The following is a 57,671-nucleotide window of genomic DNA, read 5'->3' on the forward strand; positions in this document are numbered from 1 at the left end:
CATCGTATTTCCTGGAGCGGATGGGAATCGGCTCGGTGGCCGAGCTGCCGCAGCTGTCTCCACATCTTCCAGGTTTGGACGGCATCGCGGAGTACTACGACGCCGAAGGGATCTAGGCAGGTTCGCCCTGCCTGGGCAAAGAGTATTTATCAGGGCAGACTATTTCTGCACGGCTGGTTAAGGTTGTCTGTGGACACCTTTCCGGCCAAACAATTGAAGGACGGGTCATGACACAGGCGGGACGCCAGGGTTCACCACGTAACAGTTCGGGACGCAACGGTTCGGGACGAAACACAACACAGCGCAACACCTCCCAGGGGGGCAGTTCAGCGGGCGGATTCCGCGGCGGTGCCCCCAAGCGGGGCGGCGGGTTCGGCACTGACCGTCCGCAGCGCGCGCCCAAGCCGCGCGAGGAGCGCTTCATCGATCCGGATTTGGCCTCCGACGGCCCCCAGCAGGGCCGCGGCGCCGTCGATCCCAGGGCCGCCAAGCCTTCCTCCCGGAAGCCTGCAGCGCGCAAACCCGGGGCCAAGAAGGCACCGGGAACGCCGGGCGCACTCAAGCCGAAGCCGCGAACAGGCGCCCCGGGGGCCGCAGCCTCACGCGCCTTCGGAAGCGAACGCTTCGGCCAGAACCTGGGACCCGTCCGCAGGCCGTCCCGCAAGAAGGGACCCCGGGGCGATGTTCCCCAGTCGGAGCTTCACGACGCCGACGGCGTACGCCTGCAGAAGGTCATGGCCTCTGCGGGGGTCGCCTCCCGCCGCGTCTGCGAAGAGATGATCGCCGAGGGGCGGGTGGAGGTGGACGGCCAGGTTGTCACCGAACTCGGCGTCCGCGTCGACCCCAAGACCGCCGTCATCCATGTGGACGGGCTCCGGATCCAGCTGGACGAGGACCTGGTGTACATGGTGTTCAATAAGCCCAAGGGCGTCGTTTCCACCATGGAGGACCCCGAGGGGCGCCCCTGCATCAGCGACTTCCTCAAGAACAGCAAGAACAAGGGCGAACGCCTGTTCCACGTTGGCCGCCTGGACGTCGCCACCGAGGGGCTGCTCCTGCTGACGAACGACGGCGAACTCGCCAACCGACTGACGCACCCTTCCTACGAGGTCCCCAAGACCTACCTCGTGCAGGTCCGCGGTCCGTTCCCGCAGGGCATTGGGGCCCAGCTCAAGGAGGGCGTGGAACTTGAGGACGGCTTTGCGTCCGTGGACTCCTTCCGGCTGGTGGACTCCACCCCCGGCCACGTCCTGATCGAGGTGGTCCTGCACTCGGGCAAGAACCGTATTGTCCGCCGCCTGTTTGACGCCGTCGGCTTCCCGGTCCTGCGGCTGGTCCGCGTGAAGGTGGGCCCCATCGGCCTGGGTGACCAGCGCCAGGGCAGCATCCGCAACCTCGGCAAGCAGGAAGTCGGCCATCTGCTGGCATCCGTAGGGCTCTGAGGCATGTCCGCTTTCCACAGCCAGGGCCGCGGGCACCTGGACGGCCCGGTCGTGGTCCTCGGCACCGGCCTGTTGGGCACCAGCATCGGACTGGGCCTGCGCGGCCGGGGTGTCCCGGTGTTCCTGTCCGATCCCTCGCCCACCAACCAGGCGGTAGCCGTGGACATCGGGGCGGGCCGGCCGCTTGCTGAGCTGGGCGGCAGGGTTCCGCAGCTGGTGGTGGTCGCGGCTCCGCCCGACGTCACGGCGGATGTCGTGGCAGCGGCCCTGTCCGACTACCCTGACTCGGTTGTGGTGGATATCGCCAGCGTGAAGGCGGAGATCCTGGAGCAGCTGCGCCGCCGCGGCGTTGACCTGTCCCGCTACGTTGGCACGCACCCCATGGCCGGACGGGAAAAGTCCGGTCCCGTGGCCGCGCGGGGCGAGCTGTTCACCTCGATGCCGTGGGTGGTGTGCCCGTCTGAGGAGACGTCGGGCTCCGCCCTGCAGACGGCCCGTTCCCTGGCCACAGACCTGGGCGCCGTCGTCTCCCAGTTCACCCCCGACGAACACGACGAAGCCGTGGCCCTGGTCTCGCACCTGCCCCAGGTCATGTCCTCGCTGGTGGCGAGCCGGTTGCAGGGCACACCCCTGCACGCGCTGTCCCTGGCCGGCAACGGCCTGCGCGACGTCACCCGCATTGCTGCCAGTGATCCCGCCCTGTGGGTCCAGATCCTTGGCGGCAACGCGGCGAAGGTGGTGGACATCCTCTACGGCGTCCGGGAAGACCTCAACCGGCTGATCGGCACCCTGGAAAAGCCGACAGCCCCCGGGGCGCGGCTGGACCTGGCCCAGCTCATGAGCGAGGGCAACGCCGGCCAGGCACGCATTCCGGGCAAGCACGGCGGACCGCCGCAGGCATACTCCTGGCTGACGGTCCTGGTGGATGACAAACCGGGTCAGATCGCGCGGCTCCTGACCGAAATCGGTGAGATCGGCGTCAACCTGGAGGACCTCCGCCTGGACCACTCGTCCGGCCAAAACGTGGGTATGGTGGAAATATCCGTGTTGCCGAACAAGCACGACCACCTGATCGAAGCACTAAACGACCGCGGATGGCGGGTACTTCAGTAATGACACAGGAACTTCTCGACACCATGCCCGCGCTGCGCATCGGACGGCCGCTGGTGGTGGCCATTGACGGCCCCTCCGGGTCCGGCAAGTCCAGCGTCAGCAAGGAAGTGGCCCGCAGGCTCCGGCTCGCCTACCTGGACACGGGCGCGATGTACCGCGCCCTGACGTGGTACTGCGTCACCGAGGGAATCGACCTCGACGACGCCGCAGCCGTGGAACAGGCATCCCGGGACCTGGTGCTGGAACTGAGCACCAGCCCGCAGGACGAGTACGTCCGGGTGGACGGCGTGGACGTCACTGACGCCATCCGCGAACCGGCAATCTCCTCGGCCGTCAGCGCTGTGGCCACCACACTGGGCGCCCGGACGGAACTTATCCGCCGGCAGCGGGAACTGATTGAAAAGCACCACCGCCGCATGGTGGTCGAGGGCAGGGACATCACTACCGTCGTCGCGCCCGGCGCGGAAGTCCGCATGCTGCTGACCGCCAGTGAGGAAGCGCGGCTGCGCCGGCGTGGAATCCAGCTCGGCGGCACGCAGGACGCGGAACAGCTGGCCGCGCAGGTGACCCGCCGCGATGCCAAGGATTCCACGGTGGTGAACTTCACGAAGGCGGCCTCCGGTGTTGTCACCTTGGACTCGTCGGACCTCGACTTCGAGCAGACCGTCGCTGCAGCCCTGGTGATCGTCACGAAGGCCCTCAACCGTGACTGAGGGCGCCGCGACCACCTCCCGGCCAGGCATTCCGTCCGGGCTGACCATGACCTGGAGCCGGCCGGTGGGCTGGATCCTGGACCATATGGTGTACCGGACCACCGTCACGGGCAAGGACAACGTGCCCACCGGAGGCCCGGTGATTTTTGCCGCGAACCACATCAGCTTCCTGGACGGGCCGGTCATGTTCGGTGCCTCGCCACGGCCCATGCACATCCTGGTCAAACAGGAGATGTTCCAGGGATTCCTTGGCCGGGTCCTTACCGCCTCCGGGCAATTGCCCGTGGACCGGCGGGGCGACCGCGCAGCACTGCAGCGCTGCAAGGAAGTGCTCGACGCCGGACGGTGCGTTGGGATCCTTCCCGAAGGTACGCGGGGGAGCGGGGCCGCGGCGGACATCAACGGCGGCGTGGCCTGGCTGGCGCTGAATTCCGGAGCCCCGGTGGTTCCGGTGGCGATCCTGGGGACCCGCAGGGGAGCGGAGCACCTCGATTCCGTGCCCCGGCCGGGCAGGCGCTTCCACGTCAGCTTCGGAAATGCCCTCACCCTTGCCCGCCGGGCAGGGGAAAGCGGGCGTGCTTCAATGGACAGGGCGGCGCTGGAAATCCGCGCCGCGCTGGCAGGGCACGTCCAGGACTCCATTCAACTCAGCGGGCAGCCACTGCCTTTCGCAGATGCCCGCCAAGACTTAACAGCAGTAGCCGGGACGCCGGCAGATGACCACTAAGGACAGTGCAATGAGCGATACGACTCAAACTCCCGGCCACCCCGGCGCCGGCGAAGACGAATACACGCCCACGGGCACGGACCAGGTGGCCGAAAGGCTGGCTGCCATTGACGACGACGAGGCAGAGCTCCGCGCCGCGTCACTCCGGGCGGGCCTGGAGGACTACGACCTCGACGAGGAAGACGCCGCACTGCTCAGCGGCGACTACGGCGACGAGGACTTCGAAGGCCCCGTCAAGCTCGATCCCGTCCTGGCCATCATCGGCCGGCCGAACGTGGGCAAGTCCACGCTGGTGAACCGCATCCTCGGCCGCCGTGAAGCAGTGGTGGAGGACACCCCCGGCGTCACCCGCGACCGTGTCATGTACTCCGCCAACTGGAACGGCCGCAACTTCACCCTGGTGGACACGGGCGGCTGGGAGCACGATGCCCGCGGTATCCACGCCCGTGTTGCGGAGCAGGCCGAGATGGCCGTTGAACTCGCGGACGCCGTGCTCTTCGTGGTGGACTCCGCGGTGGGGGCTACCGCCACCGACGAAGGCGTCATGAAGATGCTGCGCCGCAGCAAGAAGCCGGTCATCATGGTGGCCAACAAAGTGGACGACTTTGCACAGGAGGCGGACTCGGCCACCCTGTGGGGCCTCGGCTTTGGCGAGCCGTACCCGGTGTCGGCCCTGCACGGGCGTGGGGTGGCGGACCTGCTGGACCACGTGATGGACGTACTCCCGGAGTTCTCCACCATTGAGGGAACTGACCGCTCCGGCGGCCCGCGGCGCATTGCCCTGATCGGCCGCCCCAACGTGGGCAAGTCCTCGCTTCTGAACAAGCTGGCGGGCACTGAGCGCGTGGTGGTGGACAACACCGCCGGAACCACCCGCGACCCCGTGGACGAGTTCATCGAGCTCGGCGGGCGCACCTGGCGCTTCGTGGACACCGCAGGCATCCGCCGCCGCCAGCACATGGCGCAGGGCGCGGACTTCTACGCCTCCCTGCGGACACAAGCAGCGCTCGAAAAGGCGGAGGTCGCCGTCGTGCTCCTCGCCGTTGATGAAGTCCTCAGCGAGCAGGACGTCCGCATCCTGCAGCTGGCCATTGAGTCCGGCCGCGCCCTGGTGCTGGCGTTCAACAAGTGGGACCTGCTCGACGACGAACGCCGCCGCTACCTGGAACGTGAAATCGAACAGGACCTGGCCCACGTGAACTGGGCGCCCCGGGTGAACATCTCGGCCAAGACCGGGTGGCACAAGGACCGCCTGGTTCCCGCCCTGGACCTGGCCCTGGAGAACTGGGACAAGCGCATCGCCACGGGCCGCCTGAACGCTTTCCTCGGCGAACTCGTGGCCGCGCACCCGCACCCCGTCCGCGGCGGCAAGCAGCCCCGCATCCTCTTCGGCACCCAGGCGTCCAGCCGGCCGCCGAAGTTCGTGCTGTTCACCACCGGATTCCTGGACCCCGGATACCGCCGCTTCATCACCCGCCGCCTCCGGGAAACCTTCGGCTTCGAGGGCACGCCCATCGAGGTCAGCATGCGCGTGCGGGAAAAGCGCGGCAAGAAGCGTTAATTGCGACACACCTCGGGGCGGAATCCTGGAAAGTGTCACAGGCACCCTCTGGGATCGTGTAAGCTCTTCTAGGTGGTTCGGCCGGACTGCTGGTGGAAATCTTCGAATAAAACCGAAGATGCCGCACAGCGGAGAACGGCGGAACCAGCGGGCTGTAGCGCAGCTTGGTAGCGCACTTGACTGGGGGTCAAGGGGTCGCAGGTTCAAATCCTGTCAGCCCGACCAAAACACGACAGGCCGCCTTCGGAGAAATCCGGAGGCGGCCTCTCGTGTTTAACTGGCAGGGTCCGGCAACCACCGCGGGCATCCCGCCCGATGAAACCTCAACCGGCACCATCGGGTGTGACCAAACCTGTCATCCTCTTTACTAAAACGCTCAGCGGGTTTCTCTAGCGTTTTGATTATTGCTGGCATACGTTTGGCCCAACTATCCGTACGCTTGCTGGGGAGCAACGATGCTTGTTGGGGGACGGCGCCCTGTGCGCCACGTTTTTTCATGTGAATTTGCCAGCGGTCCTGCGCTTACCATCACCACGGAATCAAGGGGCTGACGTGAAGCGGTCAGTTCTCAAATCCGGTGGGATCGGCTTTGCCCTCATCCTGGCGGCAGTTGCCCAGTCCCTCGGCCCTGCGTCACCGGTGCACGCTGCGAACAGCGTTGCCAGCGAAGTCGCTGCCGTGGCCAATGCTCCATTCGGGGTCAAGAGCTCGGGAGCCAAAGAGGCGCTGGTGGCCGCCCTTCGACCACATACATCGAAGCCTCCCGGACCGGACCGCCTCAATGCAGTCGCGGCGACGGTAGGCGGCTATGTCGATGGCGTGCGTTACCGCGAGGACTTCGACGGCCGGGAGGCGTTCCGCCAGGACCTCCAGCTGGTTTCCCACCTGGACGCCGCTGTGGGGAAGGAAACGGACACGGCGGCCAGGGCCATCGTATCGTCGGCTTTGACAGACCTGCTGTTGGCAGGTCGGCTCACGTCGGAGACCGCGGTAGCCGACGCCCGGACCGCGCTCTCGTCGCCGATATCCTCGGATCTCGGGCTCACAGCCGCCGATCGGACAGCCGCGGAGCGGGAACTGGCGTCCGCGGAGAAAGCTCTCGAACAGGCACGCGCTGCCCTCGCCGGAGGGCTGCCAGTTCCCGCCGAAACCCACTTGGGCGCGGCATGGCGTCACGGCACGAACGCGCTGGCAGAGCTCGGCATCATATACGACGGCGACCGTGACGGGGACGGCATACCTGACCGTGCCGAGCTTACCGTGGGTGCCTCGCCGCTGTCCCTCGACACAGACGGCGACGGGCTACCGGACTCCTTTGAGTTCAATGCAATGGCTGTGTTGGCCTTGAACAAGGCGGACACCGACGCGGACGGAATTAGCGACGCCGAGGAAGACCACGACGGCGACGGGTTGACTGCGGCAGGGGAGCAGGCGGCCGGAACTTCTGCTGTCGACCCGGACACGGACGGCGACGGTATCACTGACGGCCAGGAGGCGGACCACCGGACTGACCCGCTGCTGGCCGACACCGATGGCGATACCTTGAGGGACGGCGTAGAACTTCGCGCTCACACTGACCCGATCAACCCTGATTCTGACGGGGACGGTGTCCGGGACGCGGATGAACTGCTCTCTGTTTCTGTGGAGGGTCCCGAGCGTGCCTCAGCGGAGGTAGTGGGAGCCGGTCAGTCCGTTCTTGGTGCCCGGATCGCCACTATCCCTGCCGACGACCTGCGCACGAGGTCGGCCGCTAAGGTGGGGCCGGCTTTCGAGTTCGAAGCCCCCGGTGAAGGGATGGTCCAGGCGCACATTACGTTGCCCTACGATCCCGCCTCTCTGCCTTCCGGTGAGGCCACTGCGCGTGCCCGCGTCTTCTGGTTGGATGAGGCCGCCAATGCCTGGGTTCCGGTCAAAACCGAACAACGCGTGGACGCTGCTGCCGGTACGGTCACTGTCACCGTCGACCACTTCTCCACCTATGCGGTCTTCGACATCGTCAACTGGGGCCAGACGTGGGAGGCGAAAGACAACCCGTGCAGGGCACGCACGGATGGCGGGGGAGACGACGTCGTCTTCCTTGACCTCGCCCTGTCCATCGATTCGTCCGGGTCCATGAGCTGGAACGACCCCGAAGGCCTGCGTCGGGACGCGGCGAAGATATTCGTTGATGCGCTGCTGCCCGAGGACCGGGCAGCCGTGGTCGACTTCGACAGCAGCGCCCGGGTCCTGCAGTCCCTGACCACGAACAAGGATGCGGTTAAGGGGGCCATCGACCGCATCGATGACTTTGGCGGCACGAACATCTCCGCCGGCGTCAGCACCGCAAACAGTGTCCTGATCAATAACAACGATCCTGACCGCGGCCGGGTCATGATCCTGCTGACGGACGGTGATGGATCCTGGAACCCGTACTACCTGCAGCAGGCCAAGCAGGGGTACATCACGATCTACACCATCGGCCTCGGAAGTGCCGTCAACACTGGTTTGCTCAGCACTATCGCTTCCGAGACGGGCGGCCAGTACTACCAGGTCGACAGTGCCGAGGAACTGCCGGAGGCCTTCCGCCGCATCAGCGATGACACCGGCGGGGATGAGGGCGTCACCCTCGACAGTGACAAGGACGGCCTGAACGACTGTGTCGAGATCCAGGGTGCGTACAGCCCCGGCACGGCGCTGCGCTACACGTCCGACCCCTTCGACCCGGATACCGACATGGACGGGCTGCTTGATGGCGACGAGGTCCGACCGCTCGGCGCTGGTTTCGGCATTCCGGCCGCGTCTGACACTTTCCAGGTCCTGTCCGATCCCGCTAAGGCCGACACGGACGGGGACGGGCTCACGGACCCGGCCGAGCTGGACGAGGGCACCTCGGTTTGGCGTTCTGACACCGACGCCGATGGTCTTGGCGACTCGGATGAGCTGAGCTGGCCCGCTGACCCCCTTGCCGGGGACACGGATGGTGACGGGTACGGCGACGGGACCGAGGCAGCCCAGGCAGGCGCAGGGTTCAGCCCGGTGGTCTTCGATGACCCCATGAGCCCGGACGAATGGGCCAGCGAGTTCGCCAAGGGGGCAGCCCTCGGCGATGCCGGTGACGGCACCACCGTCCCCTACCTGCTCGGGACCATCACGTCTTCCGCTACAAGCTTCATCCCGGTCGTCGGATGGATCGTGGGAGCGGTCCTCGACTTGCGTGACCTGCTTGCCAACACGGTGAAGGGGGACTGGGTCGCTGCGGGCATGTCCCTCGCCGGTGTGGTCCCGTACGTCGGCGACACCGCAAACATCATCGCAAAGGTCACCAAGTTCCTCGGCCGCAACGCCCACCTTCTGGATGACGTGGTCGCGGCGATCGCCAGGCTGGAGGAATTTCCCGCCAGCGCCCGTGCGCAGATCATTACCGGAATCAACAGCAACTGGGACGCGCTGCGCAAGGTCTCGCCGGGCATGAGTGAAGAGAGCTTCCTGCGGCTCGCCTCCTCGCGCCACGGGGCAGACCACATCGTCAATGCCCTCAACCGGACTAACGTTCGAGTTGGGGACTCCATCCCCTTCGTCAACCACTGGCGTGATGCGGAGAACGCAGTCGCCGGCCTTTTCGGCGTGGCGTCCGATCAGCGTCAGCTCTACCGGAAAGCGCCGGGCTTCAGTTCCGGACGAGTCGCAGACATGGTCGACGAGAACGGTATTATGCGCGAGGTCAAGTCCGGATTCGTTCCCTTCCGCTCCAGGGTCCAACGGCAAATCGAGAAGGACGCCGCGATTCTTGCCGATACAAGCAGCGAGAATGCCGACGTCATGGGCGTAGTTTGGCACTTTGTGGGTGGCCGCACCGGTTCATTGGGGGCAGATCCACGCGTACTGGACTTGCTCGACGCGAAAGGTATCCCCTACATTGTCCATCTGCCATGACTAACTATCGCGAACTGACTAAACCCGAAGCCGCGGCCGCCCTCCAAGAGTTTCTTAAAGAGCGCGGTCCCGCACTGACGCTGCTTCGGGAGCGCTTGGTGGAAGACGGGCAGGACCCCCAAGCACTTCTCGACGGAAGCCTTGAGAGCCTGGTGCCGCTGTGGCGTTGGTTGCTGTCCCGTCTGGCCAGGCGGGATGCCCCCGGCGCCACCGACCCCGCCTCCGTGCCGCCGGAGATGTGGCCATCGTGGGAACGCTTCACCACCGCGGAAGAGCGCACCCTTTCCTTGGAATCCCTGACTTTGTTGGACGGCCTTGTGTCCTACCTGGCGGAAGTCGTGCTCGGGCATGCTCCCAATGCACGGTGGGACGTTGCACGCGGTCCTCAAAAGCGCTACCACCTGAACAACCATCCGGTCCTCGTCAGCGGCACGGGAGAGACCCATAACTTCCTGCCCGGGCTGCCGGTAGTGGACGCGCGCGCCTCTCTGAACCGGGTCCGGGAATCGTCCGATGACAGGATCGAGGCGTACGCGCGGGCGCTAATCGGACAACTAAACCAAGAATCAGTGCTCACTGACGAAACCACGGAGCGTGAGCCCATTCTCGAGGTTGAGGACATCCGGGGCGAACCGGGCGGGTACGACTTCGAGATTGGTTTAAGCGATGAACTCTGTCATGAACGGTCGGCCGACGTGGAACGGCTGGTCCGCGAGTTATCTGGTGCTGAAGGCGTCAACCAGGTCCTCCATGAGGACCGGGATATGATCCTTGTCCGCGCACCATCATGGAACACTGAGATGCTTGAAGGCTGGTTCCTCCAGCGCCTCTAACAGCCGGTAAACGCACCGCTGCATTGCCTTTGCTACTTCAGGAACTTAGAGGTCCTGCGGTCTGCCAGGATCTTCCCCTTGGTCTGGCAGGTGGGGCAGTACTGCAGGGCGGTGTCCGCAAAGGAAACCTCGCGGACAGTATCCCCGCACACGGGGCAGGGCTGCCCGGTCCGGGCATGGACGCGCATATGGCTCCGTTTCACGTCCTTGAGATCCTTCGGCGGCTTGCCGCTGGCCTCCGCCAGTGCAGTGCCCAGGACGTCATGAATAGCGTCGTACAGGACCTGGACTGTGCCGCGGTCCAGGGACTTTGCCGTGGCGAAAGGCGAGATCCGCGCCGCATGCAGGATTTCGTCGCTGTAGGCGTTGCCGATGCCGGCGATCACGCTCTGGCTGCGCAGGAGGCCCTTGATCTGCTGGGAACTGCCGGCAAGGATCTCAGCCAGCACGTCGGCGTCGAACCCGTCAGCGAAGGGGTCCGGCCCCAGGGTGGCGATGCCGGGCACGTCCTGCGGGTCCCGCACCACGTACACCGCAAGGCTTTTCTTGGTGCCGGCCTCGGTGAGGTCCAAACCGCGGGGTCCGCCGGGGCCGGTGAAGGCAAGGCGGGCGGCGATGTGCCCCTTGCCCATTTTCAGCTGGGTATCGGTGGGGGAGTCCGTGAAGCGGACCCAGCCCGCCCTGGCCAGGTGAAAGACGAAAGAAATGCCGCCGGTGTCGATGCTGATGAACTTGCCGAAGCGCCGAACACCCGTGACGGTCCTGCCCTCGAGGGCGCTGAACGGGGGATCGGCCGTCTTGAGCACGGCGAAGGAGACGATCTGCACTTTTGAGACGGCGGCTCCTTGGAGGTGGTCAGCCAGGAACCCGGCAAGGCCGGCGACTTCGGGCAGCTCGGGCATCCGCTACCTGCCTTGCCCGCCGTGGAGGCCGGCTGTGCTTGCGCTCATGCGTCCCATCTTGTCAGAAACCCCGGCGAACGCCCGGGCAGTTGTGCCTATACTTTCAGCGGCGGCCCGTTTCCGGGGCCCCGTTGACATTGGTGTTCGACCCGATGAAAGGCCCCTGATGAGCAACATTCCCGAAGATCTGTCCTACACTGCCGAACACGAGTGGGTCACCGCCCCCAATGCCGACGGCGTGGTCCGGGTAGGCATCACCGACTTTGCCCAGGACGCACTCGGGGACGTTGTCTACGCCCAGATGCCGGAAGTCGGCACAAAGATTACGGCGAACGAAGTTGTGGGCGAGGTGGAGTCCACCAAGAGCGTCAGCGACATCTACGCACCTGTTTCCGGCGAAGTTGTTGCCCGCAACGAGTCACTGGACACCGATTCGGCGCTGATCAATACGGATCCCTACGGCGACGGCTGGCTGATTGAGGTCAAGCTGGCCGAAGCGGACGCTGTTGAGTCTTTGCTCAGTGCATCGGAGTACGAACAGCAGGTAGGCTAAAGCTACCGGTAATTCCGGTCCGGCCGCACCGCGAAGGCAGAACGTCTTCGCACGTCAGCCGCCGGATCGGCGGGCCGGGACCGGGCCTGCGTCGCAGGTCCGGAGGGCAGATGTTGGTTGCAGTCCCAAGGACTGCAACGGAAAGAGGAGGAGTCCATGGCTGGCCACACACAGAACCCTGCCGACGGGGAATACGGCTCGGGTGCGGCCAGGGCGTCGGAGACCACTTCAATCCACCTCACCCCGGTGAGGGATGAGCCTACGATTGCCCCCAAGCTCTCGTCCGAAGAGCGCAACTCGGTTGAGGCGCTGCCGGCGGGGTCAGCCCTGCTGGTCGCGCACAGCGGTCCCAACGCCGGCGCCCGCTTCCTGCTCGATTCCGACGTCACCACGGCGGGACGGCACCCGGATGCGGACATCTTCCTGGATGACGTCACCGTCTCCCGCCGCCACGTCGAGTTCCGGCGCACCGCACGGAGCTTCGAAGTGGTGGACAAAAACAGCCTGAACGGCACCTACGTCAACCACGACCGCGTGGACAGTGTTGAGCTCAAGAACGGCAGCGAAGTCCAGATCGGCAAGTTCCGCCTCACCTTCTACCTGAGCCCTGCCAGCGCTGCAGGCCGCGGCTGACCCGGGGACCACTGCCTGTGGCAATGGCACAACCGGAACGCCGGGGACCCCAGGTCCTCAACATTGGGGAAGTCCTCGCACAGCTCAGCGGGGACTTTCCCGGCATGACTGCGTCCAAGATCAGGTTCCTTGAGGAAAAAGGGCTGATCAACCCGCGCCGGACGCCCGCAGGGTACCGCCAGTACTCCGACGGCGACGTGGAACGGCTGCGCTTCGTCCTGGCCCTGCAGCGGGACCAGTACCTTCCCCTGAAGGTCATCAAGGACTACCTCGACGCCATCGACAGGGGAGAACGCCCCGAGAACCTCCCGCCCGGCGTCGTGGTGTCCCCGCGCATCGTCTCGGACGAACTGGCGGCGGAATTGCAGAACCGCGGGCGCAAGCTGACGGAAGAGCAGCTCCGCGCGGAATCCGGTGCCAGCGTGCCGCTGCTGCAGTCCCTCCTGAGTTTCGGCCTGATCAGCCACAGCAATGGCCGGTTCGATGAGCACGCCCTCCAGGTTGCGCGGGCATGCGTCCAGCTGGAAAGCCACGGGCTTGAACCCCGCCACCTCCGCCCCTTCCAAGCGGCTGCGGAACGGGAGTTTGGCCTGGTGGAGCGCGTCGTGGCGCCCTTGGCGTCCCGCAAGGACTCCGCGTCCCAGGCGCGGGCAGCTGAGGCCGCCCGTGAGATCAGCGACCTCTGCCTCACCCTGCACCGGGCCTTGGTGCAGGACCATATCTCACGCATGGACATCTGATGATTGAAGTCGAGATTGTGGGCGTTCGCATCGAACTGCCTTCCAACCAGCCCCTGGTCCTGCTTCGGGAAATGCACGGGGAGCGCCATGTCCCCATCTGGATCGGGACGCCCGAAGCCAGCGCCATCGCCCTCGCCCAGCAGGGTGTGGTCCCGCCCCGCCCCATGACCCATGACCTCCTGGTGGACGTCGTGGAGTCGCTGGGGCACTCGGTGGTCAGCGTGAACATCGTGGCGGTGGAGGACAACATCTTCTACGGCCAGCTGCAGTTCGAGAACGGGACGACAGTGAGCTCGCGGGCTTCGGACGCGCTGGCTGTGGCGCTGCGCGCAAAGTGCCGGATCTGGTGCGCGGACTCGGTCATGGACGAGGCCGGGGTCCGCATCACCGAGCATGACGAGGGCGAGGACACGGAGCCCGGTCCCACCGTTGATGAGGAGCGCGAGCTGCGCCGGTTCCGGGAGTTCCTGGACGATGTTGAGCCTGAGGATTTCGACGGCTAAGGTCACGTTAAGGTTAAAGTTGAGGGTGAAACTTTCGACACGCCTCGTTTAACCCTGCAGGGTCTTTGACCTTGCGACCCGCCGGGCCTAACGTCGAAGTATCGAGTTCCCATTGCTTACGGCAGCCGCGCAAGTCACACTGGAAAGTGCGCCCCGCGAAAATTACATGCATGGTCTTCATGCACTGCTGCTGCAGCAGTTTCCCCGGGAGCGTATGACAAGGAGGATCCAGGTGAGTCCCAAAGGTGAAGCAGGCGGGCTGAAGCAGCCCACGGCTGGTGTTGCTGTGCCGGCGAGCGGTGCCCAGGGCCTCCTGTTTACCGAAGACCTTCCTGTGCTGGATGAGGACGCGGGCTACCGCGGGCCCACCGCATGCAAGGCGGCCGGCATCACGTACCGCCAGCTGGATTACTGGGCACGCACCGGCCTGGTGGAGCCCGCAGTCCGCGGCGCGGCCGGTTCCGGCTCCCAGCGGCTCTACGGCTTCCGCGACATCCTGGTCCTCAAAGTCGTCAAGCGGCTCCTGGACACCGGGGTATCACTGCAGCAAATCCGCACCGCGGTGGAGCACCTGCGGGAACGCGGCGTCGAGGACCTTGCCCAGATTACGCTGATGAGCGACGGCGCGAGCGTCTATGAGTGCACCTCCGCGGACGAGGTCATCGACCTTGTCCAGGGCGGGCAGGGTGTGTTCGGCATCGCCGTCGGACGGGTCTGGCGTGAGGTGGAAGGCAGCCTGGCCTCGCTTCCCAGCGAACATGCGGCCGAGCAGTCCTTTCCGGACGACGAACTGAGCAAGCGCAGGGCAGCGCGCAAGATCAGCTGAGACTTTGAACAAGGGGCCGCTCTCCATCCTGAACTGCTCCCCGGAAGTTGGACTGAGAAATTCAGTTCCGACTCCCGGGGAGCAGTTTTATGCGTGCGTCTAGTTCGCTATCGGAGGATCAGCGCGAGGTCGCTGTAACGTGGTTTGAGAAGGGCGTTGCCGATACGGCGACGGCCAACTTGCTGGGCGTCGCCCGCTCGCCGGTCCGTCGTCTTTATCTGCGGTGGAAGATCCATGGCCGGGGAGCGTTGATGACTAAGCCGACAAAACGCGCATACTCGTTTGAATTCAAGCTCGGTCTGGTCAAACGCTTCGCTGCAGGCGAGACTGCGCAAGATCTCGCTTCAGAAGCTGGCCTGTCATCACCCAAACTTCTGGAAACGTGGGCTCGCGCATATCGCCGGGAGGGGGCGGACGCCCTGCGCCCGAAAGCAAAAGGCCGACCCAGTAAGACCGGCGGCCCGCCACCAGTGGAGCTATCGGAACTGGAACGACTCCGGCGGGAAAACGAGCGTTTGCGGGCCGAGGTGGCTTACCTGGGAAAATTGCGGGCCTTGAGGGCGCAGGAACGACGGTGAAGGTTCAAGCCCTCATCGCTCTCAAGGCTGACTTTTCCCTCTCGGCACTGCTTCAGGTCACAGGTCTTGCCAGGTCCACATTCTTCTACCATCAGGCCCGTCTCCAAGCTCCCGACCCCCTGGAGGCGATTAAGGTCAAGGTCATCGACATTTTCGAGAAGAACCATGGCCGGTACGGGCACAGGCGGATCCATGCAGAGCTGGTCAAGCGAGGATGGACGATCGCCAAGAAGACCGTGCTGAAACTCATGCATGCGATGCGTCTCGTCTGCAAAGTCCGGCGAAAGAAGCGTTACAGCTCCTACAAGGGTGACCAAGGGAAGGTTGCCCCGAACATACTCAATCGGAAGTTTGAGGCCGATGGCCCCAACAGGAAATGGGTGACAGATGTAACCGAGTTTCGGGTCGGGGACCGGAAACTCTACCTCTCACCGGTCATGGACCTTTTCGACCGACAAATCATTTCCCACACCATCAGCTCGTCCCCGAACCTGGAGCTCACCAACACTTCGCTGCGCGAGGCCCTCAGCAGACTCGATCATGGCCAGCAGCCGCTGGTGCATTCGGACCAAGGCTTTCAGTACCAGCACGCTTCCTGGCGAACTCTCCTGAAGAGCGCCGGCGCCATCCAATCGATGTCCCGCAAAGCCAACTGCTACGACAACGCCGTAATGGAGAACTTCTTCGGACACCTCAAAGAAGAGCTATTCCACCGTGTCCGGTTCCTCAACACCGACGCACTCACCACGGCACTGCACGAGTACATCCGCTGGTACAACAACGACCGGATCTCAACAAAGCTCAAGGGCCTGAGCCCGGTGCAATACCGTGCTCAGGCCCTTGCGGCTTAGGCTCTTACTTAGCCAGTCCAGCTTTCGGGGACCAGTTCATCCGGAGGGCGGCCCCTTGCTTATTGAGCCTGCTTTCTGCAGGCCCTACCTGGCGCGGCTGCGCAGGCCGCTGCCCACAGCCATGAGGTTGGCCAGCAGTTCATCGAACAGGGCCGCAGCGGATTTCGCCGAGTCGCCGGGCCAGTGGTGCACGGGGTGGGCGGCACCCTGGATCTGCTGCCAGTTGGCCTGTTCCGGAATCCGGGGGCTCAGGAGGAGATCCCCGAACATGGACTCCATCTCCGCGAGCCGGTACGCGTGTTCCGAGGAACCCGAGCGCACCCGGTTGGCCACAATGCCTGCAGGTGAGAGGTTGGGAGCGAACTCCTGGCGGAAAAGCTGGATGGCGCGCATGGTCCGCTCGGTGCCGGCCACCGAGAACAGCCCGGGCTCGGCCACCAGCGCTACCTTATCGCTGGCAGACCAGGCCATCCGGGTCAGTCCGTTCAGGGACGGCGGGCAGTCCACCAGGACAAGCTGGTAGTCGTCCCCGGTGGCCAGGACAGAGGAGAGCCTGCGCAGGTCACGGCGGCCCAGGTCCGGCCGGTCATAAATGCCGGTGTAGGCAGAGCCGACGGCGACGTCCAGCACGGCGGGGCCGGACCCGTTGGACTGCGCCCTGGCCGTCCAGCTGCTGCGCACCACGTTTTCGGCCAGTTTTGCCCGGCGGGGGCTCTTGAGCATCCTGCCGATATCCAGCTGGTCGCCGGGCTGGACCCCCAGGGCAGTGGTGGCATCCGCATGGGGATCAAGGTCCACCACCAGCGTGCTGATGCCCGCGGCCAGCGCCGCAGACGCCAATCCTGTGGTGACGGAAGTCTTGCCGACTCCACCCTTAAGGCTGCTGATGCTGACTACTTGCACTTGAGAGACCAAAACCTAACGCCGGATGCCGTGTTGGGGGTAATGTTTGCTCCGGCAGTGCCGAAGCCGGACGGTCCTGCCGCCCTACTCATCATATGTTGATGCGTCGGCGAATCCTGCTTTATTGGGCGTCGGCATGGCACCGACTGTGCTGCCGGGGCGGTTTCCGCCCGGGCCGGCATAAGGGTTCGGGACATGACGGGAAAATCTGTGATGGTGGCCACAAAGATTTGTGTTTGTCCTTCGAGGTCCTAGACACTGTGACCACTCACCGATCCACCCGCAATGATGCAGGAGAAGTATGTTTTCCAAAGTTCTGGTGGCCAACCGCGGCGAAATCGCGATCAGGGCCTTCCGCGCCGGCTACGAGCTGGGCGCCAAGACGGTTGCCGTTTTCCCCCATGAGGACCGAAACTCGATCCACCGCCAGAAAGCGGACGAGGCCTACCTGATTGGCGAAGAGGGCCACCCCGTCCGGGCTTACCTGGACGTAGCTGAAGTGGTGCGGGTAGCAAAAGAGTCCGGTGCGGACGCCATTTACCCCGGCTACGGGTTCCTTTCGGAAAACCCGGACCTCGCCCGGGCCGCGAAGGCGGCGGGCATCACCTTTGTTGGTCCGCCGGCCGAGGTGCTGGAACTCGCGGGCAACAAGGTGGCAGCCTTGAAGGCTGCCCGCGACGCCGGCGTTCCCGTCCTGAAATCCAGCGCGCCCTCCAAGGACCTGGACGAACTGATCGCGGCAGCGGACGAGATCGGGTTCCCCATCTTCGCCAAGGCTGTGGCGGGTGGCGGCGGCCGCGGTATGCGCCGGGTGGACACCCGTGAAGCCCTGCCCGAAGCCCTGCAGTCAGCCATGCGTGAGGCCGATGCGGCCTTTGGCGATCCCACCATGTTCCTGGAGCAGGCCGTCTTGCGCCCGCGGCACATCGAGGTCCAGATCCTGGCCGATGCCCACGGCAACGTCATGCACCTCTTCGAACGCGACTGCTCCATCCAGCGGCGCCACCAGAAGGTCATCGAGATCGCTCCGGCCCCCAACCTGGACGAGGGCATCCGGCAGGCTCTGTACCGGGATGCCGTCAAGTTCGCCAAGGCCCTGAACTACGTCAACGCCGGCACGGTGGAGTTCCTGGTGGACACCGTTGGTGAGCGCGCCGGCCAGCACGTCTTCATCGAGATGAACCCGCGCATCCAGGTGGAGCACACGGTCACCGAGGAAGTCACCGACGTGGACCTTGTCCAGGCGCAGATGCGGATCGCCGCGGGAGAAACACTTGCCGACCTCGGCCTCTCCCAGGACACCGTAAAGCTCCGCGGCGCGGCGCTTCAGAGCCGCATCACCACGGAGGACCCGGCCAACGGCTTCCGGCCGGACGTCGGAAAGATCACCGGTTACCGCTCCGCCGGCGGCGCTGGTGTAAGGCTCGACGGCGGCACGGTTTACTCGGGTGCCGAAATCAGCCCGCACTTCGACTCGATGCTGGTCAAGCTCACCTGCCGCGGCAGGGACTACCCTGCCGCCGTCGCGCGTGCACGCCGCGCCCTGGCAGAATTCCGCATCCGCGGCGTCTCCACCAACATCTCCTTCCTGCAGGCGGTGCTGGACGATCCCGACTTCATTGCCGGGGACGTCGCCACCTCCTTCATCGATGAGCGTCCGCAGCTCCTCAAGGCCCGCGTCTCGGCCGACCGCGGCACCAAGCTCCTCACCTGGCTGGCGGAGGTGACCGTCAACAAGCCCAACGGCGAACTCAAGGTCCACTCCAACCCGGCCAGCAAACTGCCATCCGTCAAGGACAAGCAGGCCGCCCGCGGCTCCCGGCAGCGGCTCCTGGAGCTGGGACCCGAGGGTTTTGCCAAGGCGCTTCGCGAACAGAACGCGGTGGCCGTCACGGACACCACTTTCAGGGATGCCCACCAGTCGCTGCTGGCAACCCGCGTCCGCACCCGCGACCTCGTGGCCGCCGGACCCGCCGTCACCGCGCTGCTGCCGGAACTGCTGTCCGTTGAAGCCTGGGGCGGGGCAACCTATGACGTTGCACTCCGGTTCCTGGGCGAAGACCCGTGGGACCGGCTGGCCGCCCTGCGCAAGGCAATGCCCAACGTCTGCCTCCAGATGCTCCTGCGCGGGCGCAACACCGTGGGATACACGCCGTACCCCGAAGAGGTCACCGAAGCATTCGTTAACGAGGCCGCAGCCACCGGAATCGACATCTTCCGGATCTTCGACGCCTTGAACGACGTCAGCCAGATGGCCCCCGCCATCCGTGCAGTCAGGGCCACGGGCACGGCAGTTGCCGAAGTGGCGCTTTGCTACACCGGCGACCTGCTGGACCCCGCCGAGAAGCTCTACACCGTGGACTACTACCTGGGGCTGGCGCAGAAGATCGTAGACGCCGGAGCCCACATCCTCGCCATCAAGGACATGGCCGGCCTGCTCCGTCCCGCGGCGGCGGCAAAGCTCGTTTCAGCGCTCCGCGAGCGTTTCGACCTGCCTGTCCACCTGCACACGCACGACACTGCAGGAGGCCAGCTGGCCACCCTGATGGCTGCCGTGGATGCCGGTGTCGACGCCGTGGACGTGGCCTCCGCGTCCCTGGCGGGAACTACCAGCCAGCCCTCGGCCTCGGCCCTGGTGGCAGCCCTGGCGCACACTCCGCGGGACACGGGCCTCAGCCTTGCTGCGGTCAGCTCGCTGGAACCGTACTGGGAAGCGGTCCGCCGCGTCTACGCCCCGTTCGAGTCCGGCCTTCCGGGCCCCACCGGGCGCGTGTACCAGCACGAGATCCCCGGTGGCCAGCTCTCCAACCTCCGCCAGCAGGCCATGGCGCTGGGACTGGGGGAGCGCTTTGAAGCGATCGAGGACATGTACACCGCGGCGGACCGCATCCTTGGCCACCTGGTCAAGGTGACCCCGTCCTCCAAGGTGGTGGGTGACCTCGCCCTGCACCTGGTGGGCCTGAACGCCGACCCCGCCGATTTTGAAGCGAATCCGCAGAACTACGACATCCCGGATTCGGTGATCGGCTTCCTGTCCGGTGAGCTCGGCGATCCTCCCGGAGGCTGGCCGGAGCCCTTCCGCACCAAGGCACTGCAGGGCCGCAGCGTGAAGGTCAGGGACGTGGAACTGAGCGCCGAGGACAGTGCGGCCCTGAAGTCCGACTCCAAGACCCGCCAGCACACGCTGAATCGGCTGCTCTTCGACGGACCCACCAAGGACTACCTGAAGAGCGTCGAAACCTACGGCAACATCTCCGTCCTGGATACCCGTGACTACCTCTACGGCCTGCAGCGCGGCCAGGAACACGAGATCCAGCTGGAGAAGGGCGTGCGGCTGATCGCGTCGCTGGAAGCGGTATCCGAGCCGGACGAAAAGGGCATGCGCACCGTGATGTGCACCCTAAACGGCCAGTCCCGCCCCGTGGTGGTGCGCGACCGTTCCGTGGTCAGCAACGTCAAGGCAGCGGAGAAGGCCGACCCTGCCCAGCCCGGCCACGTGGCCGCGCCGTTCGCAGGCGCCGTCACGGTGACGGTCAAGCCGCGCGACGAGGTAAAGGCCGGCGACACGGTGGCCACCATCGAGGCGATGAAGATGGAAGCATCGATCACGACGCCGGTGGCAGGCAAAGTCTCACGGCTAGCCATCTCATCCATCGAGCAGGTGGAAGGCGGCGACCTGCTCCTGGTGGTGGAGCAGTAATCCCGGCCGCACAGTAAGACAACGAAAAGGGTCCTCCCACTGAACACCAGTGGGAGGACCTTTCCCTTTCCAAACGGCCGCGCTTCCGGACCAGGCAACGGATACAGGCGGCCCCCCGGTCCGGCAGCGTGCGTAAAAGGGGCCCTGCGCCCCCGCTCGCCGCGCAGCGCCCTCAGCGGGGCGTGGGGAATAGCACGCAGAGGACCGGGGGGGCCGCCGGACCCCGGCGGACAGTCAGGAGCGCGGGGCTGCGTACATCTCTTCGATGACCGTCTCGAAGTCCTTCATGACCTGCGCCCTTTTTACTTTCATCGACGGTGTCAGGTGCCCTGACGCCTCCGTGAAGTCGGCGGGCACGATCCGGAACGACTTGATGGCCTCGGCCTGGGAAACCGACGTGTTCGCGGCGGTGATGAGGTCCTGGACTGCGGCCTTGACCACCGGGTTCGTGGCGGCGTCGGCCAGGGTGGTGTCTGCGGGGAGGTTGTGGCGCTGCAGCCAGCCGGGCAGGGCTTCCTGGTCCAGCGTGACCAGGGCGCCGATGAACGGCCGGTTGTCGCCGACCACCAGCACCTGCGAGACCAGTGCGTCGGCGCGGATCTGGTCCTCGAGCAGGGCCGGGATGACGTTCTTGCCGCCGGCGGTGACGATGATCTCCTTCTTGCGCCCGGTGATCCACACGAAGCCGTCGTCATCGAGCCGGCCGATGTCCCCGGTACGGAACCACCCGTCGTCGAACGTCTCGCCGGTGAGGTCCGGCCGCTTGTAGTAGCCGCGCATGACGCACACGCCCTTGGCGAGGATCTCGCCGTCATCGGCGATCTTCACCGCATTGCCCGGCAGGGGCTTTCCGACGGACCCGATCTTGATCAGCGACGGGGTGTTCACGGAGATGGGCGCCGTGGTTTCCGTCAGGCCGTAGCCTTCAAGCACCTGCAGCCCGATGCCTTGGAAAAAGTGGCCCAGCCGCTCGCCCAGCGGGCCGCCGCCGGACACGGCATGGGCAACGTGGCCGCCCATTGCGGCCCGCAGCTTGCCATAGACGAGTTTGTCGAACAACGCGTGGCGCAGCTTCAGGCCCAGGCCGATCCGGCCCTCCTGCCGTGCCTTGGAAAAGGCGATGGCGGTATCGGCTGCCTTGTGGAAGATGGCTCCCTTGCCGCCGTCCTCCGCCTTGGTCATCGCGGAGTTGTAGACCTTTTCGAAGACCCGCGGCACCGCCAGGATGAACGTGGGCTCGTAGCTCTGCAGGTCCGCCAGGAGGTTCTTGATGTCCGGGGTGTGCGCCACGGTAGTGCCGGCCGCCATTGCAAGGACGGAAATGAAGCGGGCGAAGACGTGCGCCAGCGGGAGGAACATAATGGTCTTCGCGTTCTCGTGGACGATCTCCCCAATGATGGCGAGCGCGTTGTCCGAAAGCTCAACGAAGTTGCCGTGCGTCAGTTCGCAGCCCTTGGGCCTGCCCGTAGTGCCGGAGGTGTAGATGATGGTGGCGGTATCAGCCAGGGAGGCTGTTTTCCTCCTGGCTTCAAGATCGTCATCGCTGACCTCTTGGCCGGCTTCGCGGAGGGCATCCAGTCCCTGGCCTTCCAGCTGCCACACGTGCTGGAGAGACGCCAGGCCTTCCGCCGTTACAGCCTGGCGGATGATGTCCTCATGGTGCGCTGCCTCGCCAAAAGCGGCCACGGCGCCGGAGTCGCCCAGGTTCCAGGCAACCTGGGAAGGCGAGGATGTTTCGTAGATGGGGACGGAAACGGCGCCGGCGAACCAAATCGCGAAGTCCACCAGGGACCATTCGTACCGGGTGCGGGACATGATGCCCACGCGGTCGCCGGCGCCCACGCCGCTCGCCATCAATCCTTTTGCCAGCGCCCGGACGTCGGCCACGAAATCAGTGGCGGAAATGTCCTGCCAGGACCCGGAGGCATCGCGCCGCGAAAAGAGGGCGGGGTTGCTCTCCTTGGCGGACTGCCGCAGCACCAGGTCGGTGATGTTGGTCTCCGGTGGGACTACAACAAGAGGCGGAACACTGAATTCGCGCACTATAGCTCCTTTGATATCCGAGGTCCCGCACGGGGGTATGCCTAAAGACTAGTACGGCGGTGCGGGGCGGTGCAGTATATAAAGTTACTGGCGGGTAACTTTACAGTCAATGACACCGGGAGACACGTGGCCGGCATTGCGGCTGCCGCGGGCTCCGGCGGATTGTGCCCACCTAGAATGGGGGACTATGTACGTACCGCCCACCGGCGAACAGGCCGGGCCCCTCAGAAGACCCGCCCCCTGGAAGCGCCGGCCCACCGCCTACAGGGCGCGGACGCGGCACGACGGCGGGGGCTTCCGTGAGCACCTGCGCCTCGGCCGCAAGGGCCTCGCCATCGGGATCGACATCGGCGGTACGAAAGTAGCCGCCGGCGTCGTTGACGCGGACGGCCGCATCCTCAGCGAAGCGCGCCGTGCCACTCCCGGCAGCGACCCCCGGGCAGTGGAACGGGTCATCGTCGAGCTGGTGGAGGAACTGGGCAAGGGCCACCGCATTTGGTCCGTAGGCATCGGCGCCGCAGGCTGGATGGACCTCGAAGGCGGCACGGTGCTTTTCAGCCCCCACCTGGCCTGGCGCAATGAACCGCTCCGGGCAAACCTGCAGCAGCTGCTCCGCCGGCCCGTCCTTCTGGCCAACGACGCCGACGCCGCCGCGTGGGCCGAATGGCGCTTCGGTGCCGGGCAAGGGGAGGACCGGCTGGTCTGCATCACACTGGGCACCGGCATCGGCGGCGCCATGGTGATGGACGGGCGGGTGGAGCGCGGCCGCTTCGGCGTGGCCGGGGAATTCGGACACCAGATCATCATGCCGGGCGGGCACCGCTGCGAGTGCGGGAACCGCGGCTGCTGGGAGCAGTACGCGTCCGGGAATGCGCTGGGACGCGAAGCCAGGATCCTGGCCCGGGCAAACTCCCCGGTGGCGCAGGACCTGATTGCGGCCGTCAACGGGCGGACCGAGGAGATTACCGGCGCCATTGTGACGGAACTGGCCCTGGCAGGCGACCCCGCATCACGCGAACTGCTCGAGGAAGTAGGGGAGTGGCTTGGGCTGGGGCTCGCAAACCTGGCTGCCGCCTTGGATCCGGGACTTTTCGTCATCGGCGGTGGCTTGTGCTCGGCCGGGGACCTGCTGGTGGAACCTGCCCGCAAAGCTTTCGCCCGCAACCTGACGGGCCGGGGCTTCAGGCCTGCCGCCGGTATCCAGCTGGCGGCGCTGGGGCCGAACGCGGGACTTATCGGCGCTGCCGACCTATCCCGCGTCAGCAGCCGGACGCGCCGCTAAACCCGGGCGCCGTCGTCGTCCTCGTCTTTTTCCTGCGGAAGCTGCATGATGAGGTACACCGTTCCCAGCACGAACACGGCCACGATTCCCACGATGGCAAGCAACGGTGCGGAGCGCCAGAACATGGCTGAGAACAGCAGCGCCACGGGCCCGCCCACGGCGGCGAGCCAGGCGAGCATGGTAAGCGGGTCCGTTCCGGCGAGGCTGGGTGGTTCTTCCGGGACGAACGCACCGTCCTCCTCGTCTACGCCATAGTCGCGTGGCCCGGCTGGAGCGTCTGCATCCGTGCTTCCGCCGTCCCCTGATGCCTGCCGTTCCGCGGCAGACATTTCCGCAGGTGCCGCGCCTGCCAGGCCCAGGGGGTCGAAGTCCCGGAAAACGGAAGGCCGTCCGCCCCCCGTCGAATCATCCTGCGGAGCAGCGGTAATGCTGGGATCGGTGCCAGGACCGGTGCCGGTGTCAGTGCCGGTGCCGGTGCTTGCGGCGGGAGAGTCGGCTTCGAGCCGGGCCACGAGGTCCAGCCACACAGCGTCGTCCTGGTTGGCGCCCGGGTCCGGGGAGCCGGGATCAGGCCTGTTCATGGGACGTGACCTCCAGCGTTGATGGCGCACTTGCCGTTGACGGCCCAGGACCCGTGCCGGAGGCAACCGACCGGATAAAGTCCACGGAGCCCTGGAAAATCCGGTCCGCGTCGTTGTCCAGGGTTGCCACATGGTAGCTGTTCTCAAGGTAGACCACATCCAGGGGAGCATGGGTGAGGCCGCGGCGGAGCGCCACCAGGCTCGAGTCGGATACCACGTGGTCCACGGTGGAGCGGAATACCTTGACCGGAGCAGTGATCCGGGGAAGGAGCCTGATGGTGTCCTTGAACATCTTGTTGAGCTGGTGCGCCGCAGCGACCGGTGTCCGGGGGTAGGCGCCCTCGTCCATGCCTTCCTTGAGGATGTCGTTGGCGATGGCAGGCGTACTTTTCATCACCAGCTTCAGGAGCCCGGCGATCGGCGCGCGCGGGTCATCGATGACCAGCCCAGGATTGACCACGATCACGCCGGCAACGGGCCGGGTAGCCGCAATCCGGAGCGCCAGCGCTCCTCCCATGCTCAGTCCGGCCGAAAAGACGTAGTCGCAGTCCGCGTCCAGTTCAAGGTAGGCCTGGTCCAAAGCGCCGTGCCACTCCTCCCACCGCGTCCGTGCGAGTTCCTGCCAGCTGGTGCCGTGCCCGGGAAGCAGCGGCATCCGGACGGCGAATCCGGCATCGGCCAAGGCCTGGGCCCAGGCGCGCAGACCGTGCGGACTGGCGGTAAACCCATGCGAGAGGACCACGCCGATGCGGGGCCCCCGGCCGGTGGAACTGCTGCTGAACGGGCTGTGGTCCAGGCCGGAGGTCATGGGGTCTCCAATGAAGTCTTCTGGCGGGCGAGGGCGTGGAAGAAGCCACTGGATTTCGCGTGGATCTCCGGCGCGTCCACGTCCAGCGTAGCGACATGTCCGCTGCTGTGGAGGTCCACTACGTCAACAAGGTTTGGGCCCAGGCCCTTCCGCAACAGTGCCAGGGAGGTTGGCGGCACCACCGCGTCCGTGCGCGACTTGAACACCTGGACCGGAGCCGACACCCTGGGCAAGCCCCGGGCCGCCACGGCAAAAAGCTTCTTCAGCTCGTGCACTGCTGCCAGCGGGGTGCGTGAATAGTCGCCGTCATTGGTGGCTGCCGCCGTCGGCTGTTCCTCCTGGATAGGGATGGTTGTCCGCTGGAAGTACTTCAGCACTCCAACCACCCGGACCCTCCGGTTGTAAAAACTCAGGCCCGGGTTGACCACGGACACCCCGGCCACGTTGTGCCGGGAAGCGGTGAGCAGCGCTATGGCCCCGCCCATCGAGAGTCCGGCGACAAACGTTGCGTCGGTCCGTTCCTCCAGCTCCAGGTAGGCAGCCTCGAAGCTGCTGTACCAGTCGGTCCAGCGTGTCCTGGCCAGATGGCGCCAGTCCGTTCCGTGGCCAGGCAGCAAGGGAACGGTGACGGCATAACCCTGGGACGCCAGGTGCTCGGCCCATGGCAGCAGGCTGAGCGGGCTCCCTGTAAAGCCGTGGCAAATGGCCACGCCGGTACGTGCATTTGGTCCGTGGCCGGGATAGCTGAAAGCGGCAGGAGGGGACGGGGTGCTGCTTTCGCTCATGCCTCCATCGTGTCACTGTTCCGTACAAATCTCACTAGAGTAGGGTTGCATTGAACTGCTGGCCAGGCCCAACGCGGGGTCCGGGGGCCGCCTTTCCGGAGAGGTTTCTCACGTGTTCTATTGGGTCATGAAGCGGATTTTCCTTGGTCCTGTGCTGAAGCTTCTTTTCCGCCCCTGGGTCAAGGGACTGGACAATATCCCGGCCGAGGGCGCGGCGATCATCGCCTCAAACCACCTGTCGTTTTCCGATTCGATTTTTATGCCGCTGATGGTGCGGCGCCCGGTGGTCTTCCTGGCTAAGTCTGAGTACTTCACCGGCACCGGCATCAAGGGCAGGCTGACCGCACTGTTCTTCCGCCTGACCAACCAGTTGCCCATGGACCGGTCCGGCGGGGCTGCATCGGCCGCGTCGCTGAGTGCGGGCATGGAGGTCCTCAACCACGGCGGGCTGCTGGGCATCTACCCGGAGGGCACCCGGAGCCCGGATGCAAAGCTGTACAGGGGCAAGGTGGGCGTGGCAAGGCTCGCCCTGCAGGCCGGAGTTCCCGTGGTTCCGGTGGCCATGATCGGCACGGACAAAGTGCAGCCCATCGGCAAACGGCTGCCGAACATCCGCAGGATCGGCATGATCTTTGGTGAGCCGCTGGACTTCAGCCGGTACCGGGACCAGGCAGAAGACCGTGATGTGCAGCGGAAGGTCACGGACCAGATCATGTTCGAACTGATGCGGCTCTCCGGACAGGAATACGTGGACGAGTACGCCGCCGTGGTGAAGCTTCGCCTGGCGGGAAAGCCCTCCGAACCCGCGGCAGCCGCTGAACCCCTGGCGTCGCCGGCGCCTGCTGCAGCTGATGCGGCCGGTCCCTCTGCCGGTCCTGCGGCGGACGCAGGGCCGGGGGAGGGCGCCGTCCGGAAAACGGACGACGGCGGGGCTGCCGCCAAGGCGTGAAGCGGTTGTGACGCACCGGGCGGGGTGCGTGACGGTACGGTGTCCCGGGGCCCTGCCCGACCGTTAGTCTTAGATGGTGACTGAGCTAACTGCAAAACCCGCCTTTTCGCTGTCCAGCACCGCCCAGAGCGGAGCAGCCAACTATCCCGGACTCGATGACTGGCGGGACCTCCCCATTTCCCAGCAGCCCAGCTGGCAGGACCGGGACGTGTTTGAGGCATCGGTGAAGGAGCTCTCCGTACTCCCTCCGCTGGTGTTCGCCGGCGAGGTGGATGTCCTCCGCGAACGCCTGGCTGCCGCTGCACAGGGCAAGGCCTTCCTCCTGCAGGGCGGTGACTGCGCCGAGACCTTCGAGGCGGCAACAGCGGACAAGATCAGCGCCCGCGTCAAGACCATCCTCCAGATGGCGGTGGTGCTCACCTACGGTGCGGCCATGCCCGTCATCAAGATGGGCCGCATGGCGGGCCAGTTCGCCAAGCCCCGTTCCTCCAACGATGAAACCCGCGACGGCGTCACCTTGCCCGCCTACCGCGGGGACATCGTCAACGGATACGACTTCACGCCGGAATCGCGGGGCCACGACGCCTCCCGCATGCTCCGCGCGTACCACACGTCCGCTTCCACGCTGAACCTCATCCGCGCCTTCACCCAGGGTGGATTCGCGGACCTGCGCTCGGTGCACCAGTGGAACAAGGGCTTCACCGAGAACCCCGCGCATGCCCGCTATGAGTCCCTGGCCCGGGACATTGACCGGGCCATCAAGTTCATGGCTTCCTGCGGCGCCGACTTCGAGGCACTCAAGCGCGTCGAGTTCTTCGCCAGCCACGAGGCCCTTCTCCTGGACTACGAGCGTGCGCTGACCCGCATCGATTCCCGCACCGGATTCCCCTACGACACCTCCGCGCACTTCCTCTGGATCGGGGAGCGTACCCGCGAACTGGACCACGCGCACGTGGACTTTCTCTCACGGGTGCGGAACCCCATCGGCGTCAAGCTGGGCCCGTCCACCACCGGCGACGACGCCCTCCGCCTGATCGACAAGCTTGACCCGGAGCGCGAGCCCGGCCGGCTCACCTTCATCACCCGCATGGGTGCCGGCAACATCCGCGAGAAGCTGCCCGCCGTCGTCGAGAAGGTCACTGCCTCAGGCGCGCAGGTGCTCTGGGTTACCGACCCCATGCACGGAAACACGGTCACATCCCCCAACGGGTACAAAACACGCAATTTCGACGACGTCATTGACGAAGTGCGCGGCTTCTTCGAAGTGCACCACGCCCTGGGCACCGTTCCCGGCGGCCTGCACGTTGAAATGACCGGAGACGACGTCGCAGAGTGCCTTGGCGGCGCCGACCCCGTGGACCAGGACGCCTTCCTGGACCGCTACGAGTCGGTCTGCGACCCGCGCCTGAACCACATGCAGTCGCTGGAAATGGCCTTCCTGGTGGCCGGAGCACTCGCCAAGCACTGATGTCCGGCTGATTACCCTGGCGGTGACGCAGGCGGGTGGGCGCCTACACCACCGTCAGGGTGATAACCGAACCTTCGGGCACTTCCTTGTCCACCGGATCCTGGTCCCGGACCGTGCCGAAGAAGCCGCCCAGGATATTGTTGACGCGCACCTGGAAGCCCAGGCCCTCCAAGGCCTTCCGCGCGTCCGTGGCCTGCTTGCCGATGTAGCTGGGGACCTTCACCATCCGGGGTCCCTTCGAAATGGTCAGCGTCACGGTGCCGCCGCGGGTGAGCGTTCCAGTCGCCGGGGCCTGGCTGGCCACCGAGCCTTCCGGGATGTCCCGGCTGAACACTTCATCGGGTGCGACCTCCGCCGTGAGGCCGGCGGCCTCGATGGCGTCAACAGCATCCTTTTCGTCCTGGCCCACCACGGAGGGGACAGGAATCGGCTCGGGACCTTTCGATACCACCAGGCTGACTGGCGTGCCATGGCGGACCGCTGTACCCGGGGCGGGCTCCTGCGACAGGACAGTGCCCGCCGGCACCTTCTCATGGAACTGTTCGGTCACCGGGCCAAGCGCCATTTCGGCTGCGTTGAGGCCGGCCTTGGCCTGCTCCAGGGTGCCGCCGGTCAGTTTCGGGAGCGGGAACAGCTCGGGACCCTTCGAAACATAGAGCGACACCGGCTGGAACTTGCGGATTTCCGTGCCTGCGGCAGGCTCGCTTGCCACCACGAGTCCCGAGGGCACGTCGTCGTCGAAAATGTCCCTGGTGGTGGACCGGAAACCGGCGTCGGCCAGAAGCTGCTGTGCCTGGGCCACGGTCTTGTTGGCCACGGACGGGATGGTGGCCGCGGCGCCCGGGCCCATCCCGAAGAACCAGCCGGCCCCGGTAGCCAGCAGGGCAGCGATAACCAGCACGATCACCCACAGGATTCCCCGGCGGCGCGGGCTGCCCTCACGCAACGTCCGGGCGGGGGTGGCGGCCGCGCGGGACCGTGCCCGCTCGTCCTCCTTGTCCGCCTTGCGCTGGGCACGCTTGCCCAGCGGCGGAGGCTGCGGGGACCACGGCCCGGTGTCGTCGTCCGGGGGAGTGAGGGTATGGCGGGAAACGCCGGGATCTGCAGGACCGGGGTAGGGAAGCTGGCCCCGTGAGGGCGGGTAGGCAGGCGCGGCCGGCTTGCCAAACGGCATCACCGTTGTGGGGTTGTTGGCCCGGCCGATCACCTCTGTTGGATTCTGGGTACGCCCTGGATCCTGGAACTGCCCGGTGTGCTGGGACTGCCCGGTGTGCTGGGACTGCCCTGGATCCCTGGGCGCTGCGACCTGGGAGTTGGCCACGGCTCCGCCGGCCGCAGCCGCCGGTGGACGCAGGTCCAGCTCCGCATCGGTGAGGTTGGTCCGGATATGCCGAAGTTCCTGGAGCAGCGCGTTGCCGTCTACCGGCCGGTTTTCGGGGTCGTTGGAGGTGCACCACTGCACCAGCTCGTCCACCTCGGCCGCCAGTCCGGGAACCAGGGCGGAAGGCGGGCCCACTGTCCCGTTGACATGCTGGTAGGCCACTTGGATGGGGACCTCGCCGTTGAACGGCTGCTGCCCGGTGAGCATTTCGAACAGCATGATGCCCACCGAGTAGATGTCGCTTCGTGCGTCCGCGGGCTTTCCCAGGACGAGCTCCGGCGAGAGGTAGGCAACTGTTCCGATCAGCGCGCCGGTGCTCGTGGAAGTGGTGACCGCACGCGCCAGCCCGAAGTCCCCAATCTTGATCCGTCCATCGTCCGAAATCAGGACGTTTTCGGGCTTGACGTCGCGGTGGATGAAGCCGGCGGCATGCGCAGCGCCGAGTCCTTCCACTACCGGGTCGATCAGCGCGAGGGCCAGCCGGGGCGGCAGCGCGCCCTTCTCGGAGATGAGGTCACGCAGGGTGTGGCCCTTGATGTACTCCATGACCAGGTAGGCGGTGCGGCCATCGTTCCCCTGGTCGAGGACCCCCACCACGTGCGGGTGGGACAATCTGGCTGCTGCCTTCGCTTCCCGCCCCAGCCTGCCCAGGAAATTGTCGTCTGCGGAGAGGTGCGGGTGCAGCACCTTGAGCGCCACGTCCCGTTCCAGCCGCTGGTCCGTGGCCAAATAGACAGTGGACATTCCGCCCCGCGCAAGCTTAGACCTGACGGCATACCGGTTGTCCACCAGCGTCCCAACAAGAGGGTCTGACACGTGTTCCTGCACCCTTCGATCCTAGTCCCCGCAATGAAACGGGCCCGAACCGTTGCCGGTCCGGACCCGTGTCAATCTTCCTGCGTCCCCGCCTCGGGCGGGTCCGGGCGGCGGAAGGTCAGCCGAAGTTCTTCTGGTGCGCCTTGATCGCGGCGACGTAGGCCTTGGTGTCGTCGTACATGCCGTATTTGCTCACGGAGTACTGGCCCTGGTAGTAGCCCGCGATGGCCGTGTCCGTGTCCTTGCTGGTGGCAAGGAGCTGGCGGATGATCGCGACGCCGGCTGTCGCATTGTCGTAGGGGTCCAGGAGGTTCAGCTTGCGTCCCACCAGGTCCGATGCCCACTGCCCGGAGCTGGGGATGACCTGCATGGTTCCGATTGCGTTCGCCGGAGACACTGCGCGCTGGTCAAACCCGGATTCCTGGTGCGCAAACGCGAGGGCGAGCGAGGGTTCCACGCCCATCCTGCGCGCGGTATCGGCCACGATGTTCCGCATCTCGCTGCGGGAGGGCACCGGGGAGGCGTTCAGCAAGGCTTTGTTCTCGTTGGCCGAGCTAACCACCGCGGCGGGGTAGCTGAAGCCGAGGAACGAACTTGGGACGAGGGGCGTCACGGAGGCAGCCGGCTGCGGGGCGGCCGGCTGGGCGGAACCCCCAGGGATGGCCAGCTTGTTGCCCGGGTAGATGACACTGGTCATGCTCAGGCGGTTGGCGGAGAGCAACTCGGAGAGCTTCACGCCGTGGCGCGAGGCAATGGCAGAGAGGGTATCTCCGGCCTTTACGGTGTAAGAGCCGGGAGCCGGAGCCGGGGCCGCGGGTGCCGGGGCAGCCGGAGCGGACGTTGAAGCCAGGCCGCCGGAGACAGGCGCGGCGGCAGCTGGTGCAGCCCCGCCGGCGCCCACCTTGATCTTCTGCCCCGGGTGGATGATGGAGCGCATGTTGAGGTTGTTCCAGGCAAACACGTCAGCCAGGCCCACGTTATGGCGGGCCGCAATGGCTCCGAGCGTGTCGCCTGCCTTCACGGTATAGGTGGCGCCGGTTGGGGCGGCGGGCGCGGCCGGTGCGGGAGCGGCTGACGGGGCGGCCGGAGCAGCGGCAGAGCCTGAAAGTTTAATCTTCTGGCCCGGGTAAATAATGGTGTTCGGCTGAAGGTTGTTCAGTTTCAGGATTTCACCGGTGTTCAGGCCGAACCTTCCAGCGATCGCACTGATGGTGTCGCCGCGCGCAATCGTGTACTCGGCGGGTGCCTGCGGCTGTGTGGGCTTGAAGGCAGCCGGGATAGCAGTGGACACGGCGGAGGCGGGGATGACCGCCGCAGTTGCTTTTGCCGCCTGGGCCTTCATGGCGGCAGCCAGCGTAGCCGGGACAACACGGGCAGGTTGCGCAGCGGCAACGGGCTGGGCCAGGGCCAAGGATGACAATACGACCGCTGGCAGAGCCGCCGTCGTGGCAGCGAGCATGGGCAGGCTCGGCTTGGGGGGCTGCTTGTGCGAGCGGGACATCGTCATGGAAAGAATCCTCTTCTCAACTGCGGGGGCGCGGGCGGGCATGCCGCGTGCATTTCCTTGATACTACTGTTACTGCTGTTAATGCTGTTACATATGTGGTCAATGAGAATCTCTCACGAATTTGGAAATAGCACAAGAATTCCTGGAATGGCTGCAAGGAAGAATTCCGGGTGTGTCCGCAGGTCAGGAGCATCCGATGGAGGCATCGACTAGGCGGCAGGGCGCACAGCGTGGCAACCTTGATCCGTGAGTAATGTAGAAGACCTTGTGGGCGAATGGTTGCCCTTACCCGACGTCGCCCGATTATTGGATGTTTCCATCACCCGGGTTCACAGCCTGATTGACGAACGTGCCCTTGCGGCACTGCGGGTAGGGGAACGTAGAATCCGGTCCGTGCCCGCGGCGTTTATCCAGGACGGGCAGGTTGTGGACAGCCTCAAGGGGACGATTGTTGTCCTGGCTGACGCCGGCTATTCGGATGAGGACCTGATCGTTTGGCTGTTTACCCCGGATGAATCGCTGCGGGGACGCCCCATCGATGCCCTGCGCGAGGGCCGCAAAACGGAAATACGGCGACGGGCCCAGACCCTCGCCTGGTAATCCGCCGGCCGGGGATGTTCGGAAACACAAAAAACCCGACTGTCCCCGGCAAGCAAAACCCGTTGGCTCAGGAGGCGCGGCTGACTGTCGCTTCAGCCAGCCTCCGCAGGGCGGTTTTCGGCAGTTCATCCAGGGGGAGCGAGTCCAGGGCGTCGAACGCGGCCGCCCCGAAGTCGTTGATCAGGACTTCGGTCGCCGCCAGTGCGCCGGATTCTTCAATAATGCGCCTGAGTTCGAGGATGTCCTCTTCCGAGAGGTCGGGGCTGCCAAGCCTTGCGTCGATGAAGGCCGCTTCGGCTGAAGACGCCTGGTCCAGGGCAAGGGCAACCAGCACGGTGCGCTTTCCTTCCCGCAAGTCGTCACCGGCGGGCTTGCCGGTTGTCAGCGGATCACCGAAGACGCCCAGCACGTCGTCGCGGAGCTGGAAGGCTTCGCCCAGGGGCAAGGCAAAAGCGGAGTAGCCGCGGAGCAACTCATCCGAGGCTCCCGCAAGGGCTCCACCCAGCGCCAGGGGATGCTCGGTGGAGTATTTTGCGGACTTGAACCTGATGATGGACTGTGCGCGGGTCACGGCCCCGGCCCGGTCCCTCACCGGACCGGCCACTTCCTCCAGGATGTCGAGGTACTGGCCGGCCATCACCTCAGCCCGCATGAGGTTGAAGATCAGCCTGGCCCTGGTGCCGGCGGCCGCACGCTCGCCAATATCCGTAAAAGCTTCCTCGCTGAAGGAGAGGCAAAGGTCGCCTGTCAGGATTGCAGCCGCGTGCCCGAACCGTTCGCTGTCCAGCGCCCACCCCCGCGACCCGTGCAGCTCAGTGAACCGGCGGTGGACGCTTGGACCGCCCCGCCGGGTATCCGACCGGTCGATGATGTCGTCATGGATCAGGGCCGCTGCCTGGAACAGTTCCAGTGCCGCGCCGGCCGTTACCACCTGTTGCGCGGCGGGTTGCCCGCCGGCGCCCCGCCAGCCCCAGTAGCACATCAACGCGCGCAGGCGCTTGCCGCCTGTCACCAGGTTGGAGATGGAACCCATCAGGGGTTCGATGTCCGGCGAGATGCCGGACATAATGGCCTGCCGCGAGGTGAGGAACCCCGTCAGCTCGCCTGCTACCGCCGCAACGAAGTCTGCCTGCTCATTCCTCAGCTGTTCTGCTGCCGTCACTTGGCGGACTCAGCTGCCACGTTGGCCCCGATGGTGAAAGTGGCAACGCCCGAAGCTTCAACCACCGAGAGGTTGACGGTTTCGCTGTCCCCGCGGACAAAGTCCTTGGAAGCCACCGCTCCAACCGCTTCGCCCGGAACGGCTTTGAAGCCTTGCCCCTCAAGGGCCTTGGTGTAGTAGTCCACGACCGCAGCCGTGGGGGCTGTGATGCTTGCAACGAGGGCGGCAGTGGCGGGAACCGAGGCCTTGTCAAAACTGCTTGACACCACCTTCGCTCCCGGCATGAGGGGCAGGAGCTGCTGCGGGAAGCCCTCCACTACTGCGCCAACGGTCGCCGACGTGTTGGGCGAAGCGGAGGGGCTGGGGGAAGCTGTGATGGTTGACCCGGCGGTTGCCGGAGTGGAAGCGGAGGCAGAGGGGTCCGGGGCTGTCGACGGAGTTGGGCTGCAGGCTGCAAGCAGCAAGGCTGCGCCGGCAGCGAGTGCTGCCAACCCTGCTGGCTTAAGGTTTCCAAAGACCGTCACAGGGACATTCCTCCTGGTGTTGATGCCGGATTCAGCCTCCAGTTTAGTCAGTACAAACGGATAGGATTGCAGCCGTGGGGCCCGAAGGTAAGAACCAGCCGCCCGGAGCGCGCCTTCCGGGACACAGGCGCAAGTGCATCATGCACGTGGACATGGATGCCTTTTTTGTCTCGGTGGAGCTGCGGACGCGTCCTGAACTCGTGGGCAGGCCCGTCATCGTCGGCTTCCCCGCGGACCGTTCCGTGGTCCTCTCCGCCTCCTACGAAGCCAGGACGTTCGGGGTGAAGTCGGCCATGCCGATGGCCGTGGCCGCGCGGATGTGTCCCCAGGCGGTCATTATCGAACCGCGCCACAAGCTGTACTACGAAGTGTCCGCCCAGCTAATGGGCATTTTCGAGTCCATTACCGAGCTTGTCGAACCCCTCAGTGTTGATGAGGCCTTCCTCGACGTCACCGGCGCCATCAGGCGCCTGGGCGCCCCGAGGGGAATTGGGGAGATGATCCGCCGGCGGGTTGCCGCGGAGCTGGGCATCACGGCATCGGTGGGAATAGCGGAATCCAAATTTGTGGCCAAGATTGCCTCGACCCGCTGCAAGCCGGACGGGCTGCTGATGATCGCGCCCGATGAGACCGTGCCGTATCTCCACAGCCTGCCGGTGGGCGCCCTGTGGGGAGTAGGCGCCAAGACGGCGGATGTGCTCGCCAGGATGGGCATCAGGACAGTTGCCGACGTGGCAGCGACGCCGGTCTCCTCCCTGAAGAAGATGCTGGGTGCCACGGGGGAGCATGTCCACCAGCTTTCCTGGGGAATTGACCATCGGCCCGTCACCCCGGTCCGGCTGGAGAAGAGCATTGGCGCGGAAGAAACGTTTGCCGTTGACACCGCCGACGACGCACTGCTCCACCGGGAACTGCTGCGCCTGTCCCACCGCACGGCCGCGCGACTGAGGAGTTCAGGGATGGTGGCGCGGACCATCGCCCTGAAGCTCCGGTTCGCCGACTTCTCCACCATCACGCGCAGCCGGACGGTCCAGACGCCCGTGGACAGCGCCCAGCTGATCTACGCGGTTGCCCTGCAGCTGCTTGAGTCGGTGGGGGACAGGGCCATGACCGTCCGCCTGGTGGGGGTGCGCGCCGAGCAGCTCGAGGACGCGGCCCGGACGTCGCTTCAGCTCAGCATCGACCGCCGGGACGACAACTGGCGGGCGGCTGAGCAGGCGCTCGACGAAGTGGCCCGCAAATTCGGCGCCAAGTCCGTCCTTCCCGCCCGCCTGATGGAGCCTGGAAACACCCGCGAATAGCGGCTGCAATAAGGCCCGGCCGGGCCGCCGCCAAAGTGTTTCCCGTCTTTCAGAACAGCCCTCAACAAACTATCCTTAGATATACATAGTTTTCGAGTGACTGGACTTACTGCCGGACCCTCTTGGACATGCTCCCGCTCCTGCGACGGCATGCCGGGTTACCGATCTCCGCCTTGGCAGGCGGAGCGGGAACCTCTTAGGCATAACAGCCGTTAAGGGTGCAGAAGTAGTGGCTGGGATCAGCCCGGACGTTGGCCTACAAAAGGAGGTCGTGATGCCGCTGTCGGAGCACGAACAGAAGCTGCTTGAGCAGCTGGAGAAGCAGCTTCACGAGGACGACCCGAAGTTCGCGAATTCCATGGGTTCAGACCCGGGGCGTTCATGGTCCACGAGGCACGTGGTGATTGGCGTCCTCTGCGCCCTGGCTGGCGTCTTCCTGTTACTCGTGGGTGTCACTCTCCAAAATATCTTCGTCGGAGTCCTTGGCTTTGTGGTGATGGGCGGTGGCGTCTATTTCGCCACCATGCGCAGCAGTTCGGCCGGGACAAAGCCGGGCTCCAAGGCCAGCGGCCGAAAGCCGGGCAAGTCCAGGAGTTCCTTTATGAGCAGCCTTGAGGAACGGTGGGACGAAAGGCGCAGGGGGGAACCCTAAACGCCTCCCGCCGAATTACTCCCGGCACCTCCACTTCGCTCCCCGTCGAAGGGGCAATGCGAAAAGACCCGCCATATGGCGGGTCTTTTCGCATTTAATCGGCGGGCCGCATTGAAAAGGCCGGCGCACGGACAATACTGCGGCGCCACCAGCGGTTTCACCGGCAGCTGGATGCCGCGCCCGGGGAGGAGGTGGCACCCCTGCATGGAAAAGTCCTCCACTTTCCACCACCGCCATGAATCCTTGCAATTTCGCCGTTCTTTTCCCATAACTAGGCCGCTCACCAGCCGGGTTTGCGTTGACTGTGGGGGAAAGTGGAGTAATGTGGAGGACATAAGAGGGTGGTTGCAACATAGGGGATGTGCAGTTCCTGACAGCGGACAGGCGGTGGGCCAGTGTTTCTGGGCACTCACTCGCCACGTCTGGATGAAAAGGGGCGGATCATTCTCCCCGCGAAGTTCCGGGAGGAACTTGCCAGCGGGCTGGTGCTCACGAGGGGCCAGGAGCGTTGCATCTACGTCTTCAGTGAGAAGGAATTTGCGCGGGTCCACGAGCAAATGCGGGAGGCGCCAATCTCCTCAAAGCAGGCACGTGACTATATCCGCGTCTTTCTCTCTGGAGCCTCTGACGAGGTACCTGACAAGCAGGGGCGCGTTACCATTCCACCCGCGCTCCGGGAGTACGCAGGCCTCGGCAGGGAACTGGCCGTGATAGGCGCCGGATCCCGGGCCGAGATCTGGGATGCCCAGGCCTGGAACGAGTACCTCGCGGAGAAGGAAACAGCCTTCTCCGAAACTGATGACCCCATTCCGGGCATTCTCTGACCGGAACGGGACAGCAGGCAGCTTCTTGGATGAGATCTCCAGCCGCCCATCGGCTGGCCATCCTGGCTCACTTCCCCGGAGCCAGGCTGGCGGACGATAGGCGCGGATGGGGATCTGGTCCCAGAAGCACCCCAAGGCGACACCGACGGCGAGAAAGGACGAGGCATGAACGAACACCCGAAGCCAACGTCCGAACGCCATGTGCCGGTCCTTCGGGATCGGTGCATCAATTTGTTGGCACCTGGATTCGAGGCGGCCAGGCTCCGCGGCGAAACGCCGGTGGTAGTGGACGCGACCCTGGGCATGGGCGGCCACTCCGAGGCCATGCTGCAGCGCTTTCCGGATCTGCACCTGATCGGCATAGACCGGGATGAGGAAGCCCTCGCCCTCGCCGGCGAGAGGCTGGCACCGTTCGCGGCCCGCACGGACCTGGTACATGCCGTCTACGACGAGATACGGGATGTCCTGGCGGACCTGGGCGTTTCCGAGGTCCACGGCATCCTGATGGACCTTGGTGTGTCTTCCCTTCAACTGGACGAACGCGAACGCGGTTTCGCCTACTCCTTCGACGCCCCGCTGGACATGAGGATGGACACCAGCCGCGGCCAGACTGCCGCGGACGTGGTGAACAACTACAGCGAAGAGGAACTCGTCAGGATCATCCGGAAGTGGGGCGAGGAGAAGTTCGCCGGGCGGATCGCCAACAGGATTGTCGCCGCCCGTGCCACCAAGCCGTTCACCACAACCGGTGAGCTCGTGGAGCAGATCCGGGCGGTGGTTCCGGCAGCGGCCGCCAAGTCCGGTGGGCACCCTGCCAAGCGCACTTTCCAGGCGCTGCGGATCGAGGTCAACGAAGAACTCGACGTCCTTGAGCGTGCCGTGCCGGCCGCCGTGGACTCCTTGGCGCTGGGCGGACGCATTGTGGTCATGTCCTACCACTCCCTTGAGGACAAGATCGTCAAGGGCGTCCTGCAGGCCCGTTCCAAATCCTCGGCCCCGCTCGGCTTCCCGGTTGAGCTGGAAGAGCACAAGGCCGAGCTGAAGACCCTGACCAAAGGCACTGAGGTGCCCACCGCCGTCGAAATCGCCGAAAACCCGCGCGCCGCATCAGCAAGGCTGCGCGCGGCGGAACGAATCAGAGCCAGGAGAGCTGCATGAGCACCGCTGCCGTCAAGAACTTTCCCGCCGCAACCGGCAGTTCGGCGGCCAGCAGGGCCCTTCCGGCACAGGCTCCCGGAGACGGCCGGAAGGGCCGGACGCCGCTGTCCGTGGTCCGCACCGTACCCCGCAAGCGCCGCGCACCTTTCGTAGTCCTGTGCTTCGCCATGCTCGCCGTGGCGTTGGTGGCCGTGCTGGTGTTGAACATCTCGGTGTCCACGGCGCAGTACCAGTTGGTGGAGCTGCGGGCCAGGCAAAGCACACTGACCAAGCAGAACCAGGACCTCACCCAGCAGGTGCAAAACTTCGAGGCGCCCCAGAACCTGGCCGCCAAAGCGTCGGAGCTCGGCATGGTCGCCTCCACCATCAAGGGCCAGATCGACCTGTCCACCCTGTCCGTCACGGGCAAGGCGACACCGGCAGTTAAGGGCAGCTCCGGAGGGGCCATCATTCCAGCACCCGCCGTGCCCGGCCAGCTGATTGTGGTTCCGCCGGCAACCAAGGGCGAACCGCTGGCCAGCCGCAAACCCACAGAAGCGGCAGCCCCAGCTGCCCAGGGTGCCGCAGCAGCCGAAGCTGCGGGATCCAGGGCGGCGACTCCAGAGGCGCCCGCTCCCGCAGGTCCGCCTGCCGGCGTTCCCGCACCGGCAGCCGCAGCAGCTGCCGCGGTGGAGCTCCACGGCGGATCCGTTCCCGCACCCGAGCAGAAGGTGCCCGGGCAGTAACACACGGCAGGTCTGACAGGCAGCAGGATCGAGCAGCAAGGGAATTCACGGTGGCGCAGAGGTCCGGCAAGGCAGTCAACAGCAAGGTGCCCAACGCCACCAGGCGCCTGCGCCTGGGGCTCGGCATCATGCTGACGCTCCTGCTGGTGGTGGGCGGCAAGCTCTTCCTTGTCCAGGGACTCGATGTAGGGGGCATGGCGGAAGCCGCCCTCAACAGCCGGATGAAGCAAACCGTCCTGCCGGCCGAACGGGGCAGCATCCTGGACTCCCGGGGCACGGTGTTGGCCAACAGCGTGATCCGCTACAACGTGGTGGTGGACCAGAGGGTCAACACAAAAACCGAGAACTTCAAGCGCCTGGACGACGCCAAGGAGAAGCTGGTTGACGTCAGCCGGGAACAAGGGCTGACGGAACTGGCTGCTGCCCTCGGCATGGAGAAGGACGCCATCCGCGAGGCCGTGACCGGCCAGCAGCCGTATTACATCGTGGCCAAGGACGTAAAGCCTGACGTCGAGGACCGCATCTCGCAGCTGCAGATTCCCGGCATCGTCACGGAAGGCGTCAGCAAGCGCGTCTATCCCAACGGCTCTGTTGCCGGCGGCATCATCGGCTTCCTCCAGGACGGCACCACCGGCCAGGCCGGCATCGAACAGACCCAGGACGAAGTCCTGAAGGGCTCGGACGGCAAACGGCTGTTCGAGATCGGGGCCGACGGCCTGCGCATCCCTGTGGGGGTGGACGAACTGACGCCGCCGCAGGACGGCAAGGACGTCAAGCTCACCCTCAACTCGGACCTCCAGTATTTCGCCCAGCAGGCGATCCAAAGCCAGTCGGACAAACTGGGCGCCGAGTGGGGCGTCATCATCGTGATGGACGTCAAGACGGGCAACCTGGTTGCCATGGCCGACACGAATTCGCCGGACCCGAATGACCCGGGCAGGGTGGCCGCCAAGGACCGCGGCGTCCGTGCCGTGACGGCGGCCTATGAGCCCGGTTCCGTGGAGAAGATGATGACGGCGGCCGCCCTCATCGAGGAAGGCAAAGCCAAGCCCCTCGATACCTTCACCCTTGGACCCACCTACACGGTGGACGGACAGACCTTCAGTGACTCTTTTGCCCATGGAACCGAGGAGCGGACCCTGGCCGGCATCCTGGGCTATTCGATGAACACCGGCACCGTCATGGCCGGGCAGCGCCTGAGCAAGGAACAGCGCTATGACTGGCTGAAGAAGTTCGGAGTGGGCGAGGCCCCGGATATCGGACTGCCTGCCACGGCCTCGGGCATCCTGACGCCTTGGGAACAGTGGGACGGCCGGCAGGAATACACAGTCCTGTTCGGGCAGGGCGTCTCGCAGTCCACGCTGCAGACCGTACGTGCGTTCCAGTCCATCGCAAACAACGGGGTGATGCTCCAGCCGCGCCTGATCGACTCCTACGTGTCCGCTGACGGAACAGAGGAGAAGGTTCCGGCCGCGGAACCGCGGCGGGTCGTCTCCGAGGACACCGCCCAGCAGGTCCAGGACATCCTCGAAAGCGCAGTCACCGAGGGGCAGATCAAGGACGCGGGCATCGACGGCTACCGGGTGGGAGCCAAGACGGGCACCTCCGAGTCTCCGTGCGACGACGGCAAGTCAGGGTTCTGCGGCTACACGGCCTCCATGGTGGGCATGGCACCCATGGATGATCCGCGGTTTATTGTGGAGGTGGTACTCCAGCGGCCCAAGGGAAGCATCTACGGGATTACCAACGGGCCGGTCTTCCGGTCGGTCATGAGCCAGGCACTGCGGACCTACAACGTCCAGCCATCAACTGGTGAACCGGCCAGACTGCCCCAGTTCGCCAAGTAACACCCCGGCAGCATCCGGAGCAGCCGCCGCTGCTACGGTTCATCCATGCCGGGCACGGTCCACTAGCACCATCGGAGATCCCTTGTCAGAGTTCAATCCGTCCCACCACAGTGCAACCCCGCAGGGACCTGCACAGGACGAACAAGCCCCGCAGGGACCTGCGCCGGTGGTATCGGGCCAGCCCCGTTTCCGGCCGTCCGTTGTTGATGCCGTCCGGCTGGACAGCATCGGCGAGGCGGTCGGCGTCACAGTTCCGGGAACCTCCGCCGGTGTGGCGGTGACCGGCATTTCGTTGAACTCCCGGACGGTGGAACGGGGTGACCTGTACGTCGCCCTTCCGGGCGCAACCCGCCACGGGGCCGACTTCGCTGCCCAGGCCATTGCGGCTGGAGCCGCGGCCATTGTGACGGACGACGCCGGTGCCCGCCTCCTTGCCCTGTCCTCCGACACGTCGGTTCCGGTGCTGGTGGTTGATGCTCCGCGGAACGCGGTGGGCCCGTTGTCCGCCATGATCTACCGCCGCAGCCGGGAGGGGGCGCCGCTGCAGCTGTTCGGCGTGACGGGCACGAACGGCAAAACCACCACCACCTACTTCATCACCTCGCTGCTGAGGTCCCTCGGCAAAAAGTCCGGCCTGATCGGCACCATCGAGATCCTCGCCGGCGGCCCACCGGTTCCGAGCGTCCTGACCACGCCGGAGTCCCCGGACGTCCACGGTCTGCTGGCGCTGATGCAGGAGAACGGGCTTGCTGCGGCTGCAATGGAAGTTTCCTCGCACGCCATCTCCTACCAGCGGGTGGACGGGGTGCAGTTCGATGTAGCCGGATTTACGAACCTCACCCAGGACCATCTTGACCTGCACCACACCATGGAGGACTACTTCGCCACGAAGGCCGAGCTCTTCACGCCCGCCCGTGCGCGGACAGCAGTGGTAACGGTCGACGACGAATGGGGGCGCCGCCTCGCAGGCCGCACCGGGGTGCCTGTCACCACACTCAGCACGGTGCCCGGGAACAGTGCCGACTGGACCGTCACTGGGACAAGGCCGCGCGGGCTTGGCACGGAGTTCACCCTCACCGGGCCCGGCCAAACCATCCTGAACGTCCACACGGGACTTCCCGGCAGCTTCAACGTGGCCAACGCAGCACTCGCCGTGGTGATGGTTATTGCCGGCGGAGTTGACGCCGCGACGCTGCAGGTTGCGCTGGATCAGGGCGACCCCTTCACCGTGGCGGTACCGGGGCGCATGCAGCTGGTCTCCGAGCAGCCCGCCGCCGTGGTGGACTTTGCGCACAACACGGACGCACTGGCCAGGGCGCTGGAAGCCGTCCGGTCCCCGGAACAGGGTTCCCGGCTGATCGTGGTGTTCGGTGCCACGGGCCAGCGCGACCAGGGCAAACGCCCCGCAATGGGCGCGATCGCCGCCCGGCTCGCAGACACCGTGATCGTCACCGACGACGACCCCCACGACGAGGACGCGGCAGCCATCCGCGCCGACGTCCTCGCGGGGGCCCTGGAAGCCCAGGCCAGCGAGTCCCTGCCCTGCCAGGTGCTGGAGGTTTTTCCCCGTGACCAGGCCATCCAGCGCGCCGTGGAACTCGCACGGCCCCAGGACACCATCCTGGTTGCCGGCCGCGGCCACGAGGTCTGGCAGGAGGTCAAAGGCGTCAACCTCGCACTGGATGACAGGGTGGAGCTGCGCAGCGCCTTGACAGCCAGGGGATTCAACGTTCTCCAAGACGACCGGATAGAGTCCTAGACCGAGATGATTGCATTTACTGCGGCGGAAATCGCCGACATCACTAAAGGGCGCCTGGACGCCGAGCCCGGGATCACGCCTCTTTCGGTGGTCACCGATTCCCGCGAAGCCACGCCGGGGTCCCTGTACGTCGCAAAACCCGGCGAGTACGCGGACGGGCACGACTTCGTCGAAGCCGCCTTCACCGCGGGCGCAACCCTGGCACTCGTGGAGCGCGCAGTAGCAGCCCCGGACGGTACTCCGTACCCCGCCGTGGTGGTTCCCGACGCCGTGCTCGCGATGGGGGCGCTGGCCGCGGAAGTTGTCCGCAGGATCCGCGCCGCCCGCGCGGAAGCCAACGACGACCTGACAGTTATCGGCATCACCGGTTCGGCCGGAAAGACCACCACCAAGGACCTCCTCGCCGGCATACTTTCCCGGCAGGGTGCCACAGTGGCGCCGCGGGGGTCCTACAACGGTGAAATCGGGGTGCCGCTCACGGTCTTCACCGCCGGAGCTGATACCCGCTACCTCGTGATCGAGATGGGTGCCACCGGCATCGGCCACATTGAGTACCTGGCCGAGATGGTCAAACCGGACATCGGCGTGGTGCTCGGCGTGGGGACAGCGCACGCCGGCGAATTCGGGGGAGTTGAGAACATCGCCCGTGCCAAGGGCGAACTCGTGGAAGGCCTGGCAGCCTCCGGGACCGCCATCATCAACCTCGACGACGAGAGGGTTGCGGAGATGCGCGCCCGCACCTCAGCGGCCGTCGTCGGATTCTCTGCCGAAGGCCGGCCCGACGCCGCCGTGCAGGCGCTCCACGCGGACACCAACGCGGAGGGCCACCCGGAATTCGACCTCCTCCTTCCCGGTGGGGACACGACCTACCACGTCAGCAGCCGGCTGATCGGCGCCCACCATGTCAGCAACCTGCTTGCCGCTGCGGCAGCTGCCTGGGCAGCAGGGGTTGCGGGCCCGGACATTGCCGACGCCCTGGGCAACCAGGCGGCAACCAGCCGCTGGCGCATGGAGCGCACCGAGCGGGAGGACGGCGTCACCGTCATCAACGACGCCTACAACGCCAACCCCGAGTCGATGCGCGCGGCCCTGCGGACACTGGCCGACCTCGGCCGCGGCAGGCGCACCTGGGCGGTCCTGGGCGCCATGCTCGAACTCGGCGAGGATTCGATCCGGGAGCATACAGCCGTAGGCACCCAAGTAGTGCGCCTCAACATTTCCCGGCTGGTGGTAGTGGGCCGGGAAGCCCGGGCCCTTTACGTATCTGCCGTCCAGGAAGGCTCCTGGGGAGACGAATGCGTCTTCGCCGAGACCGCCGACGACGCCTACGAGCTGCTGCAAGCGGAACTCGAACCCGGCGACCTGGTGCTGTTCAAGTCCTCCAACAGCGTGGGGCTTCGCCATTTGGGCGATCGGATAGCATTACCCCCACAAACCCCGCAGCCCGCCGACGAAAGGAGCACACTGCTGTGATTGCACTTTTGATCGGCGCCGGGCTGGCCCTCCTCTGCTCCCTGGTGGGCACGCCGCTGTTCATCCGGCTCCTGGTCCGCCGCGGCTACGGCCAGTTCATCCGCGACGACGGCCCGACGTCCCACCACACCAAACGCGGAACACCCACCATGGGCGGAACCGTGGTGGTGGCAGCGGTCCTGCTGAGTTACGGGCTGACGCACCTCATCATGCTCATGGTGAATCCGGATTCCCCAGGCCCTTCCGCCTCCGCCCTGATCCTGCTGTTCCTCATGGTCGGAATGGGGCTGGTCGGATTCCTGGATGACTTCATCAAAATCTCGCGGCAGCGCAGCCTGGGGCTCAATGCCAAAGCGAAGCTCATCCTGCAGGCAGCAGTGGGCGTCATTTTCGCCGTGCTTGCCCTCAACTTCCCCGATGAGGACGGCCTCGCGCCGGCCTCCACCAAGATTTCCCTGGTCCGGGACCTGCCCTGGCTGGACCTCGCCTTCGGCGGAACCGTGCTGGGCGCCATCCTCTTCGTCATCTGGTCCAACCTGATCGTCACCGCGGCAACCAACGGGGTGAACCTGACGGACGGCCTTGACGGTCTGGCTGCCGGGGCCTCGGTCATGGTTTTCGGCGCGTATACCCTCATGGGCATCTGGCAAAGCAACCAGGCCTGCGGGTCACCCCGGGAGGCCGGCAGCGGGTGCTACACGGTCCGGGACCCGCTGGATTTGGCCCTGCTGGCCGCCATCATGAGCGCCGCCCTGGTCGGATTCCTGTGGTGGAACACCTCGCCAGCCAAGATTTTCATGGGCGATACCGGCTCCCTCGCCATCGGCGGCGCAATCGCAGGTTTCGCCATCCTCTCCAGGACCGAACTGCTACTGGGAATCATCGGCGGGCTGTTCGTCCTGATCACCCTTTCGGTAATCATCCAGGTGGGTTACTTCAAGGCCACCGGCGGTAAACGCGTCTTCAAGATGGCACCGCTGCAGCACCACTTTGAACTGAAGGGGTGGGCTGAGGTGACGGTGGTGGTCCGGTTCTGGATCCTCGGTGGACTTTTCGTCGCCGTGGGCCTGGGAATTTTCTACGCTGAATGGGTTGTGCTGCTGTGACCGTTTCCCCCCGCCTCCAGGAGCTCGTGAGCTGGGATTCCGACTGGGCCGGGCTGCGGGTCGCAGTCACCGGCATTGGGGTCTCCGGGTTCGCCGCCGCTGACACGCTGATTGAACTCGGTGCCCGCGTGGTGGTGGTTGACGCCGCCACCAGCGACACTGCGAAAGCCCACGCCGATACCCTGAAGATCGTTGGCGCCGCCGACGTCCTGCTCGGGGATGACGCAGTGGCCCACCTGCCCAAGATCGACGGCAAGCTTCCGGAGCTGATCGTGACATCGCCTGGCTGGCGGCCCGACCAGGCCCTGCTCGCCGCCGCTGCACGTGCGCACATCCCGGTGTGGGGCGACGTCGAACTCGCCTGGCGGGTGCGCATGCGGGAAGGCCGCAAGACGGCGGACTGGCTGGCGATCACCGGCACCAACGGCAAGACCACCACGGTGGGCCTCACCGAATCCATGCTGCGCGCCGCCGGACTGAAGGCCATCGCCGTGGGCAACGTGGGTACCCCGATCCTGGATGCCCTCAGGGACCCGGTGGAGTACGACGTTTTCGCCGTGGAACTCTCCAGTTTCCAGCTGCACTGGTCCGAGTCGATCTCACCCGTGGCCAGCGTGTGCCTCAACGTCGCCGAGGACCACGTTGACTGGCATGGCTCCTACGACTCCTACCTTGCGGACAAGGCCAAGGTCTACGAACGCACCCAAAAGGCCTGCCTCTACAACGCCGAGCAGATCGAAACAGAACGCATGGTGGAAAACGCCGATGTGGTGGAGGGTTGCCGGGCGGTGGGCTTCACCACCCTTACCCCCGCCATCAGCATGCTCGGCGTGGTGGAAGGCCTGTTGGTGGACCGCGCGTTCATCGAAGAGCGGAGGGACAGCGCCGCGGAGCTCGCTTCGATGGCCGACCTTGGCGCCATTGCGCCGCGGCACATGGTGGCCAACGCCCTGGCGGCGGCAGGCCTGGTCCGCGCGTACGGCGTGGAGCCCAAAGCCGTGCGGCAGGGGATCCAGGACTATGTTCCCGGGGACCACCGCATCCAGCCGGTCGCCCGCCACAACGGAGTCCTGTGGATCAACGATTCCAAGGCCACCAACCCGCATGCGGCAGCCGCGTCACTCGCCGCATTCAACAACGTCATCTGGATCGCGGGAGGCCTCTCCAAGGGCGTGACCTACGACGACCTTGTGCGGGAGCACGCGCACCGGCTCAAGGCGGTGGTCCTGATCGGGACAGATACGTCCGCACTGGCCGGCGCCCTCGCGCGACACGCGCCCGATGTCCCGGTGATCCAGCCGGCGGCGGGTGACACTGAACAGGTGCAGACTGCTGCAACAGACGGCATCCAGGCCGGTTCCCCCGCAGCCGGGAAGCCGGTGATGGCCCGGGCGGTTGCGTCAGCAGCCCAGCTGGCCGGCTCCGGCGATACTGTGCTGATGGCCCCGGCAGCTGCTTCCATGGATCAGTTCTCTTCCTACGCTCACCGTGGTGACACTTTCATCGAAGCTGTCCGCGAGCTGGTGGAAGGGCAGGCCCAGACCGGCGAGGAGTAACAATGGTCAGCACGCCAACACGACCGCCGGCCCAGCAGCAGGCCGGCAAGCCACGTCCCGGTTCCTCGGCATCACCGGCCACCCGGCCTGCGACAGCCGTTACCCGCCTCCGTGCCGGCTACCGGAAGTTCTGGTCGGCCCTGGAAGGAACCGGCACCTCCAGGAACGGCTCCACCTACTACCTCATCCTGGGGTCCACCCTGGCGCTGACGGCGATCGGCATCATGATGGTGCTCTCCGCCTCCAGTGTCGAATCGATCGCCGCCGGGAAGTCCCCGTACGGGGACGCGCTGAAGCAGGGCATGTTCGCCGGGATCGGCATCTTCACCATGTTCGTCCTTTCCCGGGTGAACGTCGTATGGCTCAGGCGGCTGGCGTGGCCGGCGATCATCGCGGCCCTGGCCCTCCTGGGACTCGTGCAGCTTGTGGGCACGGAGGTCAACGGCAACAAGAACTGGATCGACCTCGGCGGCATCACCTTCCAGCCGTCCGAAGCGTCCAAGCTGGCCCTCGCGCTGTGGATGGCCACCGTCCTTGCCAGGAAGGGCAAGCTCCTCAGCCGCTGGCAGCATGTGGCCGTCCCCGCCGTCCCGATGGCCATCATCATCGTTGTGCTGGTCCTGGTGGGCAACGACCTCGGAACGGCCATGATCATCATGATGATTACCGCTGCCGCCCTCTTCTTCGCCGGGGCGCCCCTGTATCTCTTCGGCATCGCGGGCCTGGTGGCAGCCGCCGGAACAGCTGTCATGGCCGTGACCAGTTCAAACCGCATGTGCCGCATCACCTCCTGGTGGACCGGCGAGTCCTGCGCCGACGGCATCGACGCCAACTACCAGGCCACCAACGGGCTTTACGGGCTCGCCTCGGGAGGCTGGTTCGGCGTAGGGCTGGGGCAAAGCCGGCAGAAGTACAGCTGGATCCCCGAAGCCCACAACGACTTCATTTTTGCCATCATCGGCGAGGAGCTCGGACTGGTGGGGACCGTCGTCGTCCTCATCCTGTTCGCCATCCTGGGCGCGGCGATCTACCGCGTGGTGGTGGCGCAGGCGGACATGTTCCACCGGGTGCTGGCCGGCACCATCATGGTGTGGCTGCTGGGGCAGGCTACGGTCAACATGTCCGTGGTGACTGGCCTGATGCCCGTGATCGGCGTGCCCCTGCCGTTCATTTCCTACGGCGGATCCGCCCTGCTGATGTCGCTCTGCGCCATCGGGGTGGTGCTCTCCCTGGCCAGGGAGCAGATGGCCCCGTCCATCCGTCCCAAGCGGATGCTCAAGTTCAAGGCCAAGCCGGCGCGGAAAGACGCGGCCCGGAAGAAGACTGCAAGAAAGCGTGCCTAGCCCTCCATGACCTCCAAGACCCCATCCATCGTCCTGGCAGGCGGCGGCACCGCCGGGCACATCAGCCCGCTGCTCGCCATTGCCGCTGCCCTGCGGAGCGCATCACCCGATGCCGCCATCCTAGCCGTCGGCACGCCGTCCGGGATGGAAACCAGGCTTGTCCCCGCGGCAGGGGTTGAGCTGGCCACCATCGACAGGGTTCCGTTCCCGCGGAAGCCTTCGGCTGACCTCGTGCGGCTTCCCGCGCGCCTTGCCGGTGCCGTACGCCAGGCCGGAGCCATCCTGGACAAAGCTGCCGCGGACGTCCTGGTGGGGGTGGGCGGCTACGTGTGCACGCCCATGTACCTGGCTGCCCGCAAACGCCGCATCCCCATTGTCATCCACGAGGCAAATGCCCGCCCGGGCCTCGCAAACCGGGTGGGCGCCATGATGACCCACAGGGTCGCCGTCGCCTTCGCCAACACCCCTCTCCGGCATGCAGTCCACGTGGGCATGCCGATGCGTACCGAGATTTCGGGGCTGGACAGGGCTGCCTCCCGCAGCGCCGCCCGGCAGGCACTCGGCCTTGACCCTGCACGGCCGGCGCTGATCGTCACCGGGGGATCCTCCGGAGCGCAGAGCATCAACAGGACCATCGCCGCCGCCGTGGAGCGCCTGGCCGGCGCAGGCATCCAGACCCTGCACATCACCGGGCGCGGCAAGACCGTCCTGGACGGTGCCGGAAAGCCGCTTGCCGCTGACGGCTACCGTCAGGTGGAATACGTCGACGGCATGGAACTTGCGTACGCTGCGGCTGACGTCCTCCTGGCACGTTCCGGTGCGGCCACCGTCTGCGAAGTTGCTGCTGTGGGGGTACCCGCGGTCCTGGTGCCCCTGCCCATCGGCAACGGCGAGCAGGCACTGAACGCTGCCGGACTGGTTGCTGCCGGCGGCGCGCTCCTGGTCAATGACCGCGACTTCACCGCCGAGTGGGTGGACAAAGAACTGGTTCCGCTCGTGACGGACCAGGCACGGCTCGCCGCCATGGCAGCCAGTTCCTACCGGCTTGGCATCCGAAACGCCGATCAGCGGATGGCTGATCTCATCCTGGAAGCGGTGAAAGCATGAACCACGCAGCGATCCCCAGCCTCGAATCGCTGGGCAGGGTCCACTTCGTGGGCATCGGAGGCGTCGGCATGTCAGCCGTGGCCAGGATCATGGTGGCCCGCGGCGTACCGGTCAGCGGCTCCGACGCCAAGGACTTGCCCGTGATGGCGGACCTCGCAGCGGCCGGTGCGCGCATCGCCGTCGGGTATGCCGCCGCGAACCTGGGCGACGCCCAGACGGTCGTGGCAGGCTCCGCCATCCGCGCGGACAACCCCGAGATCCTTGCTGCCAAGGCGGCCGGCCTGCCGGTCCTCCACCGGTCCGAGGCGCTGGCCGCCACCATGGGTGGTGACACGGTGGTGACCGTCGCGGGAACCCACGGAAAGTCCACCACCACCTCCATGGTCACCGTCCTGCTGCAGGGCGCGGGACTGGACCCCTCGTTCGCCATCGGCGCCAACGTTCCCTCGCTCGGCGTCAACGCTGCCCATGGAAGCTCCGGGATCTTTGTGGCGGAGGCCGACGAGTCCGATGGATCCTTCCTCAACTACCGGCCCCGGATCGCCGTGGTCACCAACGTGGAGCCGGACCACCTGGACCACTACGGTACGGCCGAGGCCGTGTACGAGTCCTTTGACCGGTTCACGGCGCTGCTGCCCGCGGACGGGGTGCTCGTTGCCTGCGCGGACGACGCCGGCGCGCTGGCCCTTGCCGAAAGGACCCGTCAGCGGGGCACCGCCCGCGTGGTGCTCTACGGAACCGCGGAGGGTGCGGACCTCGTGCTGCACGACGGCGGTCCGGGCAGTACGGCCGTGTCCACACCGTCAGGCCGCTACCCGCTTGCCCTGCAGGTGCCCGGGCGGCACAACGCGCTGAACGCGGCGGCCGCCTTCGCCGTCGCCCTTGAACTGGGAGTTGACCCCGGCGTTGCGGCCGGCGCCCTTGCGCACTTTTCCGGTGCCTCCCGGCGTTTTGAGTTCAAAGGCGAGGGAAGGGGAGTGCGCGTGTTCGACGACTACGCCCACCACCCGACCGAAGTGCGCGCTGCCCTCGCCGCGGCCCGCTCCGTTGCGGGGGACCACAAGGTGCATGTCCTTTTCCAGCCGCACCTGTTTTCCCGCACCCGCGAATTCGCACAGGAGTTCGCTGATGCCCTCAACCTTGCCGACACCGCCCTGGTGCTGGACATCTATCCCGCCCGCGAAGATCCCATCCCGGGCGTGACCAGCCAACTCATAGCCGACCACCTGGACCAGGGCGGCCGGCTGGTGGCGGCCGCGGATGCCGTGGCAGTCCTGGCTTCCGCCGCGGCCGACGGGGACATTGTGGTGACCGCCGGCGCCGGTGATGTCACAGCCTATGGGCCGCAGATCGTCGAGGCGCTGCGTGGCTAGCACCCGCCGGCCCACCTACACGTCCACCGGCCGGGCCGGTGGAGGAGGCGGCGACGACGTCATTTCCGCATCCCGGAGTGTCCCGGAGCCCGCTCCAGACAAACCGCACAAGCCGAAGAAGCCCCGGCAGCCTGCCAAGGCCGGCGTTCCGGGCTTCGGCCGCGGCAAGGGCAAGGGGAACAAAGCGGAACCCCCGGCGGCGTCCGGCACGGCCGGGGCGAACGTGGTGGCTTTCCCCGAGCCGAAAGGAAAGCGGCGGAAGCGGAATATCCTGACCGCGGCCGGCATCCTCCTGGCCGTCGTGGCGGGGCTGCTGGCGGCGGCCATTTTTTCGCCGGTCCTGGCCGTCCAGACCATTTCGGTATCCGGGACGCACCTGCTGACCCCTGCCCAGGTGCAGGCCGCGCTTGAGCCGCTGCAGGGCAAGCCGTTGCCCCAGGTCACCGACGAAGAGGTGGCCCGGCTGCTCGAACCCCTGGTCCAGGTCAAGTCCGTGTCCGCGCAGGCGAGGCCCCCGTCTGGCCTCGCCGTGGCAGTGCGGGAAAGGGTTCCGGTAGCCCTGGTCAAGCAGGGGGAGCAATACCAGCTGGTGGACGTCGACGGCGTGCAGCTGGCAGCCACGGCCGATCCTGCGTCGGTGTCGCTCCCGGTGATCGACGGCGGCGCGGGCACCATCGGCCAGGATCTCTTCCGCGCCACGGCCGCAGTCCTGGGCGCCCTGCCGGCGGACGTGCTCGCCAAGCTCTCCAACGCCTCCGCCCAGTCGGTGGACGCGGTGGAACTCAAGCTCGTGGACGGCCAGACCATCATCTGGGGCAACGCCGGCGAAAAGGAACTCAAGGCCAAGGTCCTGGCCGCACTCCTGAAAGTTCCGGCCGACCCCAAGAACCCCGTCAGGGTCTACGACGTGAGCGTGCCCCGGCACCCGGTGACCCGCTGAGCGCTTTCTTTCCCGGTATTAATCCGACACGCGGAGCCGGTTATTGAATGTGGCAACCAGAGGAAATACCGTCACAGACATGAGTTACTTGACATAACTATAACCTTCAACTCGAAGGTTAAGGTTGCAGGCTTCAAGCTCTCCATCAGTTTTCGCAATAAGACACGAACAAGGGACACGTAACGTGGCAGCTCCGCAGAATTACTTGGCCGTCATCAAAGTCGTCGGCATCGGCGGCGGTGGCGTGAACGCAGTCAACCGCATGATCGAGGTCGGCCTCCGAGGTGTTGAATTCATCGCCATCAATACCGACGCCCAGGCCCTGCTCATGAGCGACGCGGATGTAAAGCTCGACGTCGGACGCGAGCTGACCCGCGGGCTCGGAGCAGGCGCCAACCCCGAGGTGGGCAAGCAGGCGGCCGAGGACCACGCGGATGAGATCGAGGAAGTCCTCCGCGGCGCCGACATGGTGTTCGTGACTGCCGGCGAAGGCGGCGGCACCGGCACCGGCGGCGCCCCCGTCGTCGCACGCATTGCCCGTTCCCTGGGCGCGCTGACCATTGGCGTGGTCACCCGCCCCTTCACCTTCGAAGGCCGCCGTCGCGCCGGCTCCGCAGAAGCCGGCATCGACGCCCTGCGTGACGAGGTGGACACCCTGATCGTGATCCCCAACGACCGCCTCCTGTCCATAAGCGACCGCAACGTTTCGGTGCTCGATGCCTTCCGCTCTGCGGACCAGGTGCTGCTCTCCGGTGTCCAGGGCATCACGGACCTCATCACCACCCCGGGCCTGATCAACCTCGACTTCGCGGACGTGAAGTCCGTTATGCAGGGTGCGGGTTCCGCGCTCATGGGCATCGGCTCCGCGCGCGGCGAGGACCGTGCGGTGAAGGCTGCCGAACTGGCCATCGCGTCCCCGCTGCTGGAGGCCTCGATCGACGGCGCCCACGGTGTCCTGCTGTCCATCCAGGGCGGTTCGGACCTTGGCCTGTTCGAGATCAACGAGGCCGCCCGCCTGGTGCAGGAAGTCGCCCACCCGGAAGCCAACATCATCTTCGGTGCCGTCATCGACGATGCCCTGGGCGACGAAGCCCGCGTGACGGTCATTGCCGCAGGGTTCGACGACGTCAAGGCCACCTCGCCGTCCATGGACCAGTCGCAGCCCCAGGTGGCGCCCCAGCGGCCCGCCGCTCCGGCTGCGGCTCCCGCCCCGTCCCAGGCCCCGTCCGGCGGTAACCACCAGGCGCACGTCCAGCCTGTCCATGCAGGAGTAGGGGCAGCAGGCCTCAGTAACTGGGGGCAGCAGCGCCCGTCCGCCGTTCCCGCTGACTCCGGCTTCGACGTGGACCTTCCCTCCGTTGTGGAACCTGACCTGACCGGCAGCCACTCGGATGACCTGGATGTCCCCGACTTCCTGAAGTAGGCCGCGGCTTGTTCCATTGGCGCGCCGAGATCCTGCCCGGGGTCTCGGCGGCGTTCACTGACAGCGGCGCCGGCAACCTCGCACTGCACGTGGGCGACGACCCCCGGGCAGTGCTGCGGCGCCGTGAACAGCTTGAGGCCGCCGCGGGTATCGGGCCTGAGGGCCTGCGGTTCATGGACCAGGTTCATGGAACGGCCGTTGCCGTGATGGAGCGGGCAAGCGCGGCCCCACAGGCGGACGGCATGGTTTCGCGCGGGCTGCCGCTCGCCGTCATGGTGGCTGACTGCATTCCTGTCCTGCTCGCCGGTGAGTCTGCCGACGGTCCGGTCCTGGCTGCCGTGCATGCGGGCCGGCCGGGCGTAGCCAACGGCGTCATCCCTTCGGCGGTGGACAGCATGAGGTCCCTGGGCGCTTCGGCCATAAAGGCCTGGCTTGGGCCCTCCATCTGCGGCAACTGTTACGAAGTTCCGGCGGCGCTGCGGGACGAGGTGGCCGCCCTCGTGCCGGCGACGCTGTCCACTACGTCCTGGGGTACGCCTGCGCTGGACCTGCCGGCCGGTGCCCGGAGCCAGCTGGAGCGCGCGGGGGTTGACGTCGAATACGCCGGTCAATGCACGTTCGAGACGGATTCGCTGTACTCGTACCGCCGAGACAGGAACACGGGGCGTTTCGCAGGCCTGGTCTGGTGCCATGGGTGAGCCTTCCGCTGACGACGGCGAGGCCGGCCGCCGGGATCCGCTCGGCGAGGATCCACGTACCACAGAGCTGTCCGGACGGCTGGAGGCTGTCAGGGGCCGCATCAGGGCTGCCGCCGCCGCGGCCGGACGTGCAGACGAGCTCCCCGCGCTGATCGTGGTCACCAAGTTCCACCCCGCCGAGGATATCCGGCGGCTCGCGTCCCTGGGGGTCACCGACGTCGGGGAAAACCGCGACCAGGAGGCGGCCGCGAAGGCGGAGCTCCTGGCCGACTGCGGACTCACCTGGCACTTTGTTGGACAGCTGCAGACCAAGAAGGCCAAGTCCGTGGTGCGCTATGCCGCCGCCGTCCATTCCGTGGACCGGCCCCAGCTCGTGGAGGCCCTGGCCAAGGCGGTGCGGATCCAGCAGGACAGCACCGGCCGGGCGCCGCTGGACTGCTTCATCCAGGTCAGCCTGGAGGACGACGCCGGTGCCCACCGCGGTGGCGCCGCCCCGTCCGACATTCCACTGCTGGCCGACCGGATAGCAGCAGAGGAGGGCCTTCGCCTGGCAGGCGTGATGGCAGTGGCACCCCTGGGCGCGCCGCCCGGACCCGCCTTCGAGAAGCTGGCAGGGTTGTCGGCAATGCTGGTGGCACAGCATCCCGGTGCCAGCGCGATCTCCGCCGGCATGAGCCAGGACCTTGAAGCGGCCATATCCTTCGGGGCGACACACCTGCGAATCGGTTCCGATATTCTCGGATCGCGTCCCCCGGTGGGGTAGCGTCGGTCCTATTGGAAGTGATGGGCGGGGGACTCCAGTGCTGTCAAGTCATTGGGCGGCCCGCATAAGGGACACGATTAGGAGTCGACCATGGCCGGCGCTCTGCGCAAGACAATGATCTATCTTGGGCTCGCCGACGGCGATGAGCATTACGAGTCCGAGCACCAGTCAACACGTAAGGATGAGGACGAAACGATGGAAGCTGACCGCGAGGAGCGCCGTGCACCTGCACCCGTCCGCGAGGTCAGCCGCGAAACGTCCTACGCCCCCGAAGAGGAATACCGCGCCCCAGTGACTCCGATCAAACGAGCGGCCTCGAGCCGCGAAGAAACCAGCGGACTGCGCCAGATCACCACGATCCACCCCCGCTCCTACAACGATGCCAAGCTCATCGGCGAGAGCTTCCGGGACGGCATTCCGGTGATCATGAACGTTACGGACATGGGGGAGGCCGATGCCAAGCGCCTGGTGGACTTTTCCGCAGGCCTGGTTTTCGGACTCCGCGGGAGCATTGAGCGGGTCACCAACAAGGTCTTCCTGCTGTCGCCGTCGTACGTCGAAGTCATTGGCGATGACAAGAAAGCCAGCGAAACACAGGCAAGCTTCTTCAACCAAAGCTGAGCACCAGGTGGTGCGTGGATGCCAGACAGGGACACCTGTCTGGCATCTGTGCTGAAATAGACGGGACACATCGGCAGCGTGCCGCGGTGCGCACATGGACATGGAGATATGGATTAAGTCATGGGAATCGCTTTCGGACTTGTCTATCTCGCGTTGCTCCTGTTCTTTGTCGCACTGATCATCAGGCTGGTCTTTGACTGGGTCCAGATGTTTGCGCGGGAATGGCGTCCACGGGGCGTCGCCCTGGTGGTGGCCCACGCCGTGTATTCGATCACCGATCCGCCCCTGAAAGTGCTGCGCCGGCTGATCCCGCCCCTGCGATTGGGCGGCATCTCCCTGGACCTGGGTTTCCTGATCCTCTTCATTGCAGTCAGCATTGCGATGGGGATCACCAGGGGCCTTGCCTGATTTACCCGAAACAGACCTAGCAGCGCAGGGTGGACCCGTCCGGGAACAGCTACTGTGAAGCGAAGAAAACTCGTGTTTGACACCGCAGTGTTGAATTAGAGTAACCAGACCAAATTTAGGTACCGTAGTTTTGACGGCCGGAAGGCCTACTGACTAACTAGACCAGTGAGGTGACCAGATGGCTTTGACGCCAGAAGACGTTGTCAACAAGCGCTTTCAGCCGACCAAGTTCCGCGAGGGCTACGACCAGGACGAAGTTGATGACTTCCTGGACGAGATCGTTGTTGAGCTCCGCCGCCTGAACCAGGAGAACGACGAACTTCGCAAGAAGCTCGCCGAAGCCGGGTCCAGCGTTCCGGCCAGCTCGGCTGCTTCCCCCGTCGTGGAGAAGGTCCCCGCGCCCGTCAAGGCCGACAAGGATGAGGCACGCGAAAAGGCGGAAGCCGAAGCCAAGGCCGCGGAAGCCGCGAAGAAGAAGGACGTTCAGCCGTCCGCTCCTGCCGCCGCAGCCCCAGCAGCCTCCACCGCTGCCGCCGTCGCAACCCCTTCGGCTGAGTCCGCAGCTGGCCTGCTGGCCATGGCCCAGCAGATGCACGACCGCCACGTCGCCGATGGCCAGGCCCAGAAGGACAAGATCATCGCCGAGGCGCAGATCGAAGCCAGCAGCCTGGTCAACGATGCACAGGAGAAGTCCCGCAAGATCCTCGGTGCCCTTGAGCAGCAGCGCTCCGTCCTGGAACGCAAGGTTGAGCAGCTCCGCGGCTTCGAGCGCGACTACCGCTCACGCCTGAAGGCCTACATCGAAGGCCAGCTGCGCGACCTGGATGCCCGTGGTTCCGTGGCTACGCCGGAAGTCAGCGAAGCCAACTAATCCGTCAAGCACGTATTCTGAAAGCCGGTGGCTGAGGATTCCTCGGCCACCGGCTTTTGGCATTGACACCGGTTTTACGAACGAAAGCACCATGACTGACGAACTCGCTGCGGACTCCGCACGCCCTGTCCCACCTGCCCCGCGCCCAGGCCGCGCGGTGCTGCTGTCCGTCTTCGCAGGGTTTGCGCTTTTCGCCTACATCCTTGACCAGCTCACCAAGCTGTGGGTCACGTCCAGCATGGTGGAAGGCGAACGGATCCCCGTCTTGCCGCCACTGCTGCACTGGTACTTCATCCGGAACTCCGGCGCTGCGTTTTCCATCGGCGAAAACGTCACCTGGGTGTTCTCCATCATCATGGCCGCGGTGGCTGTGGCCATTCTGTTCCAGATCCGAAAACTGGGATCGCTCTGGTGGTCCCTGGCGCTGGGCCTGCTGCTGGGCGGCGCCCTGGGCAACCTTACCGACCGGCTGTTCCGGGAACCGTCCTTCGGCATGGGCCATGTGGTGGATTTCATCCAGCTTCCCAACTTCGCGATCTTCAACATCGCCGACTCGGCGGTTGTTTCCGCCGTGGCCATCATCTGCATCCTGACACTTCGGGGCATAGCACTGGACGGAAGCCGGCTGACCTCAGAACGCAAGGACACGTCCGGCGATGCCTGAAACGATGCCTGAGCGGATTGTCGTTGGTGATGAATATGGGGGAGCCCGGGCGGATGCCGGCCTTGCCGGCCTGCTTGGCATTTCGCGTTCCCTCGCCGCCTCGCTCCTTGCGGAGGGCCATGTGCAGAGCAAGGGCAAGACGCTGGGCAAGTCGGAGAAGCTGGTGGCAGGCGATGTGCTCCAGGTCAGCAGGCCGGAACGGCGTGACCCCCTGGAAGTCGTGGAGGAAGTTGTGGAAGGCCTGAAAATCCTGCTCGATGACGAGGATTTCGTCGTGGTTGACAAGCCCGTGGGCGTCGCCGCCCATCCGTCACCGGGGTGGGTGGGGCCCACTGTGGTGGGCGGCCTGGCCGGGGCCGGCTACCGCATCTCCACCTCCGGGTCGCCGGAGCGTGCCGGCATCGTGCACAGGCTCGACGTCGGAACGTCGGGTGTCATGGTGGTGGCGAAGTCCGAGCGCGCCTACACCGCCCTGAAGCGGGCATTCAAGGAGCGCACGGTGGACAAGGTCTACCACGCCGTTGTCCAGGGCCTTCCGGATCCGCTGGTTGGAACCATCGATGCACCCATCGGCCGGCACCCGGGGCACGACTGGCGTTTCGCCGTGATCGAGGACGGGCGCCACTCCGTCACGCACTACGAAGTGCTTGAAGCCTTTGGCAA

The 57,671-nt window shown here is 65.8% G+C and carries 50 protein-coding genes, 1 tRNA gene and 1 pseudogene (2 of these 52 only partly in view); 42 read left to right on the forward strand and 10 right to left on the reverse strand.

Annotation, left to right across the window (positions count from 1 at the left end; all coding sequences use genetic code 11):
* From KTR40_RS07335 to KTR40_RS07375, 9 genes are all read left to right on the forward strand, one after another.
* Positions 1 to 116, forward strand: partial view of an SMC-Scp complex subunit ScpB gene (locus KTR40_RS07335; protein ID WP_370633192.1) — the 3' portion only. The gene continues 454 nt to the left of window position 1, outside the view; the window shows 116 of its 570 coding nt (coding positions 455–570); its start codon lies off the left edge, out of view; it ends in the stop codon at positions 114 to 116.
* 111 nt (positions 117 to 227) lie between these two features.
* Positions 228 to 1,442: a pseudouridine synthase gene (locus KTR40_RS07340; protein WP_139028822.1), complete on the forward strand. Its 1,215-nt coding sequence runs from the start codon at positions 228 to 230 to the stop codon at positions 1,440 to 1,442.
* Between the two features lie 3 nt (positions 1,443 to 1,445).
* Entirely contained in the window at positions 1,446 to 2,555 is a 1,110-nt protein-coding gene (locus tag KTR40_RS07345; protein ID WP_228405740.1) for a prephenate dehydrogenase, read from the forward strand.
* Positions 2,555 to 3,268, forward strand: coding sequence for a (d)CMP kinase (cmk, locus tag KTR40_RS07350; protein WP_228405741.1), 714 nt, complete (start codon positions 2,555 to 2,557; stop codon positions 3,266 to 3,268). The genes KTR40_RS07345 and cmk overlap by 1 nt, the downstream gene beginning before the upstream one ends.
* 46 nt (positions 3,269 to 3,314) lie before the next feature.
* The gene (locus KTR40_RS07355; RefSeq protein WP_228406057.1) at positions 3,315 to 3,995 is read left to right on the forward strand and encodes a 1-acyl-sn-glycerol-3-phosphate acyltransferase; all 681 of its coding nucleotides are present in this window, start codon (positions 3,315 to 3,317) and stop codon (positions 3,993 to 3,995) included.
* 10 nt (positions 3,996 to 4,005) lie between these two features.
* Positions 4,006 to 5,556 carry a ribosome biogenesis GTPase Der gene (der, locus tag KTR40_RS07360; protein ID WP_139028825.1) on the forward strand — a complete coding sequence of 517 codons (1,551 nt, stop codon included), beginning with the start codon at positions 4,006 to 4,008 and terminating at the stop codon, positions 5,554 to 5,556.
* Between the two features lie 148 nt (positions 5,557 to 5,704).
* A tRNA-Pro gene (locus tag KTR40_RS07365) sits at positions 5,705 to 5,781 on the forward strand.
* Between the two features lie 327 nt (positions 5,782 to 6,108).
* On the forward strand, positions 6,109 to 9,468 hold the full coding sequence (locus tag KTR40_RS07370; RefSeq protein ID WP_228405742.1) for a VWA domain-containing protein: 3,360 nt from the start codon (positions 6,109 to 6,111) through the stop codon (positions 9,466 to 9,468).
* Positions 9,465 to 10,301: a hypothetical protein gene (locus tag KTR40_RS07375; RefSeq protein WP_228405743.1), complete on the forward strand. Its 837-nt coding sequence runs from the start codon at positions 9,465 to 9,467 to the stop codon at positions 10,299 to 10,301. Before KTR40_RS07370 ends, KTR40_RS07375 begins: the two co-directional genes overlap by 4 nt.
* A gap of 32 nt (positions 10,302 to 10,333) precedes the next feature.
* Here KTR40_RS07375 and KTR40_RS07380 read toward each other — a convergent pair whose 3' ends face one another.
* Entirely contained in the window at positions 10,334 to 11,203 is an 870-nt protein-coding gene (locus tag KTR40_RS07380) for an Fpg/Nei family DNA glycosylase (RefSeq protein WP_139028828.1), read from the reverse strand.
* Positions 11,204 to 11,369: 166 nt separating this feature from the next.
* Here KTR40_RS07380 and gcvH point away from each other — a divergent pair, with 166 nt between their 5' ends.
* The 6 genes and pseudogenes from gcvH to KTR40_RS07415 all read left to right on the forward strand — a co-directional run bounded on the left by gcvH (position 11,370) and on the right by KTR40_RS07415 (position 15,887).
* A complete protein-coding gene (gene gcvH / locus KTR40_RS07385; RefSeq protein ID WP_139028829.1) occupies positions 11,370 to 11,756 on the forward strand; it encodes a glycine cleavage system protein GcvH in 387 nt (128 codons plus the stop codon).
* 156 nt (positions 11,757 to 11,912) lie between these two features.
* A complete protein-coding gene (locus KTR40_RS07390; RefSeq protein WP_139028830.1) occupies positions 11,913 to 12,389 on the forward strand; it encodes an FHA domain-containing protein in 477 nt (158 codons plus the stop codon).
* A gap of 23 nt (positions 12,390 to 12,412) precedes the next feature.
* The gene (locus KTR40_RS07395) at positions 12,413 to 13,129 is read left to right on the forward strand and encodes a MerR family transcriptional regulator (protein ID WP_228405744.1); all 717 of its coding nucleotides are present in this window, start codon (positions 12,413 to 12,415) and stop codon (positions 13,127 to 13,129) included.
* Positions 13,129 to 13,632 (forward strand): bifunctional nuclease family protein, encoded by a 504-nt coding sequence (locus KTR40_RS07400; RefSeq protein WP_138135016.1) that lies wholly within the window; start codon positions 13,129 to 13,131, stop codon positions 13,630 to 13,632. Before KTR40_RS07395 ends, KTR40_RS07400 begins: the two co-directional genes overlap by 1 nt.
* Positions 13,633 to 13,864: 232 nt before the next feature.
* Positions 13,865 to 14,458: a MerR family transcriptional regulator gene (locus KTR40_RS07405; protein ID WP_009358601.1), complete on the forward strand. Its 594-nt coding sequence runs from the start codon at positions 13,865 to 13,867 to the stop codon at positions 14,456 to 14,458.
* A gap of 144 nt (positions 14,459 to 14,602) precedes the next feature.
* Positions 14,603 to 15,887, forward strand: a pseudogene (locus KTR40_RS07415) (IS3 family transposase).
* Between the two features lie 84 nt (positions 15,888 to 15,971).
* Here KTR40_RS07415 and KTR40_RS07420 read toward each other — a convergent pair.
* Positions 15,972 to 16,790 (reverse strand): ParA family protein, encoded by an 819-nt coding sequence (locus KTR40_RS07420; protein WP_139028835.1) that lies wholly within the window; start codon positions 16,788 to 16,790, stop codon positions 15,972 to 15,974.
* A 301-nt stretch (positions 16,791 to 17,091) separates the two neighbouring features.
* Between KTR40_RS07420 and KTR40_RS07425 the strand changes: the two genes are divergently transcribed.
* Positions 17,092 to 20,490, forward strand: coding sequence for a pyruvate carboxylase (locus tag KTR40_RS07425; RefSeq protein WP_228405747.1), 3,399 nt, complete (start codon positions 17,092 to 17,094; stop codon positions 20,488 to 20,490).
* Between the two features lie 234 nt (positions 20,491 to 20,724).
* Here the strand turns inward: KTR40_RS07425 and KTR40_RS07430 are convergent, their stop codons facing one another.
* Positions 20,725 to 22,533, reverse strand: a complete 1,809-nt coding sequence (locus KTR40_RS07430) for a long-chain fatty acid--CoA ligase (protein WP_228405748.1) — start codon at positions 22,531 to 22,533, stop codon at positions 20,725 to 20,727.
* Positions 22,534 to 22,720: 187 nt separating this feature from the next.
* On the opposite strand from KTR40_RS07430, the gene KTR40_RS07435 reads away from it, so the two are divergent.
* The gene (locus KTR40_RS07435; RefSeq protein ID WP_139028838.1) at positions 22,721 to 23,815 is read left to right on the forward strand and encodes an ROK family glucokinase; all 1,095 of its coding nucleotides are present in this window, start codon (positions 22,721 to 22,723) and stop codon (positions 23,813 to 23,815) included.
* Here KTR40_RS07435 and KTR40_RS07440 read toward each other — a convergent pair.
* From KTR40_RS07440 to KTR40_RS07450, 3 genes are read right to left on the reverse strand one after another with little or no spacing between them, the layout of a single operon-like run.
* Positions 23,812 to 24,396: a hypothetical protein gene (locus KTR40_RS07440; RefSeq protein WP_228405749.1), complete on the reverse strand. Its 585-nt coding sequence runs from the start codon at positions 24,394 to 24,396 to the stop codon at positions 23,812 to 23,814. The genes KTR40_RS07435 and KTR40_RS07440 overlap by 4 nt on opposite strands.
* Positions 24,383 to 25,204 (reverse strand): carboxylesterase, encoded by an 822-nt coding sequence (locus KTR40_RS07445; protein ID WP_139028840.1) that lies wholly within the window; start codon positions 25,202 to 25,204, stop codon positions 24,383 to 24,385. The genes KTR40_RS07440 and KTR40_RS07445 overlap by 14 nt, the downstream gene beginning before the upstream one ends.
* On the reverse strand, positions 25,201 to 25,989 hold the full coding sequence (locus tag KTR40_RS07450; protein WP_139028841.1) for a carboxylesterase: 789 nt from the start codon (positions 25,987 to 25,989) through the stop codon (positions 25,201 to 25,203). The genes KTR40_RS07445 and KTR40_RS07450 overlap by 4 nt, the downstream gene beginning before the upstream one ends.
* 112 nt (positions 25,990 to 26,101) lie before the next feature.
* On the opposite strand from KTR40_RS07450, the gene KTR40_RS07455 reads away from it, so the two are divergent.
* Both KTR40_RS07455 and KTR40_RS07460 read left to right on the forward strand, forming a co-directional pair.
* Positions 26,102 to 26,938 carry a 1-acyl-sn-glycerol-3-phosphate acyltransferase gene (locus KTR40_RS07455; protein ID WP_139028842.1) on the forward strand — a complete coding sequence of 279 codons (837 nt, stop codon included), beginning with the start codon at positions 26,102 to 26,104 and terminating at the stop codon, positions 26,936 to 26,938.
* 73 nt (positions 26,939 to 27,011) lie between these two features.
* Positions 27,012 to 28,406 (forward strand): class II 3-deoxy-7-phosphoheptulonate synthase, encoded by a 1,395-nt coding sequence (locus KTR40_RS07460; protein ID WP_139028843.1) that lies wholly within the window; start codon positions 27,012 to 27,014, stop codon positions 28,404 to 28,406.
* Between the two features lie 43 nt (positions 28,407 to 28,449).
* On the opposite strand, the gene KTR40_RS07465 is transcribed toward KTR40_RS07460, so the two are convergent.
* The gene (locus tag KTR40_RS07465) at positions 28,450 to 30,615 is read right to left on the reverse strand and encodes a Stk1 family PASTA domain-containing Ser/Thr kinase (RefSeq protein ID WP_228405750.1); all 2,166 of its coding nucleotides are present in this window, start codon (positions 30,613 to 30,615) and stop codon (positions 28,450 to 28,452) included.
* A 106-nt stretch (positions 30,616 to 30,721) separates the two neighbouring features.
* Positions 30,722 to 32,110, reverse strand: coding sequence for a lytic transglycosylase domain-containing protein (locus KTR40_RS07470; protein ID WP_139028845.1), 1,389 nt, complete (start codon positions 32,108 to 32,110; stop codon positions 30,722 to 30,724).
* 246 nt (positions 32,111 to 32,356) lie between these two features.
* On the opposite strand from KTR40_RS07470, the gene KTR40_RS07475 reads away from it, so the two are divergent.
* Entirely contained in the window at positions 32,357 to 32,710 is a 354-nt protein-coding gene (locus KTR40_RS07475) for an Rv2175c family DNA-binding protein (protein WP_171058969.1), read from the forward strand.
* Positions 32,711 to 32,777: 67 nt separating this feature from the next.
* On the opposite strand, the gene KTR40_RS07480 is transcribed toward KTR40_RS07475, so the two are convergent.
* Entirely contained in the window at positions 32,778 to 33,872 is a 1,095-nt protein-coding gene (locus KTR40_RS07480; protein WP_228405751.1) for a polyprenyl synthetase family protein, read from the reverse strand.
* Positions 33,869 to 34,396 (reverse strand): hypothetical protein, encoded by a 528-nt coding sequence (locus KTR40_RS07485; protein WP_228405752.1) that lies wholly within the window; start codon positions 34,394 to 34,396, stop codon positions 33,869 to 33,871. Before KTR40_RS07485 ends, KTR40_RS07480 begins: the two co-directional genes overlap by 4 nt.
* A gap of 74 nt (positions 34,397 to 34,470) precedes the next feature.
* Between KTR40_RS07485 and dinB the strand changes: the two genes are divergently transcribed.
* The 22 genes from dinB to KTR40_RS07595 form a co-directional block, all read left to right on the forward strand.
* A complete protein-coding gene (gene dinB, locus KTR40_RS07490) occupies positions 34,471 to 35,697 on the forward strand; it encodes a DNA polymerase IV (RefSeq protein WP_228405753.1) in 1,227 nt (408 codons plus the stop codon).
* A gap of 274 nt (positions 35,698 to 35,971) precedes the next feature.
* On the forward strand, positions 35,972 to 36,349 hold the full coding sequence (locus KTR40_RS07495; RefSeq protein ID WP_139028848.1) for a DUF3040 domain-containing protein: 378 nt from the start codon (positions 35,972 to 35,974) through the stop codon (positions 36,347 to 36,349).
* Positions 36,350 to 36,744: 395 nt separating this feature from the next.
* A complete protein-coding gene (mraZ, locus tag KTR40_RS07500) occupies positions 36,745 to 37,173 on the forward strand; it encodes a division/cell wall cluster transcriptional repressor MraZ (protein WP_009358613.1) in 429 nt (142 codons plus the stop codon).
* A 165-nt stretch (positions 37,174 to 37,338) separates the two neighbouring features.
* Complete coding sequence (rsmH, locus tag KTR40_RS07505) at positions 37,339 to 38,331, forward strand: 16S rRNA (cytosine(1402)-N(4))-methyltransferase RsmH (RefSeq protein ID WP_139028849.1); 993 nt, start codon at positions 37,339 to 37,341, stop codon at positions 38,329 to 38,331.
* The gene (locus KTR40_RS07510; protein WP_228405754.1) at positions 38,328 to 39,056 is read left to right on the forward strand and encodes a hypothetical protein; all 729 of its coding nucleotides are present in this window, start codon (positions 38,328 to 38,330) and stop codon (positions 39,054 to 39,056) included. Before rsmH ends, KTR40_RS07510 begins: the two co-directional genes overlap by 4 nt.
* Positions 39,057 to 39,106: 50 nt before the next feature.
* Positions 39,107 to 40,903 carry a penicillin-binding protein 2 gene (locus KTR40_RS07515; protein WP_228405755.1) on the forward strand — a complete coding sequence of 599 codons (1,797 nt, stop codon included), beginning with the start codon at positions 39,107 to 39,109 and terminating at the stop codon, positions 40,901 to 40,903.
* An 82-nt stretch (positions 40,904 to 40,985) separates the two neighbouring features.
* Positions 40,986 to 42,662, forward strand: a complete 1,677-nt coding sequence (locus tag KTR40_RS07520; RefSeq protein ID WP_370633178.1) for a UDP-N-acetylmuramoyl-L-alanyl-D-glutamate--2,6-diaminopimelate ligase — start codon at positions 40,986 to 40,988, stop codon at positions 42,660 to 42,662.
* 6 nt (positions 42,663 to 42,668) lie between these two features.
* Positions 42,669 to 44,135 carry a UDP-N-acetylmuramoyl-tripeptide--D-alanyl-D-alanine ligase gene (gene murF, locus KTR40_RS07525; protein WP_228405756.1) on the forward strand — a complete coding sequence of 489 codons (1,467 nt, stop codon included), beginning with the start codon at positions 42,669 to 42,671 and terminating at the stop codon, positions 44,133 to 44,135.
* Positions 44,132 to 45,241: a phospho-N-acetylmuramoyl-pentapeptide-transferase gene (mraY, locus tag KTR40_RS07530; protein WP_139028854.1), complete on the forward strand. Its 1,110-nt coding sequence runs from the start codon at positions 44,132 to 44,134 to the stop codon at positions 45,239 to 45,241. The genes murF and mraY overlap by 4 nt, the downstream gene beginning before the upstream one ends.
* A complete protein-coding gene (gene murD / locus KTR40_RS07535; RefSeq protein ID WP_228405757.1) occupies positions 45,223 to 46,797 on the forward strand; it encodes a UDP-N-acetylmuramoyl-L-alanine--D-glutamate ligase in 1,575 nt (524 codons plus the stop codon). Before mraY ends, murD begins: the two co-directional genes overlap by 19 nt.
* 2 nt (positions 46,798 to 46,799) lie before the next feature.
* Positions 46,800 to 48,140, forward strand: coding sequence for a putative lipid II flippase FtsW (gene ftsW / locus KTR40_RS07540; RefSeq protein ID WP_139028856.1), 1,341 nt, complete (start codon positions 46,800 to 46,802; stop codon positions 48,138 to 48,140).
* 6 nt (positions 48,141 to 48,146) lie between these two features.
* Positions 48,147 to 49,247 (forward strand): undecaprenyldiphospho-muramoylpentapeptide beta-N-acetylglucosaminyltransferase, encoded by a 1,101-nt coding sequence (gene murG / locus KTR40_RS07545; RefSeq protein WP_139028857.1) that lies wholly within the window; start codon positions 48,147 to 48,149, stop codon positions 49,245 to 49,247.
* Positions 49,244 to 50,620, forward strand: a complete 1,377-nt coding sequence (murC, locus tag KTR40_RS07550; protein ID WP_228405758.1) for a UDP-N-acetylmuramate--L-alanine ligase — start codon at positions 49,244 to 49,246, stop codon at positions 50,618 to 50,620. The genes murG and murC overlap by 4 nt, the downstream gene beginning before the upstream one ends.
* Entirely contained in the window at positions 50,613 to 51,560 is a 948-nt protein-coding gene (locus KTR40_RS07555; RefSeq protein WP_228405759.1) for a cell division protein FtsQ/DivIB, read from the forward strand. The genes murC and KTR40_RS07555 overlap by 8 nt, the downstream gene beginning before the upstream one ends.
* A 184-nt stretch (positions 51,561 to 51,744) precedes the next feature.
* A complete protein-coding gene (ftsZ, locus tag KTR40_RS07560; protein ID WP_228405760.1) occupies positions 51,745 to 52,983 on the forward strand; it encodes a cell division protein FtsZ in 1,239 nt (412 codons plus the stop codon).
* Positions 52,984 to 52,991: 8 nt separating this feature from the next.
* Complete coding sequence (locus tag KTR40_RS07565) at positions 52,992 to 53,681, forward strand: polyphenol oxidase family protein (protein WP_139028861.1); 690 nt, start codon at positions 52,992 to 52,994, stop codon at positions 53,679 to 53,681.
* Positions 53,674 to 54,444, forward strand: coding sequence for a YggS family pyridoxal phosphate-dependent enzyme (locus tag KTR40_RS07570; RefSeq protein ID WP_228405761.1), 771 nt, complete (start codon positions 53,674 to 53,676; stop codon positions 54,442 to 54,444). The genes KTR40_RS07565 and KTR40_RS07570 overlap by 8 nt, the downstream gene beginning before the upstream one ends.
* A 90-nt stretch (positions 54,445 to 54,534) precedes the next feature.
* Complete coding sequence (locus tag KTR40_RS07575; RefSeq protein WP_139028863.1) at positions 54,535 to 55,065, forward strand: cell division protein SepF; 531 nt, start codon at positions 54,535 to 54,537, stop codon at positions 55,063 to 55,065.
* Between the two features lie 120 nt (positions 55,066 to 55,185).
* On the forward strand, positions 55,186 to 55,473 hold the full coding sequence (locus KTR40_RS07580; RefSeq protein WP_139028864.1) for a YggT family protein: 288 nt from the start codon (positions 55,186 to 55,188) through the stop codon (positions 55,471 to 55,473).
* Between the two features lie 178 nt (positions 55,474 to 55,651).
* Positions 55,652 to 56,344: a DivIVA domain-containing protein gene (locus KTR40_RS07585; protein WP_228405762.1), complete on the forward strand. Its 693-nt coding sequence runs from the start codon at positions 55,652 to 55,654 to the stop codon at positions 56,342 to 56,344.
* Positions 56,345 to 56,435: 91 nt separating this feature from the next.
* Positions 56,436 to 57,008, forward strand: coding sequence for a signal peptidase II (lspA, locus tag KTR40_RS07590; protein WP_228405763.1), 573 nt, complete (start codon positions 56,436 to 56,438; stop codon positions 57,006 to 57,008).
* A 4-nt stretch (positions 57,009 to 57,012) separates the two neighbouring features.
* On the forward strand, positions 57,013 to 57,671 hold the 5' portion of the coding sequence (locus KTR40_RS07595) for an RluA family pseudouridine synthase (protein ID WP_139028882.1). 268 nt of this gene lie beyond the right edge of the window; 659 of the gene's 927 nt are visible here — the first part of the coding sequence; its start codon is at positions 57,013 to 57,015; its stop codon lies off the right edge, out of view.

Source organism: Pseudarthrobacter sp. L1SW (assembly GCF_020809045.1).
In the GTDB taxonomy this organism is placed as follows: domain Bacteria; phylum Actinomycetota; class Actinomycetes; order Actinomycetales; family Micrococcaceae; genus Arthrobacter.

Bases quoted from the DNA above. Each gene is read 5' to 3' on its own strand.
- cmk (WP_228405741.1), top strand. From the start codon at position 2,555: ATGACACAGGAACTTCTCGACACCATGCCCGCGCTGCGCATCGGACGG.
- KTR40_RS07460 (WP_139028843.1), top strand. From the start codon at position 27,012: ATGGTGACTGAGCTAACTGCAAAACCCGCCTTTTCGCTGTCCAGCACC.
- KTR40_RS07345 (WP_228405740.1), top strand. From the start codon at position 1,446: ATGTCCGCTTTCCACAGCCAGGGCCGCGGGCACCTGGACGGCCCGGTC.
- gcvH (WP_139028829.1), top strand. From the start codon at position 11,370: ATGAGCAACATTCCCGAAGATCTGTCCTACACTGCCGAACACGAGTGG.
- KTR40_RS07440 (WP_228405749.1), bottom strand. From the start codon at position 24,396: ATGAACAGGCCTGATCCCGGCTCCCCGGACCCGGGCGCCAACCAGGAC.
- KTR40_RS07390 (WP_139028830.1), top strand. From the start codon at position 11,913: ATGGCTGGCCACACACAGAACCCTGCCGACGGGGAATACGGCTCGGGT.
- KTR40_RS07570 (WP_228405761.1), top strand. From the start codon at position 53,674: ATGGGTGAGCCTTCCGCTGACGACGGCGAGGCCGGCCGCCGGGATCCG.
- KTR40_RS07575 (WP_139028863.1), top strand. From the start codon at position 54,535: ATGGCCGGCGCTCTGCGCAAGACAATGATCTATCTTGGGCTCGCCGAC.
- KTR40_RS07445 (WP_139028840.1), bottom strand. From the start codon at position 25,204: ATGACCTCCGGCCTGGACCACAGCCCGTTCAGCAGCAGTTCCACCGGC.
- KTR40_RS07495 (WP_139028848.1), top strand. From the start codon at position 35,972: ATGCCGCTGTCGGAGCACGAACAGAAGCTGCTTGAGCAGCTGGAGAAG.
- murD (WP_228405757.1), top strand. From the start codon at position 45,223: ATGGGTTGTGCTGCTGTGACCGTTTCCCCCCGCCTCCAGGAGCTCGTG.
- ftsW (WP_139028856.1), top strand. From the start codon at position 46,800: ATGGTCAGCACGCCAACACGACCGCCGGCCCAGCAGCAGGCCGGCAAG.
- KTR40_RS07450 (WP_139028841.1), bottom strand. From the start codon at position 25,989: ATGAGCGAAAGCAGCACCCCGTCCCCTCCTGCCGCTTTCAGCTATCCC.
- murG (WP_139028857.1), top strand. From the start codon at position 48,147: ATGACCTCCAAGACCCCATCCATCGTCCTGGCAGGCGGCGGCACCGCC.
- lspA (WP_228405763.1), top strand. From the start codon at position 56,436: ATGACTGACGAACTCGCTGCGGACTCCGCACGCCCTGTCCCACCTGCC.
- murF (WP_228405756.1), top strand. From the start codon at position 42,669: ATGATTGCATTTACTGCGGCGGAAATCGCCGACATCACTAAAGGGCGC.
- KTR40_RS07375 (WP_228405743.1), top strand. From the start codon at position 9,465: ATGACTAACTATCGCGAACTGACTAAACCCGAAGCCGCGGCCGCCCTC.
- KTR40_RS07580 (WP_139028864.1), top strand. From the start codon at position 55,186: ATGGGAATCGCTTTCGGACTTGTCTATCTCGCGTTGCTCCTGTTCTTT.
- KTR40_RS07400 (WP_138135016.1), top strand. From the start codon at position 13,129: ATGATTGAAGTCGAGATTGTGGGCGTTCGCATCGAACTGCCTTCCAAC.
- KTR40_RS07380 (WP_139028828.1), bottom strand. From the start codon at position 11,203: ATGCCCGAGCTGCCCGAAGTCGCCGGCCTTGCCGGGTTCCTGGCTGAC.
- KTR40_RS07395 (WP_228405744.1), top strand. From the start codon at position 12,413: ATGGCACAACCGGAACGCCGGGGACCCCAGGTCCTCAACATTGGGGAA.
- rsmH (WP_139028849.1), top strand. From the start codon at position 37,339: ATGAACGAACACCCGAAGCCAACGTCCGAACGCCATGTGCCGGTCCTT.
- KTR40_RS07585 (WP_228405762.1), top strand. From the start codon at position 55,652: ATGGCTTTGACGCCAGAAGACGTTGTCAACAAGCGCTTTCAGCCGACC.
- KTR40_RS07510 (WP_228405754.1), top strand. From the start codon at position 38,328: ATGAGCACCGCTGCCGTCAAGAACTTTCCCGCCGCAACCGGCAGTTCG.
- KTR40_RS07425 (WP_228405747.1), top strand. From the start codon at position 17,092: ATGTTTTCCAAAGTTCTGGTGGCCAACCGCGGCGAAATCGCGATCAGG.
- der (WP_139028825.1), top strand. From the start codon at position 4,006: ATGAGCGATACGACTCAAACTCCCGGCCACCCCGGCGCCGGCGAAGAC.
- KTR40_RS07470 (WP_139028845.1), bottom strand. From the start codon at position 32,110: ATGACGATGTCCCGCTCGCACAAGCAGCCCCCCAAGCCGAGCCTGCCC.
- murC (WP_228405758.1), top strand. From the start codon at position 49,244: ATGAACCACGCAGCGATCCCCAGCCTCGAATCGCTGGGCAGGGTCCAC.
- KTR40_RS07340 (WP_139028822.1), top strand. From the start codon at position 228: ATGACACAGGCGGGACGCCAGGGTTCACCACGTAACAGTTCGGGACGC.
- KTR40_RS07355 (WP_228406057.1), top strand. From the start codon at position 3,315: ATGACCTGGAGCCGGCCGGTGGGCTGGATCCTGGACCATATGGTGTAC.
- KTR40_RS07435 (WP_139028838.1), top strand. From the start codon at position 22,721: ATGTACGTACCGCCCACCGGCGAACAGGCCGGGCCCCTCAGAAGACCC.